Genomic DNA, 56,411 nt, shown 5'->3' on the forward strand with positions numbered 1-56,411 from the left:
CCGACAGCCTGCAAGCCAGCACCCTGGAGCGTTTGCAGCTGGAAAACCACCTGCGCAAGGCCATCGAAGAGCGCCAGCTCACGGTGTTCTACCAACCCAAGCTGTGCCTGGCCACTGGCAAGCTCAATGCCGCCGAGGCGCTCATCCGCTGGGAGCATCCGCAGTGGGGCATGGTGCCGCCGTCGGACTTTATCGGCCTGGCCGAAGAGACTGGCCTGATCGTGCCCCTGGGCGAGTTCGTGCTGCGTCAGGCCTGCTGGCAGGCGTGTGAATGGCAGCGCCAGGGGTTGGCGCCGATTCGGGTGTCGGTGAACCTGTCCGTGCACCAACTGCGCCAGGGCAAGCTGGTCAGCCTGGTGCGCCAGGTGCTGGAGGAGACAGGCCTGGACCCGCAGTACCTGGAACTGGAACTGACCGAAAGCCAGTTGCTCGACAGCGTCGAGCACATCATCGCCACCTTCCAGCAACTGCGGGACTTGGGTGTGAAGCTGGCCATCGACGACTTTGGCACTGGCTATTCATCCCTGAGCTACCTAAAGCGCATCCCGGTGGACTACGTGAAGATCGACCAGACCTTTATCCGCGGGCTTGGCCAGGGGCGTGAAGACGCCGCGATCACCCGGGCCATCATCGCCATGGCCCATGGCTTGGCGCTGAAAGTAGTGGCCGAGGGTGTGGAAGATCAGCAGCAACTGGATTTCCTGCGCGTTGAACGCTGCGACGAGGTGCAGGGCTACTTGATCAGTCGGCCGATGCAGGCCGAAGGCTTGGCAGATTTGTTACGGAAAAATGCAGATTTTCCTTAGGGTAGGCCAGGGCGCCCCTGTGGCTACAAAGCCTGCGCCCTTAGATTCAGAGGGCAACAGGGCGATTTAGTGACGCGTCGGACGGGCAAAACGGCAATTCTTGTAGTATAACTACAAGCTTGCTACATCCCTGGCCCTGCCCATAACAAGAGTCCTGCCCTTTGAACCTGTTGCAACATATCGCCCAGTCGCGCCACCTGTTACGCAAATCGGAACTCAAGGTTGCCGATCACGTGCTGCTTGACCCTGCGGCCGTGATGCACAGTTCCATGGCTGACCTGGCCCACAGCGTGGGTATCAGCGAGCCGACCATCGTGCGTTTTTGCCGCGCCATTGGTTGCTCCGGGTTCCAGGACTTGAAACTCAAGCTAGCCCAGAGCCTGGCGGCCGGTGCAAGCTTCGGGCAGTTCGCGATCCATGAAGACGACTCCGTCGCCGACTACAGCCTCAAAATCTTCGACACCACCTTGCACACCCTCATGGAGGTGCGCGAGAAGCTCGACCCCATTGAACTGCAAAAGGCCGTGACGGCCATGTCCCAGGCCCAGCGCGTCGAGTTCTATGGCTTCGGCGCCTCGGGTGCAGTGGCCGCCGACGCACAACACAAATTCTTCCGACTGTTGCTCACTGCAGCGGCCTACAGCGACCCGCACATGCAGGCCATGTCGGCGGTAACCTTGAAGCCCACCGACGTAGCGATCTGCATTTCCCAGTCGGGGCGCTCCAAAGACCTGCTGATCACCGCCAATCTGGTGCGTGAAAGCGGCGCCACCCTGATTACCCTGTGCCCGAGCCAGACGCCGTTGGCGGAACTGTCCACGGTCAACCTGGCGATCGATGTGCATGAAGACACCGAGATCTACACGCCGCTGACGTCGCGCATCGCTCACCTGGTGGTGATCGACGTGTTGGCGATGGGCGTGGCCATGGCGCGTGGGCCAAGCCTGGTCAACCACCTCAAGAGCGTGAAGCGCAGCTTGCGCAGCCTGCGGCTGTCGCCCAAATCGGTCAAAGCCCTCGACGACTGATTGAAATGCACGCGGCCCCCTGTGGGAGCGGGCTTGCTCGCGAAAGCGGTGTATCAGTCAAAGATGTTTTAACTGATCCACCGCCTTCGCGAGCAAGCCCGCTCCCACATTTGGGTCGCCTGCAGATCCGGAATATTCATCGTCCTGTCATCCCCGCGCCGCCAAACCGTAACTCCCCAAGCCCATCCTGAACTCCCGTACTCGCCTTGGGAGACTCGAAATGGCCCGTCCCTACGAAGACAGCAACAGCGCCGTAAAAACCCGCCGCCAGCAGGAAGACCAGCGCCGCATGGCGTTCCGTCGCGCAATCGAAGACCGCTGTGAGGAGCGCCAATTGCTCCAGAGCATCAGTGACTACCCGGAGCTCCATTGGCAGGCACCCGTGGCTGCCCAGCGAAACGCTCAGCCAGCACGCTGATCTGCGCCCGCTCGCTGCGGATAAAGCCCAGGAACGCATGGGCCACCGGTGACAGGCGCTTGGCCTTGGCCTGCACCAGGCACCAACTGCGGTACAGCGGCAGTTCTTCCACCGGCAGCTCCTTGAGCCCGCCGGTGGCCAGCTCCATGTTGACCGCGTGGCGTGTCAGCAGGGCCACGCCCAATCCCGCGCATACACATTCACGCTGGGCCTCGGCCGAGGCCACTTCCACCGTTTGGGTGAAGTGCACGCGTTTTTCCTTGAAGTACTCCTCGCAGGCCAGCCGCGTGCCCGACCCCGGTTCGCGCAGCAGCAGCGTGTACGGCTCCAGGTCTTGCAGGCGCAGCGGGCCTTGCAGGCTCAAGGGATGATCGAACGGCGCCACAGCCACAATGGGGTTATTGAGGAATGGCAAGAATTCCAGGCCCATGTCCTGGGGCACCATGGACATGATCACCAGGTCGTCGCGGTTGTCCGACAGCCTGCGAATCACCTGGGCACGGTTGACCACCGTAAGCTGCAACTGCACCTCGGGATGCTGGCGCTTGAAGGCGGCAAACAGGTGCGGCACGAAGTACTTGGCGCTCGACTCGATGGCCAACTTCAACTGGCCCTGCAATGAACCCTGCATGTCCGACAGCTGCATATCGAGGTTTTCCAGGCGCCCGAAAATATCCCGGCTGGCCCGTTGCAAGGCTTCTGCTGCTTCGGTCATGTAGAGCTTTTTGCCGACATAATCGAACAGCGGCTGGCCGATCAGCTCTTCAAGCTGACGAATCTGCAGGCTTACGGCCGGTTGTGTGAGGGACATTTCCTCGGCAGCGCGGCTATAGGAGCGCAAATCGCACACTTCATTGAAGATCTGCAATTGACGCAATGTCATACGCATCAATGATTTACGCACTTTTACCGTCCTTTCGCCTGGGGCCGTCCGGCCAACTATAAGTCTTTACTTATACACGACCCAATAATTATTGATTTTTGTTAATCCTGCGCTGCGCATAGTGTGTGTCTCGCGACTGTCATGAAACATTTGGTCACGCGCCGACCCGGGTCTAGCGGGTCGAAGAACGCAGCAATCGGCTCAAGGGAATTTCCAAGTGATAAAAAAGATCCTGATCGCCAACCGTGGTGAAATTGCCGTACGAATCGTGCGTGCCTGCGCCGAGATGGGCATTCGCTCGGTCGCGGTCTACTCCGACGCCGACCGCCACGCGTTGCACGTCAAACGTGCCGACGAGGCCCACAGCATTGGTGCCGAGCCCCTGGCCGGTTACCTGAACCCGCGCAAGCTGGTGAACCTGGCGGTGGAAACCGGTTGTGATGCCCTGCATCCCGGCTATGGCTTCCTGTCGGAAAACGCTGAACTGGCCGACATCTGTGCCGAACGTGGGATCAAATTCATCGGCCCGGCCGCTGAAGTGATCCGCCGCATGGGCGACAAGACCGAAGCGCGCCGCAGCATGATCAAGGCTGGCGTACCGGTTACCCCCGGCACCGAAGGCAACGTCGCCGACATCGCCGAGGCGCTCACCGAAGGCGACCGCATTGGTTACCCGGTGATGCTCAAGGCCACCTCCGGTGGTGGCGGTCGCGGTATCCGTCGTTGCAACAGCCGTGAAGAACTTGAACAAGCCTTCCCCCGCGTTATCTCCGAGGCCACCAAGGCGTTCGGTTCGGCGGAAGTGTTCCTGGAAAAATGCATCGTCAATCCCAAGCACATCGAGGCCCAGATCCTCGGTGACAGTTTTGGCAACGTGGTGCACCTGTTCGAGCGCGATTGCTCGATCCAGCGCCGCAACCAGAAGCTCATCGAAATCGCCCCAAGCCCGCAATTGACGCCAGAGCAGCGCGCCTACATCGGTGACCTGTCGGTGCGTGCCGCCAAGGCCGTGGGTTATGAGAACGCCGGTACCGTGGAGTTCCTGCTCGCCGAGGGCGAGGTGTACTTCATGGAGATGAACACCCGGGTGCAGGTGGAGCACACCATCACCGAGGAAATCACCGGGATCGACATCGTTCGCGAGCAGATCCGCATCGCCTCCGGCCTGCCGCTGTCGGTGAAACAGGAAGACATCCAGCACCGTGGTTTCGCGTTGCAGTTCCGTATCAACGCCGAAGACCCGAAGAACAACTTCCTGCCCAGCTTCGGCAAGATCACCCGTTACTACGCCCCCGGCGGTCCCGGCGTGCGTACCGACACGGCGATCTATACCGGCTATACCATCCCGCCGTTCTACGACTCCATGTGCCTGAAACTGGTGGTGTGGGCGTTGACCTGGGAAGAAGCCATGGACCGCGGCCTGCGTGCCCTGGACGACATGCGCCTGCAGGGTGTGAAGACCACCGCCGCTTATTACCAAGAAATCCTGCGCAACCCGGAATTCCGCAGCGGCCAGTTCAATACAAGCTTTGTGGAAAGCCATCCTGAGCTGACCAACTACTCGATCAAGCGCAAACCCGAAGAGCTGGCCCTGGCCATCGCCGCCGCCATCGCCGCCCACGCAGGCCTGTGAGGAATATTCCAATGTCTAAAAAAATCTTCGTTACCGACACCATCCTGCGCGACGCTCATCAATCGCTGCTCGCCACCCGTATGCGCACTGACGACATGCTGCCGATCTGCGACAAGCTCGACAAAGTCGGCTACTGGTCCCTGGAAGTCTGGGGCGGCGCCACCTTTGATGCATGCGTGCGCTTTTTGAAAGAAGACCCGTGGGAGCGCCTGCGCAAACTGCGCGCCGCATTGCCCAACACCCGCCTGCAAATGCTGCTGCGCGGCCAGAACCTGCTGGGCTACCGTCACTACAGCGATGACGTGGTCAAAGCTTTCGTCGCCAAGGCCGCCGTGAATGGCATCGACGTGTTCCGTATCTTCGACGCGATGAACGACGTGCGTAACCTGCGCGTGGCCATCGAAGCGGTGAAAGCTGCGGGCAAACACGCCCAGGGCACCATCGCCTACACCACCAGCCCGGTGCACACCGTCGAAGCGTTCGTGGCCCAGGCCAAGCAGCTGGAATCCATGGGTTGCGACTCCATCGCGATCAAGGACATGGCTGGCCTGCTGACTCCGTTTGCCACCGGTGAGCTGGTCAAGGCGCTCAAGGCCGAGCAGAGCCTGCCAGTTTTCATCCACTCCCACGACACCGCAGGCCTGGCCGCGATGTGCCAACTCAAGGCCATCGAAAACGGTGCCGACCACATCGACACCGCCATCTCCAGCTTCGCCTGGGGCACCAGCCACCCCGGCACCGAGTCGATGGTTGCGGCCCTTAAAGGCAGCGAGTTCGACACCGGCTTGAGCCTGGAGCTGCTGCAAGAGATCGGTCTGTATTTCTACGCCGTGCGTAAGAAGTATCACCAGTTCGAAAGCGAATTCACCGCCGTCGATACCCGTGTGCAAGTCAACCAGGTACCGGGCGGGATGATCTCCAACCTGGCCAACCAGTTGAAGGAGCAGGGCGCCCTCAACCGCATGAGTGAAGTGCTGGCCGAAATCCCGCGTGTGCGTGAAGACCTGGGCTTCCCGCCGCTGGTGACGCCGACTTCGCAGATCGTCGGCACCCAGGCGTTCTTCAACGTGCTGGCCGGCGAGCGCTACAAGACCATCACCAACGAAGTGAAGCTTTACCTGCAAGGCGGCTACGGCAAGGCGCCGGGCACGGTGAACGAGAAGCTGCGTCGCCAGGCCATCGGCAGCGAAGAAGTGATCGACGTGCGCCCGGCCGATCTGCTCAAGCCGGAAATGACCAAGCTGCGCGGCGAAATCGGCGCGTTGGCCAAGTCGGAAGAAGACGTGCTGACCTACGCCATGTTCCCGGACATTGGCCGCAAGTTCCTCGAAGAGCGCGACGCCGGCACCCTGGCGCCGGAAGTGCTGTTGCCGATTCCTGAAGCGGGCGGTGTGGCCCGTGCCGGTGGCGAGGGCGTGCCGACCGAGTTCGTCATCGACGTGCACGGCGAAAGCTACCGCGTGGACATCACCGGTGTCGGCGTGAAGGCCGAAGGCAAGCGTCACTTCTACCTGTCCATCGACGGCATGCCGGAAGAAGTGGTGTTCGAGCCGCTCAACGAATTCGTCAGCGCCGGCGGCAGCAAACGCAAGCACGCCACCGAGCCGGGTCATGTCAGCACGGCGATGCCGGGCAATATCGTCGACGTACTGGTCAAGGAAGGCGACGTGGTCAAGGCCGGCCAGGCCGTGCTGATCACCGAAGCCATGAAGATGGAAACCGAAGTGCAGGCAGCGATTGCCGGCAAGGTGACTGCCGTTCATGTGGCCAAGGGCGACCGGGTCAACCCTGGCGAAATCCTGATTGAAATCGAAGGCTGATCCCTAGCCTTCGACACTACCGCTTAATCCTCGGGGGGGCAGGTGCTCCCCTTTTTTTTGCCTGGAGTTTGGCGGTCAGGCGGGGGTGGGCTCCTTGGGTTTGAAGGTGACGAACACGTCGTGGGATTTGTAGGTGAGCACTGGGATCAGGTTTTTCAGGTTGCTGGTGACGTTGGCGAATTGGCCTTCAATCCGCTCGGCATTGAGCAGGCGCACGGGGCGTGAGGGCAGATGGTGTTCATCGGGCACCTGAATGCTCAGCGTAGCGCCACCCAAGTTGGCAGTGTTGCCAACGCTCACGGTTCCATCGGCCCCCGCCGTGAAGGCCAAGGTTGAACCCGCCCGCATGATCAGGTCTTTGTCGATTCGGGTGGCGGGCCCCATTCGCAGTGTGCCCGCGACGTCGAGTTGGTCCGCCGTGCCGCCGGAATAGATGGCACCTCGCTCCACCGTTGTCTTGCCGCTGATGCTGCTTTGGTTGATCAGCGTTGCACCGCTATACACCTGGTTCATCGTGCTGTTCGTTATCGGACCGGTGAGGGCCCATTCGCCTTTGGCTACCCATAGGTTCATCCGGCTGGCGCCATTGAAAGTGCCCCCTGCGTGATCATCCAGGTAGGCGCCGTTGATACCTTCACCGCCGTCCACCAAGCCTTCAATACGCGAACCGCTGCGCACCATCAATTTGTCGTTCCCACCGCCCATGTCTAGAGCGACGGTTGTTCCTTTGATGAGGCCTGCGTTGTCGACTTCGTCGTGTTGATTACCGCCCAATTTAACCCCGGCTCCGTTCAGGCCGATGAGGCTGCCGTGATTTTCCAACCAGGTCGGGTGTATACCGCTACTGCTTAACCCGTTCTCGGTACCCTCCCTTATTTTGCCTTTTGGGAGGTTGAGTTCCACCGCGCGCAGGGAGACAAAAGGCTCGGTTGAACGGGTAGGCGTGGCAATTATTCTGGCGAGATTGTCGGCGTTATATTCCTTGCCACTGGCAAGTTTGCTGGAGCTGGCGCTGTAGGTGTTATTGAGTCGGTGTTGGGTATCACCGTTGACGGCGGCCCGTAAGTCTTCGGCGACATTTTGCCCAGCGCCCGGTTTATGGCTGGTTTGGGAGAGGTGCTTTTCAGGCGTTGGAGTGGAGGTCTGGGTAGCAGGGGAGGGAGTGTAGAACGGGATCGACGACATGGTTTCCGGCCTCACGTATGTAGGAGGCCGAAATGTAGCGGGCGCTTGTGAGTGGTGACTGTCAGAGCTGCCACCAGATTTACGCAGGAAATGGCGTCAGTTTGCGGAGGTTAAAACCTCATCCGCCACTCTCCCATCAAGCCTTGGTTACTGCTGCGGGTACCGCTGTCGCCGCTGTAGGTCAGACCGACGGTGTGGAGGGGCAACAACTCAAGGTCTACGCCCGCTCGCCAATTGAGGCTGTTGCGGTCCAGAGCAGTACCGTTGACGGTGAAGTCATTGACGCTTACCGGGCTATAGCGAAAAGACTGGCGAACCCGGCTGTCGACGTCTGCGTAAAGATGCTTCCAGCCTGTGCTCAAGTGGGGCGAGACACTCATGCGGTTATTGAAGTGGTACACGGTGGCCAGGCGTACCCCAAAGGTGCTGCTCAGGTTCTGCTGGGTTTGCGGACCGACGTTCAACGCTGTCAGGCCGCCTTGTTCCTTGAAGCTGTCACGTTGATAGCGCTGGTAGCCGAGGCCAGCGAAGGGTTCGACGCTGAATGCATCATTGCCCCATTGGTAGCCCAGTTCAGAGAACAGGGTCTGGCTCTGAGCGCTGTACTTGCCCCTGAGTTGCTCCTTGTAGTCGAACAGCTCGACATTACGTTTGTTCTGCCCGCCATGGTTGCTGTAGATCGCCCCCAGGCGCAGCGCCAGCGGGCCGTCCTGACGCACGGCGTAACCGCCCAGATGCCAGCTGTCGAGCTCACCGGCAAAGCGGTGGGCGTCCAGCTTGGTGGTGGTTTTCGCGCCCATTACCCCGGCGCGCCAGTTGTGGCCCAGTGCCCAGTCTGCGCCCAGCAACAGGCCTTGGGTGCCGTATTTCAAGCCAGTGCTGCCACTCTGGGTGCCATCATTGCCCAGGTTTTGCACCCAGAAGTGGCCATGGTCATCGTCGGGCAACGTACGCAGGGTGGACAGCAATTGGTTGCCGATGTGTTGCGTGGTGTTTTGCGTGGCACCGGCTAGGTTGGCGTTTTGGCTGCCGGCCAATTGTTCGAGGGCCGCGCCCATCCCGCCGGGTGCCTGGGCCAGTTGGTCAGCAAATTTTTCCAGCGTTTTGATCTGCTCGGACGTCAGTCCGCCGGACTCCAGCAGGCGACTCAATGCCGGCTCCAGCACCTTGGCGACCTGCCTTCCGTTAGGCGTAGTGGCCTTGTTATACAGGTAGCCATCGATAGGGGCGCCTTTGACTATGGGTTCATATCGCCCGTAGCTGTAGGAGGGCAGCTCCATCGAGAACTGAAAAGGCGAGCCCTGCTGCGCTTGGGTGAGTTGTGCGCTGGCAACGCCCCCGACAAGGGTGATGGCACGTACGAGTTGCTTGAATGGAAAGGGCATGAAGTCCCGGCCTCTGATAAATGAAGCCGGGAATTTAGCGAGGGCGCGTGGGGTTAACTGTCAGGCCAAGGGAGGGTTGTTTGCAGGAGTTATCTGTATTGGAATGCGGCAGAATACATGTGCATTTTATTGCGTTTACGACTGCTGATATCTATGTAATGTGTATTTAAATGCAGATATCAAGGTATGCAGGCATCATATGTGCACTATATTGCTTTTATCTCACGGTGTTATGATTTTATAACGCATTAAATTGCAGGTGTACCCATGCTCAACCTGACAGTGCAGATCTACGCCGAAAGCAAATGGCATGACGCGTTTGAACTGACGTTTGACGCCCCGGATAAGGGTTTTGCAAGCCGTTGCAGTTTTGGCTATGACCAACACTACTTGGTGGATCACCTCGACCAAATCGCCACGCCCTTCGCCAATGCCGTGAGCGTGAGGTTTCCTTTGCAATGGGACAGTTATCGAACCCAGGGTGCTCCTGCGTTCCTTCATGACATCGCCCCGTCGGGCGCCGCCAAGCGTTTTCTGATGGCACATATGGGGCGAGACAAACCGGACGACATCAGTGCAGAGCTGTTTCTCCTGATGCGCAGTGCACCTGCCCCTATCGGTCATATGCGGATCAAAGAATCGGTTGCGATGTTGGACAGTCGCCCACCCATGGGGTTTGCACGCCAGGAAGTGATCCAGCGGGATAATCGATTCCTGGAATATGCATACGAACAGGGCGCGGCTATTGGCGGTGCCACGGGGGCGGGAGGTGAAGCGCCAAAACTGCTGCTGGCAGAAAACCACCACGGCGAGTTGTACCCGGACGCAGTGCTGGACGACGCGCAGGTCCGACAGCATTGGTTCGTCAAATTTGCGCGCAACAAAGGCATGCCGCGTGACCAAGACATCCTGCGTAGCGAATACCACTACTACAGAGCCTTGCAGGCCTTGGGTATAGAGACAGTCGCAGCACAAGGTTTGGCGTTGGAGGAGGCAAACAAACCCAGCCTGTGGATGCAACGTTTCGATCGGCATGTGGGCCCTCAAGGCGTCGAACGCTATGCGGTGGAATCCATCTACTCGATGGCTGGCGTGACAGTGCCGGGCAGCGCCATGGGGCATCGTGAGGTGGTCGAGCAGCTAGTGGGGTTATGGAGGCAGGCGGGGCAATGCCTGGAGGTGCCAGCTCTGGTAGCGGAGTACCTCAAGCGGGATCTACTGAACAAGATCCTGGGTAATTCGGATAACCACGGTCGCAACACCTCGATCATTCGCCACCCCAATGCTTTGCATCTGGCCCCGATCTACGACCTGGCGCCCATGGTGATGGATGACGAAGGGATCACGCGCACCACCAAATGGCCCAGGGAGTTTGAGCGGGCAGGCGAGGTGGATTGGTTGGGGGTGTGCCATTTGCTGGGTGACTTGGTCGACAGCCAAACACTGTTTGAAGGCCTGCGGGACGACGCGCAGCGGCTCTTGGCCCTGCCCGACATTCTCAGCGACAACGGCCTGCCTTCTATGACGATGAACCACCCTGGCATCAGCTTGAAAAATCTACCGCAACGCCTGCAAGAATGGGGATTGAAATGAGCTTGAGCATTCAAGAGCGTACCCAACTGATCGACAGCATCCAGGCTGCCCTGGCCGACGGTACGCTGCCCATCGGTGAAGCAGTGCGCCGTCTGCGTACCGAAGTGACGGGCCTGCACCAAAGCCAGTTCGCCAGAATGTGCAAGATATCTGTGCGCACCTTGGTGCATATCGAGCATGGTGAGGGTAACCAGACTCTTAAATCCCTGAATGCCGTGTTTCGACCGTTCGGCATGCAAATGGGCGTGGTCAAGTTGCAGCGCAAATACGCCTAGCCCTAATCCCCGTCAACTGCGGTCGGCCACAGTTGACTGTTTATGACTTCCTGGATGGCTGGTATCAGGGGCAGCCCACACCCACAGGGGGTTATGTGTGGTTTGGGCGTCGGCACTCTGCCAAGGTTTTCAGTTGGCCTGAGTCCGTCTGGTTTCCTTGCGACAACCACTGTTCAAACCCCGCCCCAATCGCCGCCCATTCCGAGTCGATGATCGAATACCACGCGGTGTCCCGGTTCTGCCCCTTGACCACCATGTGCTGGCGGAACACGCCCTCGAAACTGAAGCCCAGGCGCTCGGCCGCATATTTGGAGCGGGCGTTGCCGTTGTTGCACTTCCACTCCAGCCGACGGTAGCCCTGATCAAATGCATATTTGGCCAGCAAGTACACCGCTTCAGTGCTTTTTGGCGAACGTTGCATCGGCGCACCGAAGGTGACGTGGCCGATCTCTATGCGGCCCTGGGCCGGGACGATGGACATCAAACTGAGAATCCCTTGCGCGCGGCCGGTCACGCGGTCGATCACGCTGAAAAAGTACGGGTCGTTGTGGGCTGCGTGGTTGTTCAGCCAGTCATTGAACACGCTGCGCTCGGGGAACGGGCCATAAGGGAGGTAATCCCACAACTTGGGGTCGGCGCCGGGGCCTTCGAGCGCCTGGAACAGGTCGCCGCCGTGGCGCGCCGGGTCGAGTTTTTCCAGGCGGATAAACTGCCCTTCAAGCAATTGAACCGTTGGCGCCGGGACGCCTTTCCAGTCGGCGAGGGAAGTGGACATGCTGTGCTCCTTAAAGACCTTTGCGAAATTGGATGAAGCCAGGGCGTTCGGCGATGCGTTCGTAGAGTTGGATCGCTGTGGCGTTGGTTTCGTGGGTCAGCCAATGCACCTTGGCACAGCCATCGGCCTTGGCGGTGGCGTAGACGAACTCGATCAGCTTGCGGCCCACACCGGTGCCGCGTTGGGCCGGGTCGACCAGCAGGTCCTGCAGGTAGCAAGCGTTTTCAATGCTCCAGTTGGAGCGGTGGTAGATGAAATTGACCATCCCCACCGCTTTGCCATCCTGCCAGGCCAACGCCGAATGGGTCGGCTCGCTGGCATCGATCAGCCGCTGCCAGGTGCTTTGGCTGACGGCATCCGGCAGTTCGGTTTCATAGAACTTCAAATACGCTTGCCACAACGGCAACCAGGCAGCGTGGTCGGCGGCGGTGACTTGGCGGATATCGATCTGGCTCATTCTGCAACTCCTTGGGGAATAAAGCGGGCGAGGGTCTGGTCGCCCGCGTCGCTGCTGGCGGCCAGGCCTTCGCGAACACCGGCGATATCCGCCGGGCTACGGTTCTGGCTGAGCTTGCGCTTGCCGATCAGGCGCGCCATCGGCAGAGCAAAGCCGACGATGGCCTTGAGCATGCTGTCCATGTAGTCGGCCGGGGCGTCGCTGACTTTCCACGGCTGTGGGCGGCTGCCTTCATGACGGTCGGTGAGGGCGCTGACCAGCGTGAGCAAACGCTCGGCATCGGTGAATACCTCAGCGGTGCCGTAGGCATGCACGGCCAGGTAATTCCAGGTGGGCACTACTTTGCCGTGCTCGGCCTTGGACGGGTAAAACGCCGGACTCACGTAGGCCTCGGCACCGGCAAAGATCACCAGGGCTTCGCTGCCATTTTGCAGGTCGCGCCACTGTGGATTGGCTTTGGCCAAATGCCCATAAAGCGTGCCATTCAGGCCCTCGTCGGGGTTGAGCAGCATTGGCAGGTGGCTGGCCAGCAGGCCTTGTTCGCCGAAGGTCACCAACTGCGCCAGACGGGTGTGCTGGATCAGGTGATGCAGTTCGGGCACGTCATCGAGGGCAAAGGCGCGGGGCGTGTACATGGAAGTTTTCCTTGGCGAATGCTTGCATCCTAGGCAGGCTAATGGCTCGTTTAAAGAGCCATCTGGCACCCATTTCATAGGTCCAATATGTCGCCCATCACACCGCCGTTGTCCTTCAACCCTGCCGGTATTGAACTGGATCGTCGTCAGGGCCTGACTCGCCAGCTCTATGAAGCCCTGCGCCAGCGGGTGCTCGACGGACGGCTGGTGAGCGGCACGCGATTGCCCGCCACCCGTGACTTGGCAGCGGCGTTGTCGATCTCGCGCAACAGTGTGGTGCGTGCCTACGATCAACTCTACGCGGAGGGTTTTATCGAAAGCCGGGTCGGTGATGGCACTTACGTGGCCCAGCTGCCGGCGGCAAAAAAACTATCCACAAAAGTATCCACAGGGTTTTCAACAGGGTTACCCCCAGCCTTATCCACAAAATGGGCAAGTTTTCCGGAAGATTTGGACAATGAAGTTATCCACAGCAGCGGCTTGGCACTGATAAATACTCACCACCTGTCCCTTCCCCCAGCGGGGCCGCCACGGGCATTTCGCGTGGGCGTGCCCGCCTTCGATCTGTTCCCATTCGACGTGTGGGCCAAGCTGAACGGGGCGTTTTGGCGCAAGCCGGACCTGGAGCAACTGTGTTACGGCGACCCGGCGGGCGATGGCCGGTTACGCGGCTTGATCGCGGCTTATCTGCGCAGCTCCCGCGGCATGCAATGCACGGCTGAGCAAATTGTGATCACCAGTGGCGCACAGCAAGCCATTAGCCTTTGTGCACAGCTACTGGTGGAGCCTGGCGACGGGGTGGCGGTGGAAAACCCTGGTTATCGTGCGGCCGGTCATGCGTTCGCCCTGGCCGGTGGGAAATTGCACGGCGTGCCGGTGGACGGCGAGGGCATCGATTGCCAAGTGCTCAACACCCTGGATGACTGCCGCGTGGCCTATGTCACGCCCTCCCATCAATACCCGTTGGGGGTGGTGATGAGCCTGGCGCGACGCCTGGAACTGCTGGCCTGGGCCGAGCGCACGGGCGGCTGGATCATCGAGGACGACTACGATGGCGAGTACCGCTACAGCGGCGCGCCCCTGTCGCCTCTGGCGGCGCTGGACCGGGGCGGCCGGGTGCTCTACGTCGGCACCTTCGGCAAGGTGGCCTTTCCCGCGTTGCGCTTGGGCTACCTGGTGTTGCCGCCGGGCCTGGTTGATGCCTTTTCTCGGCGCCGTGCCGTGGACATGCGCCACTCCGAAGTCAGTACCCAGGCGGTGATGGCCGAGTTCATGGCCGCCGGGCACTTCCAGCGCCACATCCGGCGTATGCGGCGTGCCGCCTTGAGCCGGCGCAACGCGCTGCTGGCCGGCTGGCCCAAGGGGTTACCGGGCGTTGGCGAATTACCCGGCGTCACGGCAGGGCTGCACATGACCGTGCGCGTGGACAGCCTGGCGTGTGAGCAGCAACTGTTGGCACAGGCCCATGGTGCGGGTGTCGAAATCAACGGTTTGAGCAGCTACTGGCTGGCGCAATCCACTACGCCTGTGGACCAGCGTGCGGGTCTGGTACTGGGGTTTGCCGCCGTGCCCGAAGCCGGTATTGCCGCGGCACTGGCGCGGTTGCGCCAGGCCTGGCAAGGCTGATCAGGTACCCGATTTGATCTTGGTCCAGGCCCGCGTCCTGGCTCGTTCGGCGTCACGCGCCAACGGTTTCAAGGTGTAGAGCGTGGCCATGGCCGCCTCGGTCGGGTACAGGTTGGGGTTGTTGCGAATCGATGGGTCCACTTGCTCGGTCGCATCCTTGTTCGGGTTGGGGTAGCCGACAAAATCGCTGATGGGGGCGATCACCTGGGGTTGCAGCAGGTAGTTGATGAAGGTGTAGGCGTCCTGCGGGTTCTGCGCGCCTTTGGGGATGGCCAGCATATCGAACCAGATCGGCGCGCCTTCCTTGGGCAAGCGCATATCCACGGTCACGCCGTTCTTGGCGTCCTTGGCACGGTTGGCGGCCTGGGAGAAGCTGCCCGAGTAGCCCACGGCCACGCAGATGTCACCATTGGCGATATCGGCCATGTACTTGGACGAGTGGAAGTAGGTGATGTACGGGCGGATCTTCATCAGCAGCGCCTCAGCCTTGACGTAGTCCTTGGGGTTGCTGCTGTTGGGGTCCAGGCCCAGGTGCTGCAAGGCCAGGGGCAGGATCTCCGAGGGTGAATCGAGCAGGGCCACGCCGCATTGCTTGAGCTTGCTGATGTTCTCTTGCTTGAAGATCAGGTCCCAACTGTCCACGGGCGCGTTCGGCCCCAGCACAGCCTTGACCTTGTCCGGGTTGAAGCCGATCAGGATGGTGCCGTACATGTAGGGCACGGCGAATTTGTTGCCGGGGTCGTTGGCTTCGATCAGCTTCATCAGCTTGGGGTCCAGGTGGTTCCAGTTGGGCAACTGGCTGCGGTCCAGGGGTTGGAACACCCCGGCTTCGATCTGCTTGGCCAGGAACACGTTGGACGGCACCACCACGTCATAGCCGGAGTTGCCGGTGAGCAGCTTGGCTTCCAGGGCTTCGTTGGTGTCGAAGATGTCGTACACCAGCTTGATCTTCGGGTTCTGGGCTTTGAAATCGTCCAGCGCCTTGGGGGTGATGTAATCGAACCAGTTGTAGACCTTGAGGGGTTTTTCTTCGGCCTGGGCCGCGCCGCTTAGTACGGCGGTGCTCAGGGCGAGGGAGGTGAGCAGCTTCATCGGGTGGCTCCTTGTTGTTCGAAACCTTCGAGCACGTTGACGGCGTTGATGCCGATTTCTTCTACTGCGTAGCCGCCCTCCATCACGAACAGCGTGGGCTTGCCCAGGCGTGCGAGGCGTTGGCCCATGGCCAGGTAGTCCGGGCTGTCGAGTTTGAACTGGGAGATCGGGTCGTCCTTGAAGGTGTCCACGCCCAGGGACACCACGATGATGTCGGCGTCGTAGCGTTCGGTTTCCCGGCAGGCCTCTTCCAAGGCTGTGCTCCACTGAGCCCAACCCGAACCGGCCGGCAGCGGGTAATTGAAGTTGAAGCCTTCGCCTGCGCCGTCGCCCAGCTCATCGGCATACCCGAGGAAGAACGGAAACTCCGCCTCCGGGTGACCGTGGATCGAGGTGAACAGCACGTCACTGCGCTCATAGAAAATCGATTGGGTGCCGTTGCCGTGGTGGTAGTCCACGTCGATGATCGCGACTTTCTGGTGGCCCTGGTCGAGAAACGCCTGAGCCGCGATGGCCGCATTGTTGAGGTAGCAATAACCGCCCATCAAGTCGCTGGCAGCGTGATGCCCTGGTGGCCGGCACAAGGCGAAGGCACTGCGGGCGCCCTGCTGGATCGCCTGTTGCGCGGTGAGTGCGACTTGCGCGGCGCTATAGGCCGCTTGCCAGGTCCCGGCGGTAATGGGGGCGCCGCCGTCGAAGCTGTAGTAACCCAACTGGCCATGCAGGCTGGTGGGCAATACGCGGCGAAGGGTGCGGGCGGGCCAGGTGTAAGGCAGCAGGTCACCCTCCTGGCCGTATTCGGTCCAGCGGTCCCAGGCGCCCTTGAAAAAGTCCAGGTAGGCGCGGCTGTGGATGCGTTGTAGCGGTGCCAGGCCAAAGTCCTGCGGCGCCTGCACCGGGCCCAGGTCGCGGTCCTTGACCCGTTGCAGCACATGGTCGGCACGCGAGGGCATTTCAAAGCAGGGCATCAGTTGCCCGTCCATCAGTTCGCAGCGTCCGTGGTGCAGGTGGTGGTCGTCGGAATAGATCGTCAGCATGGGGGCTCCCCGCAGGCTCATTGTTGTGCCTTGCAGTGTTGCGTTCAGCGCCCAGCATGAGAACGGCAGGAGCGGCCAGAAGGGGATAAATATGGCCACTGCCTGTGACCATAATTGGCCCACTTGCACTATCGGATGTACGTCAGGCTGGCCGCTGAGTGCACCGCCAATTTCGATACTGATTGGGCGCCACCCCGCTCCAGCGTACGAACGCATGACGGAAGCTGGCGGTTTCGCTGAAGCCCAATTGTTCGGCGATCCTGTAAATCGGCAGCTGATCCTGAGCCAGCCACTGCTTGGCCTGCTCGAAGCGCAGGTCATCGAGCAGTTGCTGATAACTGCACCCCAGGGCCTGCAAGTGTCGGCGCAGGGTGCGCGCAGAACACTTCAACTGCGCCGCCAAGCCCTCCAGGCCAGGGGCGGCGTGCAGTTGCTCGGCCAAAAGCTGGCGCACGCGATTGAGCCAGGCCTGGCGCCCGGTGAACTCGGAGTTCTGTTTGCGGCAGCGTTCGGCCATGGCGCGGTGGGTGATGGCGTCCGCCAGGGGCAGGGGCTGTTCAAGCCACGCCCGGTCGAAGGCAAAGCCATTGGCGGGCGCGTCAAACCGCAGCGGGCAGCCAAAGCGCTCGGCATAGCGAGGGTGATAATCCGGCGCAGGGTAGTCAAAGCGCGCCTCAACCAGGGGCAGCGCGCGGCCGAGCAGGTCATCGCAGATCACTTTGAGCGACACCAGGCAAAACTCGATGTTGAACGCCGCCAGCGCCGGATCTTCCCGATAATCCCCAGCGGTCAGCCAGACCTGCCGGCCGTCATCCACCAGGCTGAGCTCGAAAAGTGTTCCCAACAGCGCCGGGTAGCGCAGCGCCAGGCGCAAAGCGTCACCTAAGGTGGCACTGGTGAGCAGCGCATAGCCCAGCAAGCCATAGCTCGATACATGCATGCGCTGGCCTAAATCCAGGCCGATGTCCTGGCGCAAGGCCACGGCATTGGCGCACACCCGCATCTCCTGGCAGGTGGTGATGCGTGTGTCGGCATGACGCAGATCGGCCAGCCCAATGCCGCTGCCGGCCAGCAGAACATCGCTCGCCAGGCCCTGAGCGCTGAAGGTGGACAGCACCAGGGACACGGCATTGAGGGTGGTCAGGTGTGAGTGAAGCATGGGCAAGCCTGTGCAGGGTGTGGCCTGCAAGCAGCAAGTTGCATGCCGACCCTCAATGGCCTGACTCGGATTTGGGTCGCTCGAAAAACAGCGCCCGCGCTTGTTCCAGGCTGATCTCGCTGCGGTAGAAGTCGACGGTTTGCGCAGGGCTCAGGCCCTTGGGGCTGTCGGCGGCGGCGCCCAGGCTGTACTCCGTCGGGGTTTTCAGACGGCCGCAGACGTAGGCTTTGTCCGGTGTCCAGTGGGTGCTGTAGTGAAAGTGCGCGTACCACAGCACTTCCTGGGTCACGCGGTCGCTGATGGTGTACTCGTCCAGATAGTCGAGCTTTACGGATTTTATCCGACGACGGGCGACCGTTTTTTTGATGGTGATTACATTGTGGCGCTTGAGCCACTCCACCCCGGTCACAGTGGGTGGGCGCAGCTTGAGTGTTCGCTGCACCAATTGGTTGCTCTGTTGGTAGAGGTCGGCCAGGGCGGTATCGAGGGCTTTGGTCACGGCGCTGGCGGGGGCAGACAAGGTGTCGCTTTCGGTAATGTTGCCCTGCGTCAACGCACGTTCAATCGCCAGGCGTGCCAGCTCAAGCCGTCGGGCATGCTGGTGGTACAAGTACTCAATGCCGAAGGGTGCCCGATCGGCCAGGTTGGCGTGGGTGCGGGCACGGCCGAGAAACGCCGGCAAGCCATCGAGCAAAGCCTGGCCTTCATTGACGCTGAGCTGCACGTCCGCCGCCACCGGCTCTGCGGAGGGGGGCGGAGTACGATCACGTACCACCCACACGCCCTTGGTTTTCTCGTGGTAGGTGGCCAGCACCCGATGGGTCAAGGGTGAGCGAATATCCACCAGTCCGGTTTCCAGGCCCAGTTCGCTCAAGCGCGGCTCGCCAATCAGCAAGCCGCTGTAGCGGGTGTGAATAAATTGTTTCTTGGGCCGTGGCGGAGTCGAGGGTGGGGTGGGGCGGCTTCTGATTGCAGTTCTTTCGACGCTCAGCACGCCGAGATTGCTAGTGGCGCGGTGCTTGAATTCGGTCAGTTCGCGGCGTAGCTCAAGCAACTGATCGGTGATGGCTTGTTCGGAGAATTCCACGGGGAAGTCCTCCAGGCGCTCGTCCAGCAATTGAAACTGCTCGACCAGGCTGCTCAGGCTGTCGATGCGTTCGTCGAGGCGCCGGTCGCTGCGCTCCTCCAGCGTATCGCGCAGGCATTGGATCGCAATGTCGGCTGAATCGACGATATGGTCAATCGCGGTCCAGGCGCTTGGTGCCGAGGCGAGAGTGCCTTCCGGCAGGCACAGGTTGCGGTTGAGCGACACGCGGATCGCCTTGAGGTCGTCGGTCGTATAGACCGGCATTGAACCTTTCAGGGTACTGAGCAGCAATGCCCCATCCCTGGCCAGGCCCTTGAGTTCCCGAAAACGACCGTGCATGTATTCCAACTGAACCAGCAGCTTGCCGGCCAGCTCACGCATTTCGCGAAAGTCCTCGATATGGCGCTCCTGTGGGGAATCGACCTGGCGTTGCATCTGCTCGTGCACCGTGCGCCACTTGGGTGTGAAGCGCGAGAGGATCTCGCTGAGTGCCGCCTGGGTCAGTTTGGCCTGGGCCTTGATGTAGCTGAGGGCCTTGGGTGCATATTCCGCGCTGGGTTCATGGACATTCATTTCCTTGAGCATCTGCAGCGCCGACTCGAATTCCGTACGCTGGGTTTCCAGGGTATGGATATAGGTGTTCCTCAGGGTGTCGGTCGAGCTGGAAGGCCCGGCGTCCAAAGCCTGACGGGCTTGCTGCAGCTCGTTTTGCGCGGTTTTTTTACCGCTCTCGAACGTTTCTAGCCGTTCGCGCAGTTGCTGGGCTTTTTGCTTGGCCAGCAACCGCGCCTTTGCGGTCATAAGCTTGGGACCGCCACCCCGCAACCGCAGGCGCGTATCGATAAACCATTGGCCACGGCTATTGTGAATCAACAGCGGGCCGGTGCGTTCAGCGCGCAGAGGGTCGACGATCAACACGTCATCGTTCTCGTCCACCAGCACCTTGAACCAGCGCTGTCCTACCGGTGCGTACCAGTCCTGCCCGCTGGGATACAGGTAGTGATGGGCCCCGGCGTGGTTGTTGGCCTCTCCCAGTGCGTCGGGCTTGGTGACCTTGAAGCTGTCCAGCACGGTTGCCAGTCGCAGGGGCGTGCGGTTGATCGCGCCGCTGATGTGCAAAGGCTGGTCATGGCCGATCAGCGCGTCCGAGGCAACCGATGCCAGTTTGGTCATGCTCACGGGGGCTGGGAGTGGTGGCGGCAGTTGGGGGGGCAGGTGCTGGGTTTGTGTGTTCCGGCGTGGCGCACTGCGGGTGACGCTATGCAGGGTGAGGGCTGTGCCCAGGTTGAGCAGAAGGTCGGCAAGTGCGGCCCAGGTGGACTGCTGCTCGGGATGCTCCTGTGCATCGACCACGTTTTGCAACTGATCCATGATTTGCCAGATCCAGGCCGCGATACCGACAGTGCGCCCCAGAAATGGCAGTGCACTATTGAAGACCAGCCAGCCGGCGCGCTTGAACGTGGCCCAGCGCGCCTCGGCGTTGGACACTGACTGGCGGTCGGCCAGGGTCACCAGGGCATTGGCATTGGCGTTGTACAACTCACTCAATAGCTCGCCCTCGATGGCAGCCTGGCCTAGCAGCAGCGGGCCGCACATGATCCATGACTTGAACGGGTCCGCCAGGAACTCGACCGCCGCCCAAGGCGATGGCAGGTCGCCGGGAAATACGTAGTGGGCATAATCATCACGCACGTCATCTGGCAGCCACGCCAACACTGATTCGCGCAGGCTTCTGGATTGTTGCAAGGCGTAAAGCAGATTGCTGTGGGAAGGAAACTGAGACAGCGGCTTATCCAGCAGCGGCCGGTAGAGCAGGCAGGGGCCGGCGGTCGGGTCTTCCGGGCCGATCACAAACATATTGGTGACCTTGTCCGGCGCACTGTCCCGCCGACGGGTCGGCACAAACGCCAACGGTTGTATCACAATGCGCTGGCCCCGAACCTGGCGCTCAGTTGTATTGGCGTGCATCAAGGCCTTCACGTAGGCATAGCCTTGTTCATCAATGCCGCCTTCGTCGCGGATCTTGCACTGCAACGCCAGCAGCGGTAGCTGAATGCGCAGGTGCTGGGCGAAGAGCAAGCGACGGCGTGTGGCCTCTTGAGGGTTATCCAGCAGCGTTTGCCGGACCAATTTCGGGTAGGCGCTGCCGACGTCTACGCGGTTGACCAGGCCCTCCAGGTACTCGACGGTCAGCCAGTCAGGCAGCTCGTGAGGGTTGTGCAGGCGCATCGACTTGATGCCCAGCGGCAAGGCAATCAGGTTTTGCAGGGCCAGCTCCGTCAGGCTGAACACCGTGGTCTCGATTTGCCCCGGTACTGCGAATGTGCCCCAGACGACGGGGCTGCGGACCACGATATCGATGTCCTCCAGCCACTGTGGGTTGGCGTCGGGATGGTCCTTGAGCATTTCTGCCTTGAGCCGTTCAAGGGTGTATTGCTGCAGAGGGCTGATGCCTTCGTCGTAGGTACGGCCCTCATTGGCGATGTGCAGATTTGCCAGGTCCTTGAGGTGACGCGAATACGCGTCCTGGTCCGACGCCGAGGCGTTGGTCAGCCAATCGGGGAGGGCCTGGACATAGTGGTGCAACGCCGGTGCATTGCGTTTGGCGCGAGGTGTTGGCGGCTCTGCCAGGCTGTGCTGCGAGGCGTTCGGCTTGCGCAGGTCAGAAAAGTCGATGGCGCCAATCGCCTTGATCTGGATGCCGATCAAGGCGCCTGCCAGGTAATCGAAATAATCCCCATCGGGCTCGACCAGACGCCATTGCAGCTTTTTCTGCGGCCCCGGCAGTGGCAGGTCCTGGCCCAGTTGCTCCAGGGTGCTGTACTTCTTGAAGCCAGAGATCAGCGAATGGGTCAGGATCACCTCCTGGCCATTGGGTTTGCCGATCAGCACACTGATCAGGTTTTCATCCAGATGAGTGACAGTGCCGGCATCGTCGATGCTGTCGATATCGACTACATAGGCGCGCACGGACAGCGGTTCAGCGAGGGTGCGCAGCGCAGCGTCCGGCGTACGAACCAGCTGGCGTGCCATCCGGCAATCGTCGGCGGTCCAGCCGGCAACGCGTTCTACGTTCCATAAATCGCGCAAGACGGTCGATAGGCTGTGCCAGCGCGGGCCGCTGTCGCCCTCGATGGCGTTCCAGTAGTTCAGTTGGGTCTGCTGATAACCGCGCAGCATCACCGGCGCCAGGGTGTTCAGCAGGCTGGCAATGTCGAGGATGCGCACCGGCAAGTGCACCGCCGGCTCAATGATCGGTAACTGGGCCAGAAAATGCTCGCCCTCGATATACAGCGTCGGTACGGCCAGTACGGACTGCACGGCGAGGATATCGGTGAGCACCTGGTAATGACGGCCGGCGGGGACCACCTGGTCGTCGACAATGTCCCAGAGCGGAGTGCCCACCACGACGGTGTTCGGGTCGATGTCCAGCGTGGGATACAGGGCCTGCAACTGTTCACTCAGCAACGTGGCGGCCACTTCGCGAAACGCGGGGCCGGTGGACATTTGCGCGATCAGCGTGGCGGTGAGGCTTTGGTGGGGTTCGGTGGTAGAAGAGGAGGTCATGGCGCGTCCTGGCGGCGAAAGATGGCGACGACCCCAGGAAAACCTGGGGTGTTGCCATGCTAGACAGCGTCAGGACAGGCGCGGTGGTGCTTATGTAAGGCCGGTATTCAGCGCAGTTCGCCGCACAGGTCCAGCTCCACCAGGCGGCGTACTTGCTGGGTGTCGAGCCCGGCACCGAGCAGCGCGTTGAGCTTGCCGAACGCCGCTTCGCGGGTCATGCCGCCGCCGGACAGCACACCCACACCGCGCAAACGGCTGCCGGCTTCGTACACGTCCAGCTCCACACCGCCTTCATGGCATTGGGTGATCGCAACCACCACCACGCCTTTGTGCTGCGCTTGCTGAAGGCTGGCGAGAAAGTCTGGATTGTCGCTGGGGCCTGTGCCACTGCCAAAACATTCGAGGATCAGCGCCTGGATGCCGCTGGCAATGATTGCGTCCAACTGTGCGGCACCAATGCCCGGCACCAGCGGCAGCACGCCGACGCTGGCCAGGGCTTTGGGCTGGCGATAGTCCAAGGCCGGGGGAATGGACTCGACACGGGCCGCGCCACCTTGACGGTTAAGTGCGGCGAACGGGTTGCGGCCGAAGCTGCGGATCTTCGCGCAGCGGGTCGGGGCCATCAGCGCACCGTGGAAATGCAGATGCACACCCGGCGCCAGGCCCTGACTCAATGCTTGCAGTGCACCGCTGACGTTTTCCCAGGCGTCGCTGTCCGGCACGCCCGCGGGCAGCATGGAGCCGGTGAACACCACCGGCGCCGGCAGGCCCAGTAGTTGAAAGCTCATGGCCGCCGCGCTGTAGGCCAGGGTGTCGGTGCCGTGCAGGATCAGCACGCCATCGCAACCGTGGTCCACGGCGTCGACCACCGCCGTGCGCAGGCGCTGCCAGTAGGCGGGGGTCATGTTGGCGCTATCGATCAGCGGGCTCATTTCCTGGAATTGCCAGGCGGGCAGCACCTGGTCGGCCAGCTGTTCACGCATGCGGGCTTCAAAGCCGGATGCCGGGGCCAGGCCGTTGGCGCTGGCCTGCATGCCGATGGTGCCGCCGGTGTAGAGCACCATCACGTTGTTGGATGCTGACATTGAGATTCTCCTGAACGAAAAACGCCGCCGGGCCCAGAGCATGCCCAAGGCCGGGCGGCGTGTCATCTATCTACGCTTAGCGCTGCGTTTGAGCGCTCAGTTCAGCCGACGGGGCCTGTTCCGGCTTGGCCGGATTTGCAGGCCAGGCCTGGCGGTCCAGGTCCAGGTCAGGGAACTGGCTGGAGTCGAACACCGGCGTCTTGATGCCTGCGGCACGCTGGTTGTCGTAGTCGTTCAGGATGCGCATGGCGATCTTGAACAGGAACGCCAGGGCGAACAGGTTGACGAAGGCCAGCAGGGTCATGGTGATGTCGGCGAAGGCGAACACGGTGCCGAGGTTCTCGATCGAGCCCCAGAAGATCAACGCCAGTACCAGGGCGCGATAGCCCATCAACACCTTGCGGTTGTTACCTACCAAAAAGCGCAGGTTGCTCTCGCCCAGGTAGTAGTTGTACATGATCGAGGTGAACACGAACAACGCCAGGGCTACCGAGATGAACATGCGGCCCCAGTCGCCCACCACGGCGGCCAGGGAGTTCTGGGTCAGGGCAATGCCGTCGCCTTCAAAGCCTGGGGTGTAGAAACCGGAGAGCAGGATCAGCAACGCGGTGCAGGTGCAGATCACGAAGGTGTCGAGGAACACGCTGAACGCCTGGACCACGCCCTGGGCAATCGGGTGCTCCACGGAGGCTACGGCTGCCACGTTAGGCGCACTGCCCAAACCGGCTTCGTTGGCGAACACGCCGCGCTTGACGCCCATGATGATCGCGCTGCCTACCAGGCCACCGAAGGCTTGGTCCAGGCCGAACGCGCTCTTGACGATGGTCGCGAGCATGGCCGGTACGTGGTCGAACTGCAGCACGATCACGTACAGGGTCACGGCGATGTAGACCAGGGTCTTGACCGGCACCAGCAGGTCGGCGATCGAGGCAATGCGCTTGATCCCGCCGATGAACACCAAGCCCAGCAATACTGCCAGCGCTAGGCCGGTGTAGGTGGTGTCCAGGCCAAAGGCGTTGTTCAGCGAGTGGGTCACGGCGTGGGCTTGCAGGCCGTTGAAGGCAAAACCGAAGGTCACCAGCAGCAGGAATGCCATGACCATACCCAGCCAGCGCTTCTGCAAACCGTGCTGGATGTAGTAGGCCGGGCCACCACGGTAGGTGCCTTCAGCGTCGGTACGCTTGTACAACTGGCCAAGGGAGCACTCGATAAAGCTCGAAGACATGCCCACCAGCGCGGTGACCCACATCCAGAACACGGCACCCGGGCCACCCAGGGTCACGGCAATGCCGACACCGGCGATGTTACCGGCACCCACGCGGCCAGCCAGGCTGAGCATCAGCGCCTGGAACGAGCTGAGTTGGCCGGAGCTGCTCTTAAGGCTGTCTTTAAACACCGAGAACATGTGGAAAAAGTGACGCAGTTGTACGAAACGCGAGCGAATCGTGAAATAACCGCCGAGCCCGACAATGAGCACGATCAGTACTTTCCCTGAGAGGAAGTCGTTGATGACTTCGAGCATGGAGTGTTCCTCGCTGATTTTTCTAATGGCAAACGCAGGACGGTTCGACGCCGTCGCTAAGCACCAGGCAGTGCGCGACCGTTCGACCCCAATCCTTTTGCGGGTTGTTATTCATGCGGTTTCGCGCTGTTTACGGGCCTCGTTACCGACGGCCGCGCACGCGAGAGGGGCGGCACTATACCTAGGCGAACGTGATCCGTCTGCCCGGGGCGATTAAAGGTTTGTAGGAGCGAGCTTGCTCGCGAAGGTCGTGAACGATAATGCGTACCTCCAGGATAAACGTGGTGTCTTGCAGTTTTTCGCGAGCAAGCTCGCTCCTACAAGCAAAAAAAAGGGCCTGAAGAACGAGCCTTCAGGCCCTCAAAAGGTGAGAGGTGTCTAGTCCCTCAACCTGGTGAGCGGTGCAACAAACGCTTAGGCCTTCAGCGGGACCAAGCGTGGAGCGATCATGTTTTCCGGGCGCAGGATGTCGTCGAGCATGGCGTCGTCGAGCAAGCCTTCTTCGCGCACCAGTTCCAGCACGCCACGGCCGCTTTCAAGGGCGATACGGGCGATACGGGTGGCGTTTTCATAGCCGATGTACGGGTTCAGTGCGGTAACCAGGCCGATGGAGTGCTCCACCAGTTCACGGCAGCGCGCTTCGTTGGCGGTGATGCCGACGATGCAGTGTTCGCGCAGCATGTCCATGGCGCGTTGCAGCAGGCGGATCGAGTCGAAGATCTTGAAGGCGATCAGCGGCTCCATCACGTTCAACTGCAGTTGGCCGCCTTCGGCTGCCATGGTCAGCGCCAGGTCGTTGCCGATCACTTGGAACGCCACCTGGTTCACGGCTTCCGGGATTACCGGGTTGACCTTGCCGGGCATGATCGAGCTGCCTGGCTGGCGGGCCGGCAGGTTGATTTCGTTGATGCCGGTACGTGGGCCGCTGGACAGCAGGCGCAGGTCGTTGCAGATCTTCGACAGTTTCACCGCGGTACGCTTGAGCATGCCGGAGAACAGCACGAAGGCGCCCATGTCCGAGGTGGCTTCGATCAAGTCGGCAGCTGGCACCACCGGCTGGCCGCTGATGGTGGCCAGGCGTTGTACCGCCAGGGCTTGGTAACGCGGGTCGGCGTTGATGCCGGTGCCGATGGCGGTGCCGCCCAGGTTCACTTCGGTCAGAAGCTCTGGTGCCAGGGTTTTCAGGCGGGCCAGGTCTTCACCGAGGGTGGTGGCGAAGGCGCGGAACTCCTGGCCGAGGGTCATCGGCACGGCGTCTTGCAATTGGGTGCGGCCCATTTTCAGCACATGGCTGAACTCGACGCCTTTGGCGGCGAAGGCTTGGATCAGGCTGTCGAGGCTGGCCAGCAGCGCGTCATGGCCCAGCAGCAGACCCAGGCGGATTGCGGTCGGGTAGGCGTCGTTGGTCGACTGCGCCATGTTCACGTCGTTGTTGGGGTGCAGGTACTGGTATTCGCCCTTCTGGTGACCCATGGCCTCCAGCGCGATGTTGGCGATGACTTCGTTGGCATTCATGTTGGTTGAAGTGCCAGCGCCGCCTTGAATCATGTCCACCACGAACTCTTCGTGGAAATCGCCGCGGATCAGACGGGCACAGGCTTCGCTGATGGCAGCGTGCTTGGCTTCACTGAGCTGACCCAGCTCGCGGTTGGCGTCGGCCGCCGCTTGCTTGACCATTGCCAGACCGACCACCAATTTCGGGTAATGCGAAATCGGAACGCCCGAGAGGCGGAAGTTGTTCACCGCTCGCAGGGTCTGGATGCCGTAATACGCTTGAGCCGGTACTTCGAGTACGCCAAGCAGGTCTTTTTCGGTACGGAAAGATGCAGCGGAGGACATGACGGAAATCATCTCGATATGGACCCGGAACTGGCCGGAACGCTGTGAATGCTAGGCTTGTGCGTGTTTTTGGGCCAATGCTGTTAAACACTGGGCTATGCATAAACGGCATAATGCGGATGTGACCCGGCTATCATGGCGGGCGTGTGTACCAAAATGGTGCAGACCCGTGGGAGGAAGTGATGAACCTAGAGAGCAAATGGCTGGAAGACTTCAGCGCCCTGGCGGCCACCCGCAGCTTTTCCCAGGCAGCCGAGCGGCGCTTCGTAACCCAGCCGGCATTCAGCCGACGCATCCGTAGCCTGGAGGCTGCGTTGGGGCTGACGTTGGTCAACCGTTCGCGTACGCCGGTGGAATTAACAGCGGCCGGGCAACTGTTCCTAGTGACTGCGCGCACCGTTGTCGAGCAGCTCGGTGAAGTGCTGCGCCATTTGCACCATCTTGAAGGCGGGCAGGGCGAAGTCATGCAAGTGGCCGCTGCCCACTCCCTGGCGCTGGGGTTTTTCCCGCGTTGGATCGCGCAACTGCGCAACGAAGGCCTGAACATCGCCACGCGGCTGGTGGCCACCAACGTCGGCGACGCTGTGCATGCCCTGCGCGAAGGCGGCTGCGATTTGATGCTGGCGTTCTACGACCCGGACGCGGCCATGCAGATGGACGCGGAAATCTTCCCGTCCCTGCACCTGGGTAACACCGAAATGCTGCCGGTGTGTGCTGCTGATGCCGATGGCAAGCCGCTGTTTGACCTGGAAGGCGAGGGCAGTGTGCCGCTGCTGGCCTACAGCGCCGGCGCGTTCCTGGGGCGTTCGGTGCATTTGCTGCTGCGCCAGCGTGCGCTGCGTTTTACCACCGTGTACGAAACCGCCATGGCCGACAGCCTCAAGAGCATGGCGCTGGAAGGCTTGGGCATTGCCTGGGTGCCGCAGTTGAGCGTACGTGCCGAGCTGGCGCGCGGTGAGCTGGTGGTCTGCGGCGGGCCCCAATGGCATGTGCCGCTGGAGATTCGTCTGTATCGCTGTGCGTTGGTGCGCAAGGCGAATGTGCGGTTGTTGTGGCGCAAGTTGGAGGGTGGGGCGGCACAAAGCACCTGAATGCGATGCAGATCAAATGTGGGAGCGGGCTTGCTCGCGAATGCGGTGTATCAGACACAGATTTTTGACTGACCCACCGCATTCGCGAGCAAGCCCGCTCCCACAGGGTTTTGCAATGTCCTGGACTGACTCTTGAGTCAATAAAACCGCCACTTTACTCCGCTAGACAGATGGTCATCCAAGGGGCTGTTTATCTGGATTATTACGGTATACTGCGCGGCCTTCGGCCGGTCCAACCGGCCATATTTCGTACAACAAGCCACGCCGGATTTCCCGCGTGGCTTGTTGTTTTTTGACGCGCCTGCGGGCGCCCAGAGAGAAGAGGCACGACGATGAGTGCATTGGTTGGCGTGATCATGGGCTCCAAGTCCGATTGGTCCACCCTTAGCCACACCGCCGATATGCTGGAAAAACTCGGCATTCCGTATGAAGTGAAAGTGGTCTCTGCCCACCGCACCCCGGATTTGCTGTTCCAGTATGCCGATGAAGCAGAATCCCGTGGCATCGAGGTGATCATCGCCGGTGCCGGCGGTGCAGCGCATTTGCCAGGCATGTGTGCAGCCAAGACCCATCTGCCAGTACTCGGCGTGCCGGTGCAGTCGGCGATGCTCTCGGGCGTGGATTCGCTGTTGTCCATCGTGCAGATGCCAGCCGGCATTCCGGTGGCAACCCTGGCAATCGGCAAGGCTGGCGCTATCAACGCCGCCCTGCTGTCCGCCAGTATCCTGGGCGCCAAGCACCCGCAGTTCCATGCGGTGCTGAAAAAATTCCGTGCTGAGCAGACAGACAGCGTGCTGGACAATCCAGACCCACGCATCGCCTGAGGTTGTTGACGATGAAAATCGGTGTAATCGGTGGCGGCCAACTGGGCCGTATGCTGGCCCTGGCGGGAACCCCGCTGGGGATGAACTTCGCTTTCCTGGACCCGGCGCCGGACGCCTGTGCGGGCGCGCTGGGTGAACACCTGCGTGCTGACTACAGCGACCCGGACCATCTGCGCCAACTGGCCGATGAAGTCGACCTGGTGACCTTCGAGTTCGAAAGTGTCCCGGCTGAAACCGTGGCCTTCCTCTCGCAGTTCGTGCCGGTGTACCCGAGCGCCGAGGCCTTGCGCATCGCTCGCGACCGTTGGTTCGAGAAAAGCATGTTCAAGGACCTGGGTATCCCGACCCCGGCCTTCGCCGATATCCAGTCCCAGGCGGACCTGGACGCCGCCGTCGCCAGCATCGGCCTGCCGGCTGTGCTGAAAACCCGCACCCTGGGTTACGACGGCAAGGGCCAGAAAGTCCTGCGCACCGCCGCCGATGTGGTTGGCACCTTCGCCGAGCTGGGCAGCGTGGCGTGCTTGCTGGAAGGCTTCGTGCCATTCACCGGCGAAGTATCGTTGATCGCCGTGCGTGCCCGCGATGGCGAAACCCGCTTCTACCCGTTGGTGCACAACACCCACGACAGCGGCATCCTCAAGCTGTCGGTGGCCAGCACCGATCACCCGTTGCAGGCCCTGGCCGAAGACTATTCCAGCCGTGTGCTCAAGCAACTGGATTACGTCGGCGTGATGGCGTTCGAGTTCTTTGAAGTCGACGGTGGCCTCAAGGCCAACGAAATCGCCCCGCGTGTGCACAACTCCGGGCATTGGACCACCGAAGGCGCCGAGTGCAGCCAGTTCGAAAACCACCTGCGGGCGGTGGCGGGCTTGCCGCTGGGCTCCACGGCCAAGGTGGGCGAGAGCGCCATGCTCAACTTCATCGGCACGGTGCCGGCGGTAGAAAAAGTCATCGCTATCGATGATTGCCACCTGCATCACTACGGCAAGGCCTTCAAGGCCGGGCGCAAGGTCGGCCACGCCAACCTGCGTTGCAAGGATCGCGCAACGCTTGAGGCGCAAATCCTCAAGGTCGAAGCACTGATCGCCGAGCAATAAGCCGGACACGGCGGGAACCATTCGGTAACTGCCGTCCTCTGATTGCAGGATGCCAAAGCCTGACTAGGCTTTGGCATAGCTCACTTCATTCAGAGGGAAATGCCATGGGTATCATCGGAACCATCTTTATCGGCCTGATCGTCGGCCTGCTGGCGCGTTTCCTCAAGCCTGGCGACGACAGCATGGGCTGGATCATGACCATCCTGCTGGGTATCGCCGGTTCCTTGGCCGCGACCTACGGTGGCCAGGCGCTGGGTATCTACGAAGCCGGTCAAGGCGCAGGCTTCCTCGGTGCCTTGGTAGGCGCCATCGTGCTGCTGGTGATCTACGGCCTGATCAAAAAGAAATGATCTAAGCGACAAAGCCCTCTGCGCTGCGCAGGCGCAGAGGGCTAGAATGCCGGCACTGTTTACCTTGCCGAGCTTCTCTTCATGCGCCGTCTTCTGTTGACTGTTCTTCTGCTGGGCTCAAGCCTGGCGCACGCCGGTGAACTGCCGGAAACCGACTGGCTCGATCTCATGCCGCTTTCTGACCAGAAAGCCCTCGAAGCCATGCCCGAAATCGACCACAACTCGCCCGAAGCCCAGGGCACCTTTACCGACAAAGGTGGCTTGAAGCAGAGCAAGGGCCTGCCCGCAGTGATGTACTCCACCAAGACCGTGGCTGCCATGAACGGCAAGAACATCCGCATTGGCGGCTACCCGGTGCCGCTGGAAACCGATGTCAAGGGCCGCAGCACGTTGTTCTTCCTGGTGCCGTACCCAGGCGCCTGCATCCATGTGCCGCCACCGCCGCCCAACCAATTGGTGCTGGTGCGTTATCCCAAGGGGCTGAAGCTGGATGATATCTACACGCCGTTGTGGGTGACGGGCACGCTCAAGGTGGAGACGGTGAATAACGATTTGGCGGATGCCGCTTATGCGCTGGATGCGGGGAAGGTGAGGGTGGTGAAGGAGTCGGATCTCTAAAGCCCGGCGAAGATCCAATGTGGGAGCGGGCTTGCTCGCGAATGCGGTGTATCAGAACCAGGTGAGTTGGCTGATCCACCGCATTCGCGAGCAAGCCCGCTCCCACATTTTGATCTGCGTCTACAGGCCGAGACTTGTGATGCTCACACCCAGGGTGTGGCTTTGGCCTGGCGCCAACTCAACAACATCATCCAGCACATTAGCCGTCTCGATGCACAGCATGCCCGTCCAACCGTCATCGGCCATGTCATCGAAGGCCTTGGCGCGTTCGGTCCAAGGGTTCCAGATTACGGTGGACTTCGAGCCTTCGCTGGTGAGCTGGATGCGACGCTGCCAGTCTTGATCGACGATGCTCAACTGCGCCGGCGTATCGAGGTAGATGCGATCCGTCTCGGCGGTGAAGTGCAGCAAACCTGATTGGTTTTTCTCGGCCCAGCCGTCAGCGGTATCGATATACGCCGTTCCGTCCAGCCCATCGACGTGCACGTTGCGCACATCGCTCACGGCAAAGTACGTATGCAGCGCCTGGCTGAGGGTGACGGTGTCGGTGCCACGGTTGTGGCTGGTCAGGCGAATGTGCAGCTGGTCGTCCAGCAGCAGGCTCAGGGTCAGATCCACGGGGTGGGGCCAGCCGGGGAAGCCGCCCGCAGGCACAGGCAAGACCAGGTCGATACGCAGGGCCTCACCTTCAAACTCGGTCCCGGCCAATTCCCATAGCGCCGTACGCGCGAAACCATGGGCGCCTGCAGGCTGCTCGCTGTGACGCATCGCCTTGACGCTTTGCGGGTTGCGGTCAAACACGCCAAACCACGGCCAGCACACCGGCACGCCGGTGCGAATGCCCTTGCCCTTCTTGAACACCGCTTCGGGGTTCGGCCAGATCAGCGGCTGCTCGCCATCACGTTGGTAACTGAAGATGTGCGCGCCCTGTTGGGCCACCATCAACTCAGCGCCGTTGTGGCGGATGCGCCAGCAGTCCAGCTCGTCGATTTTCACGGTTTCAACGTGGGGCGTCGGCATAACAAAGCACTCTTCATGGCAGGCAATGGGGCAATTGACCGTCAAAACCCGGCGAGGTTTAACGTGCGCGCGATGGAACCGAACGCGTGCGGCCGCTGCCGTCGATGGCGACGAACACGAACACCGCCTCGGTGACCTTGCGCCATTCGCTGGACAGTGGGTCGTCGCTCCACACTTCGACCATCATCTGGATCGAGCTGCGGCCGATTTCCAGGGCCTGGGTATAAAAGGACAGCTGCGCACCAACGGCCACTGGCACCAGGAACGCCATGCGATCAATGGCTACCGTGGCGACACGTCCGCCAGCGACCTTGCTGGCCATTGCCGTGCCGGCCAGGTCCATCTGCGCGACCAGCCAGCCGCCGAAGATATCGCCAAAGCCGTTGGTTTCACGCGGGAGCGCGGTGATTTGCAGGGCGAGGTCGCCTTGCGGGATGGGGTCTTCTTGTTCGAGTTCGATCATGCCGGGGATGCCTCTCAAGACTGCGGGTTCTGGCGCGTGCGTGGGCCGAGTATATCGACACCCTCGCGCCGCGACGACCGTCTGTGGCTGATTTGGTCGGCAATTAGCCGCTGTATCGCGGCTTTTTGCCGCAACTGTGCTTGTGATGTGCTTTTGCAAGCGATTTGCTATCTTGCCCAACCCGTCCTGGCGCAGCCTGCACCTTGATTTGCCGTTTTGACTAATAAGAGAAGCCTTGCCATGTCCTCCGTGCCCGCAAGCAGTGCGCAACCGTCGCGCCCGCTGACCCGCAACGACTACAAAACCCTGTCGCTGTCTGCCTTGGGCGGGGCGCTGGAATTTTATGATTTCATTATTTTCGTGTTTTTCGCCACCGTGGTCGGAAAACTCTTTTTCCCGGTGGATATGCCTGAATGGCTGCGCATGATGCAGACCTTCGGCATTTTTGCCGCCGGTTACCTGGCACGCCCACTGGGCGGCATCATCATGGCGCACTTCGGCGACCTGCTGGGGCGCAAGAAGATGTTCACCCTGAGCATCTTCATGATGGCCGTGCCGACCCTGATCATGGGCCTGCTGCCAACCTACGCGCAGATCGGCCTGTGGGCGCCAATCCTGTTGCTGCTGATGCGCGTCATCCAGGGCGCCGCCATTGGCGGTGAGGTCCCAGGCGCGTGGGTATTCGTCTCCGAGCACGTACCTCCGCGTCACGTCGGTTACGCCTGCGGCACCCTCACCAGCGGCCTTACCGCCGGCATTCTGCTGGGCTCGCTGGTGGCGACCGCCATCAACACCCTGTACACCCCGGTAGAAGTGTCGGACTACGCCTGGCGCATCCCGTTCCTGCTGGGCGGCGTGTTCGGCCTGTTGTCGGTGTACCTGCGCCGTTGGTTGCATGAAACGCCGATCTTCGCCGAGATGCAGCAACGCAAGACCCTGGCTGCCGAGCTGCCATTGCGTGCCGTACTGCGTGACCACCGTGGCGCCATCGTGCTGTCGATGCTGCTGACCTGGTTGCTGTCGGCCGGGATCGTGGTTGTCATCCTGATGACCCCGACTGTGCTGCAGACCGTCTACCACTTCAGTGCGACTGTTGCCCTGCAAGCCAACAGCCTGGCCATCGTCACCCTGAGCCTGGGCTGCATCGCCTCCGGCGCATTGGCCGACCGCTTCGGCGCTGGCCGCGTGCTGGTGGCCGGTTGCGCGCTGTTGCTGGCGACGTCCTGGACGCTGTACCACAGCCTCATCGACCACCCGGACTGGCTGTTCCCGCTGTATGCCCTGACCGGTTTGTTTGTAGGCACCATCGGTGTCGTGCCTTACGTCATGGTCAAGGCTTTCCCGCCGGTGGTGCGCTTCAGTGGGTTGTCGTTCTCCTACAACGTCGCCTACGCCATCTTCGGCGGCCTGACGCCGCTGGCGGTGTCGCTGCTGATGAAGGAAAGCCCGATGGGCCCGTCCTACTATGTTGCCGCCCTGTGCGTGATGGGGATGTTGGTGGGTGGGTATCTGTGGAAGCGTTCGCGCTGAGTTTCAATCTGGCTCTCGCCATCGCGAGAACCTGATTTCGCATTCGGCGCCAGGCAATCTGGCGCCATGCCACAGCATGTTTTCCAGGGCCAGGGCGGCTACTGATGGTGTAATCGCATGGTGTTCCACCATAAGGTCCAGCAACCAAAGTGCGCCGCGCACCTGGAGACCATCTTTCTTCGCCTGACGACGCAGCTTTCCATCGCCTGTCAGCAATGGCCGCCCTGTTTAATGAGCCAGTAAATAGCAGGAGACGTCGGCCATTGAGCTGTTGCCATGCTCGGATTTAAGTTTGAGTAACTTCTGTACCCCGGTTTCATCAAATGATTCCACCACCAACCCTTGAGCAAGTAGTTCATCCTGAGGGAAGTCTTCCAGTTCATAGAGCACAAAGTCGGTACAGCAGAGTGCAAAAGGCAGCTTGAACATCTGATCCAGCAGTCCGGCATTTCTGAAGTCGATCCAGATATTCGTGTCGCTGATATAGATCAGATTCATGCACTTTCCAGTGCCTTCAAGGGCCTACGCAGTAATTCCGCAGCCCGTGACCTAGTAATAAGCTCCTCGGCCAGAGCCCAGAATACTAGCGACTCGAAACGTTGCGGCGGCTTGCAGGGCAGGGGCTCGGGTTCGGCTTTGCGCCAGCCATTGGTGCTGAATTGGATGGTGAGTAGCTTGTAGCCTGCATCCCCCAGCAGATGGAGATCTTTTAGGCGCCTAAGCGCAGCGTGCATTGATAACCCGTACTGGCGTTTGGCGATCAACAACTCCTGGGGATGAATTCTGGAGCGCGGACGGCTGCCAAAGTCACGGATTACTGCGCTGGCTGGATAGAGAAAAGCACCAGCGAAACGGTGGCAGCAATGTTCCTTTTCGCGTTCTGGCATGTCTTCGGGCAGTTGCATCACCCAATGGCCCAATTCGTGAGCGGCAGTGAAGCGAATCCGTTCACCCGGGCGTTTGGCGTTCAAGGCGATCAGCACATGCTCACCGTCGCGGGTGGCTACGCAGGCGCCATCAAAGTCGTCGGTCCCGTCCAGCATGACCACCTTGATACCATGTTCTTCCAACTGCTCAGTCAGGTGGGCAATCGGATCGCCGCCAATGCCCCAGTGTCTGCGCAGCTCATCCGCAGCGAATTCGGCTTCTTCAATCGAAGAAACTGGCAACCAGCGCGCCTGGGTTTTGGCCGTCTGGATGTCTAGAGGATCAAAGCACTCTTCAAGGGCGATATAACGCTCCAAATGCTCGCGAACTTGTTCCTCAACCTGGACTTGGCGGTATTGAGGCATCTTGGCAAGTTTACGAAACTCCAATGGCGCGAGCGGCAGGGCTTGCGGGCGGAAGAAATATTCCGGGCTCACCTCCAATGCCTTGGCCAATTGCAGAAGACGCTGAGAGTTCGGGGTACTTAAGCCTTTTTCATACTTGCTCAATCCCTGCTTGGTGATGTCGCCCAGCCTAAGTGCCAGCGCTTCAAGCGACATGCCTTGCAATAGCCTTGCGCGACGAATTCGATCGTTGATCATGGGAGGTCTCCTTAGGTTGACAAGGCTATTCTGAAACCACTTTTTGTCAACCTTAGGTGAAAGGCTTATTGGCAAACGGGACGTGCAAATTAGGACCCCGTCGTCCGAGCGACAACCCTAAATATCTGTGGGAAATTTCTAGTCTTCGACGGTAGGTTCGCCATAGGTGGGCCGGACTACTTCGTATAGTGGCCTTTCATCTAACTGTCACATTCCAGACATAGAGTGTTCACACGGCCTCCCGATACTTGGCCCCGATCCAACTATCCCTATCTGCTAGGAGCAAGGCATGAAACTGAAACGTTTGATGGCGGCAATGACGTTTGTCGCTGCTGGCGTTGCGACCGCCAACGCGGTGGCCGCTGGTGTTGATCCGGCAATCCCGGCTTACGTTAAGACCACTGGTGTGTCGGGCAACCTGTCCAGCGTCGGTTCCGATACCCTGGCTAACCTGATGACCCTGTGGGCCGAGGGTTACAAAAAGGAATACCCGAACGTCAACATCCAGATTCAAGCTGCCGGCTCTGCCACTGCGCCACCTGCGCTGACTGAAGGTACCTCCAACCTGGGCCCGATGAGCCGCAAGATGAAGGACACCGAACTGGCTGCCTTCGAGCAAAAGTACGGCTACAAGCCAACCGCCATCCCGGTTGCCGTGGATGCCCTGGCGGTGTTCGTGCACAAGGACAACCCGATCCAGCACCTGACCATCGAACAAGTTGACGCAATCTTCTCCTCGACTCGCCTGTGCGGTGGCAAAGCCGACGTGAAAACCTGGGGCGACCTGGGTGTGACCGGCGACCTGGCCAACAAGCCAGTGCAACTGTTCGGTCGAAACTCGGTATCCGGCACCTACGGCTACTTCAAGGAAGAAGCCCTGTGCAAAGGCGACTACAAGGCTAACGTGAACGAACAACCTGGCTCGGCTTCGGTCGTGCAGTCGATCAGCTCCTCGTTGAACGGCATCGGTTACTCGGGCATCGGTTACAAGACCGCCAGTGTGAAGACCGTGGCCCTGGCCAAGAAAGGCAGCACTGACTTCATCGAAGACAGCGAAGAAAACGCCCTGAACGGCAAATACCCGCTGTCGCGTTTCCTCTACGTTTACGTCAACAAAGCTCCGAACAAGCCTCTGGCCCCGCTGGAAGCCGAGTTCGTGAAGCTGGTCCTGTCCAAACAGGGCCAGGAAGTTGTAGTCAAAGACGGCTACATCCCACTGCCAGCCAAAGTTGCCGCCAAGGCCCTGGCTGACCTGGGTCTGAAAGAAGGTAACTAAGCAACAAGGCCGGGTAAAACCGGCCTTTCTGTAGGGGCGGGCTTGCCCGCGAAGGGCGTCAACGATAACGCGGGCTGTCTGAATACCCGTGGTGTCTTGGGGTTTTTCGCGAGCAAGCTCGCTCCTACAGGGCTTCCCGTTTTCCATCCGCTGCCAGGTTGCTGAGCGGCGGCTTTTTTGCGTCACCGCATTGTCATCTTTCTGTCATACAGGACCGCTAGGGTGTGCGCATGAATGATCTGGCCAATTCCACCATGACGACGACTTCTCCCCCCAAGCGCATTGACTTCAATACGCCTGAGTTGCAACGCAAGCGCCGCATTCGCGCGCTCAAGGACCGCCTGACCCGTTGGTACGTGCTGGTCGGCGGCCTCGCCGTCCTCGGTGCTATCACCCTGATCTTCTTCTTCCTCGCTTATGTCGTCGCGCCCCTGTTCCAGGGTGCTTCGCTGACCAAAGCCGATGCGCTGACCCCGGCCTGGATCCAGGACGCCGGCAAGCCGCTGTTGATCTCCCTCGAAGAACAGAACCAAGTCGCCATGCGGGTCTCCGACAAGGGCCAGGCGCTGTTCTTTGCCGTCGATACCGGTGCTGAGCTCAAGCGTGTCGAGCTGCCATTGCCGGCGGGTACCAGCGTTGTGTCCATCGGCCAGGACCAGCCGGGTATTCCCCTGGTCATCCTGGGTCTGTCCAATGGCCAAGCCCTGGTATTCCGTCATACCTATAAGGTGTCCTACCCGGACGGCAAGAAAACCATCTCGCCCGCCATTGAATACCCCTACGGTGAAACGCCGATCGTGCTCGACGAAGCCGGCCGCCCGTTGGAACACGTCTCCCTGAATGCCACCGACTCGACTCTGATCGTCGCCGGTTCCGCCGGATCGCACTTGAATGTGCTGTCCCTGAGCCGCGAAGAAAACATGATGACCGGCGAAGTCACCAGCGAGCAGAAGCGCATTGAGCTGCCGCAAATGACTGAGCCGGTGAAGGCGATCTTCATCGACCCGCGCCAGCAGTGGCTGTATGTGATCAATGGCCGGGCCCTGGCCGATGTGTTCAGCCTGCGGGACAACAGCCTCAACGGTCGCTACAAATTGCTCGAAGACGGCACCGCCGAAATCACCGCCAGCACCCAGTTGGTGGGGGGTATCTCGCTGATCGTGGGTAACTCCAAGGGCGGCCTGGCCCAGTGGTTCATGGCCCGTGACCCGGATGGCGAGCAGCACCTCAAGCAGATCCGCACCTTCCAGATGGGCACCGCGCCCATTGTTGAAATCACCGCCGAACAACGTCGCAAAGGGTTCACTGCCCTTGACGCGTCCGGCCAGTTTGGCGTGTTCCACAGCACCGCCCACCGCACCCTGCTGGTGGACCCGGTGGTAGACGGCCAAGGTCTGTTCGGCCTGTCGCCACGGGCCAACCATGTAATCGTCGAAGCCGGCGGCAAGCTGCAACCGCTGCTGCTGGACAACCCGCACCCGGAAGTCTCCTGGAGCGCGTTGTGGAGCAAGGTCTGGTACGAAAACTACGACGAGCCTAAATACGTTTGGCAATCCACCGCCGCCAACACCGACTTCGAACCCAAGATGAGCCTGGCCCCGCTGACCTTCGGTACCCTGAAGGCTGCGTTCTACGCCATGCTCCTGGCCGCGCCGCTGGCGGTTGCCGCCGCAATCTACACCGCGTACTTCATGGCCCCGAGCCTGCGCCGCAAGGTCAAGCCGGTGATCGAATTGATGGAAGCGATGCCCACGGTGATCCTCGGGTTCTTCGCCGGCCTGTTCCTGGCGCCGTATGTGGAAGGCCATCTGCCGGGCATCTTCAGCCTGTTGATGCTGTTGCCAATTGGCATCCTGGTGGCCGGTTTCATCTTCAGCCGCTTGCCTGAGTCGATCCGCCTGCGGGTGCCTGATGGCTGGGAAAGCGCGATCCTGATCCCGGTGATCCTGTTTATAGGTTGGCTGTCGCTCTACATGAGCCCATACATGGAAACCTGGTTCTTTGGCGGCGATATGCGCATGTGGATCTCCCATGACTTGGGGATCACCTACGACCAGCGCAACGCCCTGGTGGTCGGCTTGGCCATGGGGTTTGCGGTCATTCCAAACATCTACTCCATCGCCGAAGACGCCGTGTTCAGCGTGCCCCGCGGCCTGACCCTGGGCTCCCTGGCGCTGGGCGCCACGCCGTGGCAGACCATGACCCGCGTCGTGCTGTTGACCGCCAGCCCGGGGATCTTCTCGGCGCTGATGATTGGCATGGGCCGCGCCGTCGGCGAGACCATGATCGTGCTGATGGCCACCGGCAACACCCCGGTAATGGAGATGAACCTGTTCGAAGGCCTGCGAACGCTTGCGGCCAACGTCGCGGTGGAGATGCCCGAGTCGGAAGTGGGCGGCAGTCACTACCGTGTGCTGTTCCTCTCGGCGCTGGTGCTGCTGCTGTTCACCTTCATCATGAACACCCTGGCGGAGCTGATTCGTCAGCGTCTGCGCAAGAAATACTCGTCGCTTTAAGCAAAGGTAGAAGTCTGTGAAACAGAACTCCCTGAATGGATGGTTCAAGAGCGGCGCCCCAGGTGTTTGGATCAGCGGTGGCGCGGTGTCCATCGCGGTCATCATGACCATCGGCCTGCTGGCCGTGATCGCTGTGCGTGGCCTGGGCCATTTCTGGCCGGCCGACCTGATCCAGGCCAACTACACCGTACCGGGCCAGGAAAACCATATCGTCATCGGCGAAGTGGTGCAGAAAGAAGAAGTACCCCGCGAGCGCCTCAAAAGCGCTGGCCTGCCGGTGCCGGACCAAGGCCCGGAATTCATGACGCGCGAGCTGATCAAGGTCGGCAACCGCGACTTGAACGGCAATGACTTCACCTGGGTCGTCGGCGAATGGTTGAAGGACCAGACCAAGCCTGCGGACCTGATGGCCATCGAGCGGCGCGAGTGGGGCAACTTCTACGGCACCCTGGTCAACGTCAAGCAGGACGGCAAGGTTGTTGCCGAAGGCGCAGCAGCCTGGCCGGAACTGCAGGCCCGTGTCGAGCGCGTCAACAAGCTGGCTGCCCAGCTCAAGACCCTGGAAAAATCCGATATCGGCGCGATCAACGCCGGGCTCGAACGCATCCGCCTGCACGGTCGCAAGCTGGAACTGGAAGGCAAGCTCGACGCCACCGCCCAGGCCGACATGGAGGCCGACCGCGCCGAGCTCAATGCCCGTTACCAGGACATCGAAGCGCGCCTGACCGACCTGCACACCCAGTTCAACCGCGACGCGTTGACCGCCCGCGATGGCAACGGCAAGGAAGTCGAAATCGGCATTGGCAAAGTGGTGCACGCCTACCAGCCGAACGGCATGGGCACGTTTACCAAGATCGGCTTCTATTTCAGCAAGGTCTGGGAATTCCTCAGCGATGACCCACGGGAAGCCAACACCGAAGGCGGGATCTTCCCGGCCATCTTCGGCACCGTGATGATGACCCTGATCATGGCGATGATCGTGACCCCGTTCGGCGTGCTGGCGGCGGTGTACCTGCGTGAATACGCCAAGCAGAACGCCCTGACCCGCATCATCCGTATTGCCGTGAACAACCTGGCCGGTGTACCGGCCATTGTCTACGGTGTGTTTGGCCTGGGCTTCTTTGTGTACGTATTAGGCGGTTCGGTGGATCGGCTGTTCTTCGCCGAAGCCCTGCCGGCGCCGACCTTCGGTACGCCAGGCCTGCTGTGGGCCTCGCTGACCCTGGCGCTGCTGGCGGTGCCGGTGGTGATCGTGGCCACCGAAGAAGGCCTGGCGCGCATTCCGCGCACCGTACGTGAAGGCTCCCTGGCACTGGGCGCGACCAAGGCCGAAACGCTGTGGAAGATCGTGTTGCCCATGGCCAGCCCGGCGATGATGACCGGCATGATCCTCGCCGTGGCCCGCGCCGCCGGTGAAGTGGCGCCGCTGATGCTGGTAGGCGTAGTGAAACTGGCGCCGTCGCTGCCGCTGGATGGCAACTACCCGTACCTGCACCTGGACCAGAAGATCATGCACCTGGGTTTCCATATTTATGACGTGGGTTTCCAGAGCCCCAACGTCGAAGCTGCACGGCCATTGGTGTACGCCACCGCCTTGCTGCTGGTGCTGGTGATCGCCACGCTCAACTTGTCGGCGGTGTGGATCCGTAACCACCTGCGCGAGAAATACAAAGCGTTGGACAGTTAATTGAAGTGAACGCGGACCCCATGTGGGAGCGGGCTTGCTCGCGAAAGCGGTGTATCAGAAACACATGTGCTGGCTGACACACCGCTTTCGCGAGCAAGCCCGCTCCCACACTGGACCGCGTTACACACAGATTTTTGAGTAGGCCGCCACAGGTGGTTCAACGAAACGAATTGGTAGCACAGGGAGCATCCCATGCAACAAGACACCCATACCCACGGCATCAACATGTCGGCCCTGGGCCGCGACAAGCAGAGCCTGAGCCTGGCCCAGGAAACCGTGGCCATCGAAGTGCCGGGCCTGAGCCTGTACTACGGTGAAAAGCAGGCGCTGTTCGACGTCAGCATGAACATCCCCAAGCAGCGCGTGACCGCCTTTATCGGCCCGTCGGGCTGCGGCAAGTCCACGCTGCTGCGCACCTTCAACCGCATGAACGACCTGGTGGACGGCTGCCGCGTCGACGGCGCCATCAACCTCTACGGCACCAACATCTACCGCAAGGGCGAAGACGTGGCCGAGCTGCGTCGCCGTGTGGGCATGGTGTTCCAGAAGCCCAACCCATTCCCCAAGACCATCTACGAAAACGTGGTCTACGGCCTGCGCATCCAGGGCATCAACAAGAAGCGCATCCTCGACGAAGCGGTGGAGTGGGCCCTCAAAGGCGCGGCGCTGTGGGATGAGGTCAAAGACCGCCTGCACGACTCGGCCCTCGGCCTGTCCGGCGGCCAGCAGCAACGTCTGGTGATCGCGCGCACCATCGCCGTGGAACCGGAAGTGCTGCTGCTCGACGAACCCTGCTCGGCACTCGACCCAATCTCCACGCTGAAGGTCGAAGAGCTGATCTACGAGCTCAAATCCAAGTTCACCATCGTTATCGTGACCCACAACATGCAACAGGCGGCGCGGGTTTCTGACTACACCGCGTTCATGTACATGGGCAAACTGGTGGAGTTCGGCGATACCGATACCCTGTTCACCAATCCGGCGAAGAAACAGACCGAAGACTACATTACCGGTCGCTACGGCTAGGATGCCGGGGTTTTCCTCGCACTGACGCTGCGGTTCTCCGCACCTTACCGGACGCTCCAAGGACGCCAACATGATTAGCAAAGAAGGCCTTACCCACCACATCTCCGCGCAGTTCAACGCCGAGCTTGAGGAAGTGCGCAGCCACCTCCTGGCGATGGGCGGGCTGGTGGAAAAGCAAGTCAACGACGCCGTCACCGCGCTGATCGAGGCCGACTCGGGCCTGGCCCAGCAAGTGCGTGAGATCGACGACCAGATCAACCAGATGGAACGCAATATCGACGAAGAATGCCTGCGCATTCTGGCTCGTCGCCAGCCGGCGGCCTCTGACCTGCGTTTGATCATCAGCATCTCCAAGTCGGTGATCGACCTGGAACGCATCGGCGACGAAGCGACCAAGATCGCCCGCCGCGCCATCCAGTTGTGTGAAGAAGGCGAAGCGCCCCGTGGCTACGTGGAAGTGCGGCATATCGGCGACCAGGTGCGCAACATGGTGCGTGATGCCCTCGACGCGTTTGCCCGCTTCGACGCCGACCTGGCGTTGTCGGTGGCCCAGTACGACAAGATCATCGACCGTGAATACAAGACCGCCCTGCGTGAGCTGGCCACCTACATGATGGAAGATCCGCGCTCTATCTCGCGGGTCTTGAGCATTATCTGGGTGTTGCGCTCCCTGGAGCGGATCGGCGACCACGCGCGCAATATTTCGGAACTGGTGATCTACCTGGTTCGCGGCACCGACGTACGGCACATGGGCCTCAAGCGCATGAAGGCCGAAGTTGAAGGTTCGGCCGATCTTATCCCTAATGTTCCGGGTGAATCTGACGATAAGTAAGATTGCCCGAGAAATTAACGCCCGGCCTTTGGTCGGGCGTTTTCATTTGTGGCCGCTGAATTTTTTGCACAGTGGAAGAAATAAAGTCCAGCTGTGACTACCGAGTTTTGGCAAAATGCCATCAGTCAGGCGTCTTGCGTGCCGAAGTTTTTATAGGATGAAGGGTCGATGAGTAAAGTCAGTGTATTGGTGGTGGATGACGCCTCGTTTATCCGCGACCTGGTGAAGAAGTGCCTGCGCAACTACTTCCCCGGGATCAAGCTGGAAGACGCGGTAAACGGCAAAAAGGCCCAGGCCATCCTGATGCGCGAGACCTTCGACCTGGTGCTGTGCGATTGGGAGATGCCAGAAATGTCCGGCCTGGAGCTGCTGACCTGGTGCCGCGAGCAACCTCACCTCAAGGCCATGCCGTTTGTGATGGTGACCAGCCGTGGCGACAAGGAAAACGTGGTTCAGGCCATCCAGGCCGGGGTTTCGGGCTACGTCAGCAAGCCGTTCACCAACGAGCAACTGCTGAACAAGGTCAAGCAGGCCCTGCACAAGATTGGCCGCCTGGACGCACTGGTGGCCAGCGCGCCGACCAAGATGAACTCGGCCTTCGGCAACGACTCCCTCAGCGCCCTGACCGGCGGCAAGCCTGAAGTTGCCCGTGCCGCCCCAGCGGCCCCAACGCCGAGCAAAGGCCTGCTCAACAGCCCGCCGGTGCAGGCACCCGCAGCGGCGCCGGCTGGCGGTCGTGGCCAGGGCCAATTGCGGCTGTCCAGCGGCACCCAGCAATGTGTGATCAAAGGCTTGAGCATCAAGGAAGCGCTGCTGGTGGTCCGTCGTGGTGAAGTCCTGCCCCAGGTACTGGAAAGCGCCGTGCTGGACCTTGAACAAGGCGACAACGCCGAAGTGGCCCGCCTCAACGGCTACCTGCACGCCGTCGTCGCTCACGAACCCAAACCCGACAGCGACTGGCTGCAACTGACCTTCCGGTTCATCGACCAGGATGCGCAGAAGCTCGACTACATCTCCCGCCTGATTGCACGCGGCACGGCGCAGAAGCATTTTGTGCCGGGTGCGTGACCTGCTGAATATCGGGAATCGACCGATGGTCTGATTCCCGGCACTTCACTTGATTTATATCTGTTTCGATATAGTCTTTCGATAATGCCTCCGCGTTATCGAGCCTTTGCTATGCCTTGAAACACACCATCATTACCTCTGGCTGAATCGTCGATTACGCTTTTTCTTTCCAGGAAAGGAGAAGCCAATGCCAAGGCATAAGGATGTGGTGTTTCTAGGAGGCTCGCTCAAAGATCTCAAAGCGTTCCCTCTCGATGCCAGAAGGGCAGCAGGTTTTCAGTTGGATCTCTTGCAACAGGGTGAGCAGCCTTTTGATTGCAAGCCGATGAAAACCATTGGTAGGGGTGTCAGCGAGATTCGGATTACAGAGGCGTCGGGAGCGTTTCGGGTGTTCTATGTGGTTAACCGGCCTGAAGCTGTTTATGTGCTGCATGCGTTGCGCAAAACCACACAGAAAACCGAAGCGCGGGACATCGAACTGGCTCGTGCCAGATTGCAGGAGTTAGGTTAAGACGATGACAAATCAAAAGTTACATAATGAGCGTTTTACCTGCGTATGGGATGCCTTGGAAGACACGCCCCAGCAGGCTGCCAATATGCGTCTGCGCTCAAAGTTGATGCTGGAGCTCTACAACACCATCCGCAGTTGGGAGCTTTCCCAAAAAGAGGCTGCGCAGAGACTGGGTATCAGCCAGCCCCGTCTTAACGACGTGCTCAATGGCAAGATCGACAAGTTTTCCCTGGATGCCTTGGTCAACCTGTCGGCGGCAGCCCAGATGAACGTCGATATTTGTTTCACCGGGCTCCCTGCCTGAAGTTCACTCAGCTTTGTCATGATCCCTTGCTAGCCTGCCGTTTCATCTCGGCAGGTTCACACCATGCTCATGCGCTGCTTGCTGTGCTGCGGGTTGGCCACAGTCGCCGTTTCGGCCCAGGCCATGACCGTCTACAAATCCGTTGATGCCAACGGCAACGTGTTTTACAGCGACCGGCAAACCCCCGGCGCGCAGGCGTTTGTGATCCAGCAGCGCCCGGTATTCGAGCGACCCAAGCCGACGTATTCACCACCAGCCTACCGCTACGCCTTTGCCTGGCGCGGTGGTCCGTTCCGCCTGAGCCAGGGCCCCAACGGCAGTTTCAGCCACACCGACGCCAAGAGCCGCTACGCCATGGATATCGCCATGCCTGAAGGCACACCGATCATTGCGGCGCGCAGCGGCAGGGTAGTGAAAACCGAAAACCAACAGATCGGGCGGGGCAGTGATGCCTCGGGGAATTTTGTGCGGGTGCGGCACGATGACGGCACCGAGGGCGTGTACCTGCACCTCAAGCAAGGTTCGGTGAGCGTGCGGGTTGGGCAGCGTGTGGCGGTGGGCAGCCCGCTGGCGCTGTCGGGCAATACCGGCAACAGCAGTGGGCCGCACTTGCACTTTGTGGTACAGCGGCCCACCGAGGCGGGGCTGGTTTCGATCCCGTATGAGTTCAACCAGCCGGTGGGCGCGTTGCCCAACTTTGCGTTGGGCAATTGAGGCTCAGTCCAGCAACAGGACCTTGGCCAACACGATCTTCGGCCCTTTCATCTTCTTGATGATGATGCGCAGGCCTTCCACTTCCAGTACTTCTTCCTCTTCCGGCACCCGTTTGAGGGTGTCGTAGATCAGGCCGGCCAGGGTTTCGGCTTCGATGTGGTCCAGGTCTACACCCAGCAGGCGTTCGACCTTGAACAGTGGTGTGTCACCGCGCACCAGCAGCTTGCCCGGCTGGTAGGCCAGGATGCCGCGTTCGGCCTTGCGGTGTTCGTCCTGGATATCGCCCACCAGCACTTCGAGCACGTCTTCCATGGTCAGGTAGCCGATGATCTTGCCGTCGGCTTCCTCCACCAGGGCAAAGTGCGCACCGCCTTTGCGGAACTGCTCCAGCAACTGCGACAACGGCATATGCCGCGAAACGCGTTCCAGTGGGCGGGTCAGCTCGGCCAGGTTGAACGACTCGGGGATGTGGTCCAGGGCCGCCAGTTCCAGCAGCAGGTCCTTGATGTGCAACAGGCCCACGAATTCATTGCGCACCGCGTCATACACCGGGTAGCGGCTGAATTTGTGGCGGCGGAACAGCGCGAGGATTTCCTTGAGCGGGGCGTTGAAGTCCAGGGTCACCAGGTCTTCTCGGGAGTTAGCCCAGTCCACTACCTCCAGCTCGCCCATTTCCACGGCCGAGGCCAGTACGCGCATGCCTTGGTCGCTGGGGTCCTGGCCACGGCTGGAGTGCAGGATCAGCTTGAGTTCTTCACGGCTGTAATGGTGCTCGTGATGCGGGCCAGGCTCGCCTTGGCCGGCGATGCGCAAGATGGCGTTGGCGCTGGCGTTGAGCAGGTAGATCGCCGGGTACATCGCCCAGTAGAACAGGTACAGCGGCACGGCGGTCCACAGCGACAGCAGCTCAGGCTTGCGAATGGCCCAGGACTTGGGCGCCAGCTCGCCGACCACGATGTGCAGATAGGAGATCACGAAGAACGCGGCGAAGAACGACACGCCCTTGATCACCTCAGGCGACTCGACGCCCACGGCGCCCAGCAACGGCTCCAGGATATGCGCAAAGGCCGGTTCACCGACCCAGCCCAGGCCCAGGGAGGCGAGAGTGATACCCAGCTGGCAGGCCGACAGGTAGGCGTCGAGCTGACTGTGGACGGTGCGCAGGATCTGCCCGCGCCAGCCGTTGGTGTCGGCGATGGCCTCGACCCGGGTGGAGCGCAGTTTGACCATGGCAAATTCCGCCGCAACGAAGAAACCGTTGAGCAGTACCAGGATCAGTGCAAAAAGAATCATGCCGAAATCGGCGAAGAGTGTAGCGAGGGTGATGCCAGGGGAAGGGTCCATGATGGGGTTTTGCAGGTTCCGTGTGTTCAATAAGGGGTGGCAGGTGGGCCGCAAAGGCGGACGCAAGTCGGCCAATGTAGCGGCTGGCGGGGCGCTTGCCTAGTGCCCGCTGCCGGGTGGGATGTGGAATACACTCTCCAACACAACACCAATTCACTGTGGGAGGGGGCTTGCCCCCGATAGCAGAGTGTCAGTCAACACATTCATACCTGACCCACCGCCATCGGGGGCAAGCCCCCTCCCACAGTTAAAAGCTGTGTTGTTTTTGGGTTATTCGTCGGTGCCTAGCGCCTGCGCCCGCGTCACCTGCACTGATGGAAAATGACAGGTAAACGTACTGCCATGCCCCAGCACACTGCTGATTTCAAGGCGCGCACGGTGGCGCAGCAGCACATGCTTGACGATCGCCAGGCCCAGCCCGGTACCGCCGGTGTTGGAGTTGCGGCTGGAGTCGACGCGGTAGAAACGCTCGGTCAAGCGCGGCAGGTGCTTGGCGTCGATACCGATGCCGGAGTCTTGCACGCTCAGGTGCGCGCCGTGTTCGTCGGCCCACCAGCGGATGCGAATAGTGCCCTTGTCCTGGGTGTACTTCACCGCGTTGAACACCAGGTTGGAGAACGCGCTGCGCAATTCACCCTCACTGCCCTTGAGCAGCACAGTGGGGTCGGCTTCCAGGGTGATCTGCTGCCCACGCTGGCCGGAGAGGGCCTGGGCATCGTTCTTGATGGTCTTCAACAGGCTCTGGACGCTCACCGGCTGGTTGTCCGAGGGGTAATCCGTGGCTTCCAGCTTGGCCAGCAGCAGCAGGTCGTTGAGCAGTGTCTGCATGCGCGAGCCTTGCTGCTGCATTTGCTGCAGGGCACGGCTCCAGCGCGGGTTGATCTCCTCGACGTTGTCGAGCAGCGTCTCCAGGTAGCCGCAGATCACCGTGAGGGGGGTGCGCAGCTCATGGGAGACGTTGGCGACGAAGTCTTTGCGCATCTGTTCCAACTGGTGAATACGGGTGACATCGCGCACCAGCATCAGGTGTTCGTTGTTGCCATAGCGCGTCAGGTACAACTGGATGCGTACACGGTCATTGGTGGGCGAGGGGATTTCCAGGGCTTCTTCGTAGTTGTCCTGCTCGAAGTATTCCTTAAAGCGCGGGTGGCGCACCAGGTTGGTCACCGGCTGGCCGCTGTCCTGGGGCGTCTTGAGGCCCAGCAGGGTCTCGGCGGCGCGGTTCCACCATTCCAGGTTGCCGTCGCTGTCGAGCATGATTACCGCGTCTTTCAGCGCAGCGGTAGACTCCTGCACCCGGTCGATCACCGCTTGCAGGCGCCCGCGCACCCGCTGGTCGCGGCGTTGCAGGTGGTAGATGCTGTCGAACACCTCGCCCCACAGGCCATAGCCGTCGGGCGGTGCTTCATCGGGTTTGTGCTGGCGCAGCCATTCATGCAGGCGCAGCAGTTGTTTGAGAGTCCAGCCCAGGTACAGACCAATGCCGATGGCCAGGCTCCAGCCGTAGTAGCCGCTGACCAGGCCGACCAACAGGCAACCGGTGATCAACAGGAGCATGTGGCGGATCAGGGTGCCATGCCAGTTCTGGTTCACTTAAACATGCGTCCTTGTCAGCTGTTAAGAGAGGAGAGGGGCGGGCTCAGCCTTTGGTGGAGAATCTGTACCCGGTGCCGCGCACGGTTTGTACCAGATTCTCGTAAGCATCGCCCAAGGCTTTGCGCAGGCGACGGATATGCACGTCCACGGTGCGCTCCTCCACATACACATTGCCGCCCCACACCTGGTCCAGCAACTGGCCGCGAGTGTAGGCGCGCTCCTGGTGAGTCATGAAAAATTGCAGCAGGCGGTATTCGGTCGGGCCCATCTCGGCCGGGGTGCCGTCGATGGTCACGCGGTGGCTGATGGGGTCGAGGATCAGTCCGCCGACTTCAATTGGCGCCTCGCCATCGGTCGGCCCGGCGCGGCGCAGTACGGCTTTGAGGCGTGCGACCAGTTCCCGTGGGGAAAACGGCTTGGTGATGTAGTCGTCGGCGCCCACTTCCAGGCCCTGGATCTTGTTGTCCTCTTCGCCCTTGGCGGTGAGCATGATGATCGGGATATCCCCGGTCAGCTCGTCACGCTTGAGGCGGCGGGCCAACTCGATGCCGGAGGTGCCTGGCAGCATCCAGTCCAGCAGGATCAGGTCCGGCTTGCGGTCGACGATAATGGCATGGGCCTGCTGGGAGTTCTCCGCCTCCAGGCAGTCATAGCCGGCCATTTCCAACGCAACGGCGATCATCTCGCGGATGGGCGCTTCGTCGTCGACGATCAGAATGCTCCTGCCAACCATGCCTAAATCCTCTTGTCATTTAACTGTCTTGCGCCGCATTAGATAACGGAATTATTGCAGTCGTGTGACAGTAATTTAGTTGCTTGAGCAAGCAACGGCACTCTGGACTACGCTTTGGGTCCGAATCCTGACAACCACAAAAGGAAGGTTCCGATGACTAAAAGTACTTTTTCCTGGAAAGCCCTGCTGGTCACGGCGGCGTTGACCCTGCCAGGCCTGGCGTTGGCGGCGGAGCCAGCCATGACCCATGACGGCATATTGGTGGATCACAAGGGCTTGACCCTCTACACCTTCGACAAGGACGCCGACGGCAAGTCCGTGTGCAAGGACCAATGCGCGACCAATTGGCCGCCGCTGAAGGCTGAGTCCACTGACAAGCCGACGGGCAAGTGGACGGTGATTACCCGCGATGACCAGACCAGCCAATGGGCCTACGACGGCAAGCCGGTCTACACCTACAAAGATGACCACAAGGCCGGGGACAAGACCGGGGATGGCAAGGGTGGCGCGTGGCACGTTATCAAACCTTGAACCTGTGGCGCCGCTGAGACCTTCGCGAGCAAGCCCGCTCCCACACTTGAATGTATTCACAAATCAAAATGTGGGAGCGGGCTTGCTCGCGAAGGCGTCAGTTCAGACGCCACAAAATCTCATCGAAACCCGTAATCCAGCACAATCCCCACAAATATCGCCAACCCCGCCCAATGGTTATGCAAAAACGCCTTGAAGCACTTCATCCGGTCCTTGTCCCGCGTGTACCAGAATTCCCACGCAAAACACCCCGCCGCCGCCAGCAGCCCCAAGTGGAACCAACCCCCCAGTTCAAACCGCGCACCCGCCAGCAACAGGCACACCAGCGCCAGCCCTTGCAGCGTCAGGATGATCACGCGGTCCGCATCGCCAAACAGAATGGCCGTGGACTTCACGCCGATCTTCAAGTCGTCGTCGCGGTCGGTCATGGCGTAATAGGTGTCATACCCCACTGTCCACAACAGGTTAGCGATATACAGCAGCCACGCCGCAGCAGGCAGGCTGCCGGTCTCGGCGGTAAACGCCATCGGCATGCCCCAGGAAAACGCCGCGCCCAGCACCACCTGTGGGTAATAGGTGTAGCGCTTCATGAACGGGTAACTCGCCGCCAGCGCCAGGCCGCCGAGGGACAGCAGGATGGTGGTGGCGTTGGTCAGCAGCACCAGCAGGAAACTGATGCCCATCAGCACGGCAAAAAACACCAGCGCCTCTTTTGAACGGATCTTGCCGCTCACCAGCGGGCGTTGCTCGGTGCGCTTCACATGCCCGTCCACCTTGCGGTCGGCCCAGTCATTGATCACGCAGCCGCCGGCGCGTGTCAGCACCACGCCCAGTACAAAAATCACGATATTGATGAAGGACGGCGAGCCTTTGCCAGCAATCCACAATGCCCATAGCGTCGGCCACAGCAGCAGGTAGATGCCGATGGGCTTGTCCATGCGGGTCAACTGAATGAAATCCCAGGCCCTGGGGTTCAGGCGGTTCAGGGACTTGAGCAGACGTTGATACATCAGCAATTCTCCGGATGGTCAGGCAGGGCGCGCCAGAAGCTCGGCAAGAAGATTTCCGCCACCAGGATACTCAGCGCGCCGCGATCGAAGCGCGAGCGCCGGCCCCAAAGGCCATCGACCTGGTCTGGCGTGGGCAACCACCCCCTTGGGTAATGGCACACCTCGATGGCCTGGCGCGTGAACGCTCGGTCGCAGAACAGCAACTCCCCCAAGGAGCGGCTGCCCAACTCATCCATGTGCAGCCCGTCACCCTGCAACGCGCTGCGGGCGGCCACGCTGCGGGCGAATACCCACGGCTGGCCAGCCCCGCGCAAATACACTTCGCGCACCCAGCCCACCGTGGCGGGTGCCAGGTCCAGGGCGGCGCATTCGTCGTCTCGCAGCGGCTGCCAGCCTTCGAACAGCGGGGTCACGCTGAAAGCGTCGTTGGACAACCCTGTCAGCCGCCGCGTCAGCGACCCTTCATCGAACAACCAGTTGAGGGTCAGGGGCGCAGGCAAAGGGGTCAGAAGGCTCTGGGGCAGCCATTGGCAAGCATCGGGAGGGGCGATTGAGTGCGGCACGGTGAGTCAGTATTGGCAGCAAAAGAGGCGGCGAGCTTACCATGGCACCCTGAACTTTTGCCGGGTCAAACCGGCCGTTTGCGTCGATCGTGCTTGCATCTGCACGCCCCGATCAGTACAAAACGCCCTGAGCCGTTCGGCAACGCTGGATCTATCGACCGTCGGCCAAGATGCCTGGACTCCCTGAGGAAACACGTAATGAAGAAGTGGCAATGTATCGTCTGCGGCCTGATCTATGACGAAAAAGACGGCTGGCCGGATGACGGGATTCTGCCTGGCACCCGTTGGGAAGACGTCCCGGAAGACTGGCTGTGCCCAGACTGCGGCGTGGGCAAGATGGATTTCGAAATGATCGAAATCGGCTGATCTGAATTTTAAGAACCGTACTACAAGGAGAAAGGAATGAACGCACCTGTCGTGATCATCGGCACAGGACTGGCCGGTTACAACGTGGCCCGGGAGTTTCGCAAGCTCGACAGCGAGACCCCATTGCTGCTGATCACTGCAGATGACGGGCGCTCTTACTCCAAGCCCATGCTCTCCACCGGCTTTGGCAAAAACAAGGAAGCCGATGGCCTGAGCATGGCTGAACCGGGTGCCATGGCCGAGCAACTCAAGGCCGAGGTGCGCACCCATACCCGCGTCAGCGGCATCGACCCCGGCCACAAGCGCCTGTGGATCGGCGAAGAAGCGGTGACCTACCGCGACCTGATCCTGGCCTGGGGCGCCGAGACCGTGCGCGTACCGGTGGAAGGCGATGCGGCTGAGCTGGTCTTCCCGATCAACGACCTCGAAGACTACGCACGCTTTCGCGCCGCTGCCGCCGGCAAGCGCCGCGTGCTGCTGCTGGGCGCCGGCCTGATCGGCTGCGAATTCGCCAACGACTTGATCCTGGGCGGCTATGAGATCGACTTGGTAGCGCCGTGCGAGCAAGTCATGCCGACCCTGCTGCACCCGGCTGCTGCTGCGGCGGTCCAGGCCGGGCTGGAAAGCCTGGGCGCGCGTTTCCACCTGGGGCCGGTACTCAACCGCTTGCAACGCACCGCCGATGGCCTGCAAGCCCATCTGTCGGACGGTGAAGTGATCCTCTGCGACCTGGTGGTCTCGGCCATCGGCCTGCGCCCGCGCGTCGACCTGGCGGCCGCTGCCGGGCTGCAAACCAACCGTGGGGTCATGGTGGACCGCCACCTCAAGACCTCCCACGCCAATATCTACGCCCTGGGCGACTGCGCCGAGGTCGATGGCTTGAACCTGCTGTACGTGATGCCCCTGATGAGCTGCGCCCGTGCCCTTGCCCAGACCCTGGCCGGCAACGCCACTGCCGTCAGCTACGGCCCAATGCCAGTGACCGTCAAGACGCCGGTCTGCCCGCTGGTGGTGTCGCCACCGCCACGGGGCACCGAGGGCGTCTGGAGCGTCGAAGGCCAAGGCGCCGACATCAAGGCCCTGTGCCGTGATGCCAGCGGCCGCCTGCTGGGTTACGCGCTGACCGGCAGCGCCGTGATGGAAAAACTGGCCCTCAACAAAGAACTTCCGCCGTTGCTGGCGTAAATACCGGTCGTTCTGTCGGAATCAGCACGTTCCTACCCTCAGAAAGGTCGCTGCGAGACTGGCGCAGCGTTCGAGGGCATGCCATCCTCACTCCCGTCTGCCGCAGAGTAGAGCCTGCGGCGCTTTGGGCGCTGCTCCGTTAGAGAGCAGCACGGACATAACAACAAAAAACCGTCAAAGAGGCTTCACTCATGCGTAAACCAGAACTTGCAGCCGCCATCGCTGAAAAAGCGGATCTCACCAAAGAACAGGCCAACCGCGTCCTCAACGCCGTTCTCGAAGAAATCACCGGCGCCCTGCACCGCAAGGACAGCGTCACCCTGGTTGGCTTCGGCACCTTCCTGCAACGCCACCGCGGCGCCCGCACCGGCAAAAACCCACAAACCGGCGAGCCGGTGAAAATCAAGGCGAGCAACACCGTTGCGTTCAAGCCGGGCAAATCGCTGAAAGATACCGTTAACGAGTAACCGGTTGTACCGTCTCGAAAGGGGGCGGGGCGGTAGGAAAAATGGGCACGCCGACTCGATCGGGTGCCCATTTTTTGTGGGGACTAATAAGTCAGTGACTCTTCTTCTTTTCGTCCAGATAGAAATTCAGATATTTCTTTGGTCTTTCTTGAAAGGCACGCGCTTTGCCGAATCCATAAGCCTCATCAAAGTACTTATAGGCTTCGGTAGGTTTTCCCAATTCGAAAAATACCATCCCGAGGTTAATCAGCGGGCCGGTATCAATATCGGATTCTCGACCATCCAATGTCTTTTGTGCCCAGGGTTCAGCGGCCTTGAAGTCGCCGTTATCAAAGTGAAGATTGAAGAAAGACCCTGTAACCCACGAAGATAAAGGCGACCACTCAAGTTTTGGCTCCGGTAGCAAGTCCCAGGCTTGTTGGTACAGGGCCTGGGCTTCCACTTTCTTGTTTTGCTCATCGAGATCATTGCCTGAAGCCATGATGGCCATGATCTTGTCGGCCAATGTTGGATTCTCGTCTGCCAGGTCTTTCATAAAATAATCCTTACTAATATTTTGGCTTTTCTGCTGGACCGATAAAGTCACCGGGGTCTTTGTACCGGTCGGTTAGCTGTGCACCTTTTGATCGGTTATGGGAATAGTATTCCAGCTCATAGTTGTCTGGGTCGCGCATCCAACCCCTTACTTCTTTGGTTTTAGCCCCGTGGTAACCGCCTTTGCTGTTCCAATACTTAACAGCATCGGTTTTATGGGCCATGTCAGCGTCTTTGATCGAATACCATTTTTTATCAGTGCTCTGGAACCGCATGTTTTTGCCGGAGCCAATTATCTTGCCTTCGGCTTTCATCCGCGCGATCACCGCCTTCCCTGTCCGACTGCCTTTGCCTGGTGTTCTGCCAACTGAATTCAGCCGGCAGGACAACCCGAGGGGGTCGATCCAACCGAACGGGTTGGGCGTGTATGCATAGAAATTCAACCCGCCGTGCAAACCTATTGGATCCGGCGTCGTAAACCGCCCCACATCCGGATCATAAAACCTGAACGTATTGAAATGCAGCCCCGTCTCCCGATCCAGATACTGCCCCTGAAACCTTAGGTTCTGCTCTTCGATGTAGTACGGCTCCCGCACCTCTTCCAGCGTGTTGCCCCACACCCGATACGTCGCCTGCCAGACGTTGTGCCCATCCGCTTCGGTGAGTTGTTCGGGCAACCCGTTCAGGTCGTTGTGGTAGTACCGAATCTTCTGCAACGGCCCGGTACCGTCAACACGGGCCAGAGGCTCGTAGCCTTCGTCCTGGTAGATATACAGACTGGTCTGACTGTGCCGATGCTCCTGCAATAACCGCAGGCCATCCCACACAAATCGCGTTTCGCCCAGCGGGTAGCCATCGCTGCCGTGCTCGGTTTTTTCTATACGCCGGCCCAGCGGGTCATAGGCCATCCTGACCACGCTGCCGTTCTCATTGCGTACTTCAATCAACCGGCTTTCGGCGTCGTAGGCAAAGCGCTGCACGCCCCGTGCGGCGCTGCGTTTTTCAAGGGTGCGGCCAAAGGCATCGTAGCGGTAACGCTTGTCCTGATAGGTCAGCAGCTTGTTGTGTACCACCAGCCCGGCGCCGGGTTGTGGGCCGTCCAGCAGGTTGGCGGCGGCGTCGTAGGCGAAGGTTTCGCGTTGGCCGTGCAGGCTGTCTTGGCTGGCGATGATGCGGCCGGTGGCGTCGTAGTGCAGGAGTTGGCGGTGTTGAGTGGCGGGCTGTTGGTCGAGCTTGCCGATAAGGTTGTCGGCCGGGTCGTATTCGAATTGTTTTTGCGCCGCCGCGGGCAGCAACGAGGGCTGGCTGGCGTGACGGCGTTGGCGCGAGCGCAGGCGGCCGCTGCGGTCGTATTCGCTGCGGGTGCTGAGCTGGCCCTGGGTGCGCAGCACTTCGCGGTGCAGGCGGTCGCGTTCGAAGTCGCTGATGACCTGGCCGTCGAGGTTGACCTGGTGCAGGTGGCCGCTGCCGTAGTACAGGCGGTTGAGCCAGCGGCCGTCGGGCAGTTGGGTCTGGATCAGGTTGCCGAGTTCGTCGTAGTGGTGGTTCAGGCTGCCCGCTGCGCTCTGTTCGCACAGCAGTTGGCCGAGGGCGTCGTAAGCGAAGCCCAGGGCCTGTGTATTGCCCTGCACGTCGGTAAAGGTCGCAGCGGTAAGCTGGTTCACCGCGTCGTAGGCGTAGTCGGTGCGGCCGTCGTCGGTGGTCTTGGCGGTCAGGCGGCCAATTGCGTCCCGTTCCAGGCGATGCACGATGGGTGCCAGTGGCGTTTCGGGGACGACCGCCAGGCCATTGCCATAAGGGGCTGGGACCGCCGCGACCTCAATCACGTTATCCAGCAGGTCATAGCAGTAGCGCTTGGCACTGCCGTCGAGGTCTTGCTGTTCCGTGAGGCGGTCGCCGGCATCCCAGGCAAACCGATAGCGCTCGCCGTTTTCGTTGATCAGCGCTTGCAGGCGCCCATAGCTGTCATAGCCGAACTGCACCTGCCGACCATGGGCGTCGGTACGCTGGCGCACCTGGCCGCGACGGTTGTGCTGGTACAGCGTGGTGTGCCCGGCCGGGTCGGTGTAACCCAGCAGTTGGCCGCTGACGTCGCGCTGGTACTGCTCGGTGCGCCCGTCCGGCAGTTGGCTGCTGAGCACGCGGCCCTGGGCGTCATAACTGAACAAGGTGCGTTCGCCGAGGGCATCGGTGATCACCTGCAAGTTGCCACGCTCGTCGTAGCCAAAGCGGGTTGGGTAGCCCGAGCAATCAACGTGCTCGACCAATTGCCCGAACGGGTTCCAGCGCAGCTTTTTGCTTTTGCCGGTGGCGTCGATGATTTCCACCGGTTGGCCGTGGTCGTCATAGCGGTATCGGGTCACGTGGCCCAGCGGATCAGTCTCGGCGATGCAATTGCCCCGTGAGTCGTAGCGATATTGCCAAGCGTTGTCGGCGGCGTCGGTCTCCACCAGCGGCAACGCCCAATGTTCCAGCCACAACGTTGAATCGCTTCGACCCAACGGGTCGCGCTCGCCGATCAGGTTGCCGGCGTCGTCGTAGCTGTATTCATAGCGCCCGCCTTGCGGGTCGGTGGCACTGAGCAACTGGCGTTCGTCGTTCCACTCAAACTGCCAGGTCTGGCCCAGGTTGTCGCTGTACCGGATGATCTGGTGCTGTGCGTTCCAATACCGCGTGCTGACCCGCTGCAAGCCGTCGCTGATGCGCGTGAGGCCGGCCT

General features: G+C 60.7%; 52 protein-coding genes (1 of these 52 running past the window's edge). 27 read left to right on the forward strand and 25 right to left on the reverse strand.

The window, feature by feature from the left end; genetic code table 11:
- From DYL59_RS11185 to DYL59_RS11195, 3 genes are all read left to right on the forward strand, one after another.
- A partial coding sequence (locus tag DYL59_RS11185; RefSeq protein ID WP_135289244.1) for a putative bifunctional diguanylate cyclase/phosphodiesterase occupies positions 1-806 on the forward strand: 806 nt, incomplete at its 5' end.
- 161 nt (positions 807-967) lie between these two features.
- A complete protein-coding gene (gene hexR / locus DYL59_RS11190; RefSeq protein ID WP_017739023.1) occupies positions 968-1,834 on the forward strand; it encodes a transcriptional regulator HexR in 867 nt (288 codons plus the stop codon).
- Positions 1,835-2,054: 220 nt separating this feature from the next.
- On the forward strand, positions 2,055-2,252 hold the full coding sequence (locus DYL59_RS11195; protein ID WP_081609292.1) for a PA3496 family putative envelope integrity protein: 198 nt from the start codon (positions 2,055-2,057) through the stop codon (positions 2,250-2,252).
- On the opposite strand, the gene DYL59_RS11200 is transcribed toward DYL59_RS11195, so the two are convergent.
- Entirely contained in the window at positions 2,182-3,156 is a 975-nt protein-coding gene (locus tag DYL59_RS11200) for a LysR family transcriptional regulator (RefSeq protein WP_135289245.1), read from the reverse strand. The genes DYL59_RS11195 and DYL59_RS11200 overlap by 71 nt on opposite strands.
- Positions 3,157-3,352: 196 nt before the next feature.
- On the opposite strand from DYL59_RS11200, the gene DYL59_RS11205 reads away from it, so the two are divergent.
- The gene (locus DYL59_RS11205; protein ID WP_010565910.1) at positions 3,353-4,768 is read left to right on the forward strand and encodes an acetyl-CoA carboxylase biotin carboxylase subunit; all 1,416 of its coding nucleotides are present in this window, start codon (positions 3,353-3,355) and stop codon (positions 4,766-4,768) included.
- A gap of 11 nt (positions 4,769-4,779) precedes the next feature.
- Positions 4,780-6,588 (forward strand): sodium-extruding oxaloacetate decarboxylase subunit alpha, encoded by a 1,809-nt coding sequence (oadA, locus tag DYL59_RS11210; RefSeq protein ID WP_135289246.1) that lies wholly within the window; start codon positions 4,780-4,782, stop codon positions 6,586-6,588.
- 75 nt (positions 6,589-6,663) lie between these two features.
- Here the strand turns inward: oadA and DYL59_RS11215 are convergent, their stop codons facing one another.
- Positions 6,664-7,773 (reverse strand): hypothetical protein, encoded by a 1,110-nt coding sequence (locus tag DYL59_RS11215; RefSeq protein ID WP_135289247.1) that lies wholly within the window; start codon positions 7,771-7,773, stop codon positions 6,664-6,666.
- Between the two features lie 110 nt (positions 7,774-7,883).
- Positions 7,884-9,158, reverse strand: coding sequence for an autotransporter outer membrane beta-barrel domain-containing protein (locus tag DYL59_RS11220; protein WP_135289248.1), 1,275 nt, complete (start codon positions 9,156-9,158; stop codon positions 7,884-7,886).
- A gap of 267 nt (positions 9,159-9,425) precedes the next feature.
- Here DYL59_RS11220 and DYL59_RS11225 point away from each other — a divergent pair, with 267 nt between their 5' ends.
- Together DYL59_RS11225 and DYL59_RS11230 are read left to right on the forward strand one after the other, a co-directional pair.
- Complete coding sequence (locus DYL59_RS11225; RefSeq protein ID WP_135289249.1) at positions 9,426-10,751, forward strand: type II toxin-antitoxin system HipA family toxin; 1,326 nt, start codon at positions 9,426-9,428, stop codon at positions 10,749-10,751.
- A complete protein-coding gene (locus tag DYL59_RS11230) occupies positions 10,748-11,026 on the forward strand; it encodes a helix-turn-helix domain-containing protein (protein ID WP_135289250.1) in 279 nt (92 codons plus the stop codon). Before DYL59_RS11225 ends, DYL59_RS11230 begins: the two co-directional genes overlap by 4 nt.
- Positions 11,027-11,117: 91 nt before the next feature.
- On the opposite strand, the gene DYL59_RS11235 is transcribed toward DYL59_RS11230, so the two are convergent.
- Genes DYL59_RS11235 through DYL59_RS11245 form a run of 3 tightly spaced genes read right to left on the reverse strand, consistent with a single transcriptional unit; the run spans position 11,118 to position 12,893 of the window.
- Positions 11,118-11,801 carry a GNAT family N-acetyltransferase gene (locus tag DYL59_RS11235; protein WP_135289251.1) on the reverse strand — a complete coding sequence of 228 codons (684 nt, stop codon included), beginning with the start codon at positions 11,799-11,801 and terminating at the stop codon, positions 11,118-11,120.
- A gap of 10 nt (positions 11,802-11,811) precedes the next feature.
- Positions 11,812-12,258: a GNAT family N-acetyltransferase gene (locus DYL59_RS11240; RefSeq protein WP_135289252.1), complete on the reverse strand. Its 447-nt coding sequence runs from the start codon at positions 12,256-12,258 to the stop codon at positions 11,812-11,814.
- On the reverse strand, positions 12,255-12,893 hold the full coding sequence (locus DYL59_RS11245; protein ID WP_135289253.1) for an FMN-binding negative transcriptional regulator: 639 nt from the start codon (positions 12,891-12,893) through the stop codon (positions 12,255-12,257). The genes DYL59_RS11240 and DYL59_RS11245 overlap by 4 nt, the downstream gene beginning before the upstream one ends.
- Positions 12,894-12,980: 87 nt before the next feature.
- Here DYL59_RS11245 and pdxR point away from each other — a divergent pair, with 87 nt between their 5' ends.
- The gene (gene pdxR / locus DYL59_RS11250) at positions 12,981-14,519 is read left to right on the forward strand and encodes a MocR-like pyridoxine biosynthesis transcription factor PdxR (protein WP_135289254.1); all 1,539 of its coding nucleotides are present in this window, start codon (positions 12,981-12,983) and stop codon (positions 14,517-14,519) included.
- Here pdxR and DYL59_RS11255 read toward each other — a convergent pair whose 3' ends face one another.
- The 7 genes from DYL59_RS11255 to aspA form a co-directional block, all read right to left on the reverse strand.
- The gene (locus DYL59_RS11255) at positions 14,520-15,611 is read right to left on the reverse strand and encodes a polyamine ABC transporter substrate-binding protein (RefSeq protein WP_135289255.1); all 1,092 of its coding nucleotides are present in this window, start codon (positions 15,609-15,611) and stop codon (positions 14,520-14,522) included.
- A complete protein-coding gene (locus DYL59_RS11260; protein WP_135289256.1) occupies positions 15,608-16,648 on the reverse strand; it encodes a histone deacetylase family protein in 1,041 nt (346 codons plus the stop codon). The genes DYL59_RS11255 and DYL59_RS11260 overlap by 4 nt, the downstream gene beginning before the upstream one ends.
- Positions 16,649-16,790: 142 nt before the next feature.
- Positions 16,791-17,807, reverse strand: coding sequence for an AraC family transcriptional regulator (locus DYL59_RS11265; protein WP_135289257.1), 1,017 nt, complete (start codon positions 17,805-17,807; stop codon positions 16,791-16,793).
- A gap of 52 nt (positions 17,808-17,859) precedes the next feature.
- Entirely contained in the window at positions 17,860-22,461 is a 4,602-nt protein-coding gene (locus DYL59_RS11270; RefSeq protein ID WP_135289258.1) for a dermonecrotic toxin domain-containing protein, read from the reverse strand.
- 107 nt (positions 22,462-22,568) lie between these two features.
- Positions 22,569-23,546 carry an asparaginase gene (locus DYL59_RS11275; RefSeq protein ID WP_135289259.1) on the reverse strand — a complete coding sequence of 326 codons (978 nt, stop codon included), beginning with the start codon at positions 23,544-23,546 and terminating at the stop codon, positions 22,569-22,571.
- A 76-nt stretch (positions 23,547-23,622) separates the two neighbouring features.
- Complete coding sequence (locus DYL59_RS11280; RefSeq protein ID WP_135289260.1) at positions 23,623-25,068, reverse strand: alanine/glycine:cation symporter family protein; 1,446 nt, start codon at positions 25,066-25,068, stop codon at positions 23,623-23,625.
- Positions 25,069-25,482: 414 nt separating this feature from the next.
- Positions 25,483-26,907, reverse strand: coding sequence for an aspartate ammonia-lyase (gene aspA / locus DYL59_RS11285; RefSeq protein ID WP_135289261.1), 1,425 nt, complete (start codon positions 26,905-26,907; stop codon positions 25,483-25,485).
- Positions 26,908-27,089: 182 nt separating this feature from the next.
- On the opposite strand from aspA, the gene DYL59_RS11290 reads away from it, so the two are divergent.
- From DYL59_RS11290 to DYL59_RS11310, 5 genes are all read left to right on the forward strand, one after another.
- Entirely contained in the window at positions 27,090-27,998 is a 909-nt protein-coding gene (locus tag DYL59_RS11290) for a LysR substrate-binding domain-containing protein (protein WP_053127569.1), read from the forward strand.
- A gap of 332 nt (positions 27,999-28,330) precedes the next feature.
- Positions 28,331-28,822 carry a 5-(carboxyamino)imidazole ribonucleotide mutase gene (purE, locus tag DYL59_RS11295; protein WP_003176980.1) on the forward strand — a complete coding sequence of 164 codons (492 nt, stop codon included), beginning with the start codon at positions 28,331-28,333 and terminating at the stop codon, positions 28,820-28,822.
- Between the two features lie 11 nt (positions 28,823-28,833).
- Positions 28,834-29,919 (forward strand): 5-(carboxyamino)imidazole ribonucleotide synthase, encoded by a 1,086-nt coding sequence (locus tag DYL59_RS11300; protein WP_135289262.1) that lies wholly within the window; start codon positions 28,834-28,836, stop codon positions 29,917-29,919.
- A gap of 104 nt (positions 29,920-30,023) precedes the next feature.
- Positions 30,024-30,269, forward strand: coding sequence for a GlsB/YeaQ/YmgE family stress response membrane protein (locus tag DYL59_RS11305; protein ID WP_135289263.1), 246 nt, complete (start codon positions 30,024-30,026; stop codon positions 30,267-30,269).
- 81 nt (positions 30,270-30,350) lie between these two features.
- Entirely contained in the window at positions 30,351-30,887 is a 537-nt protein-coding gene (locus DYL59_RS11310) for a DUF3299 domain-containing protein (RefSeq protein WP_135289264.1), read from the forward strand.
- A gap of 120 nt (positions 30,888-31,007) precedes the next feature.
- On the opposite strand, the gene DYL59_RS11315 is transcribed toward DYL59_RS11310, so the two are convergent.
- Together DYL59_RS11315 and DYL59_RS11320 are read right to left on the reverse strand one after the other, a co-directional pair.
- On the reverse strand, positions 31,008-31,907 hold the full coding sequence (locus tag DYL59_RS11315) for a D-hexose-6-phosphate mutarotase (protein ID WP_135289265.1): 900 nt from the start codon (positions 31,905-31,907) through the stop codon (positions 31,008-31,010).
- A 58-nt stretch (positions 31,908-31,965) separates the two neighbouring features.
- Entirely contained in the window at positions 31,966-32,370 is a 405-nt protein-coding gene (locus DYL59_RS11320) for an acyl-CoA thioesterase (RefSeq protein ID WP_003176975.1), read from the reverse strand.
- A 240-nt stretch (positions 32,371-32,610) separates the two neighbouring features.
- Here DYL59_RS11320 and DYL59_RS11325 point away from each other — a divergent pair, with 240 nt between their 5' ends.
- Positions 32,611-33,900, forward strand: a complete 1,290-nt coding sequence (locus DYL59_RS11325) for an MFS transporter (RefSeq protein WP_135289266.1) — start codon at positions 32,611-32,613, stop codon at positions 33,898-33,900.
- A 3-nt stretch (positions 33,901-33,903) separates the two neighbouring features.
- On the opposite strand, the gene DYL59_RS32230 is transcribed toward DYL59_RS11325, so the two are convergent.
- The 3 genes from DYL59_RS32230 to DYL59_RS11335 are packed head-to-tail and all read right to left on the reverse strand — an operon-like array spanning position 33,904 to position 35,429.
- Positions 33,904-34,116 (reverse strand): hypothetical protein, encoded by a 213-nt coding sequence (locus tag DYL59_RS32230; RefSeq protein WP_475513843.1) that lies wholly within the window; start codon positions 34,114-34,116, stop codon positions 33,904-33,906.
- Between the two features lie 12 nt (positions 34,117-34,128).
- Positions 34,129-34,398, reverse strand: coding sequence for a PIN domain-containing protein (locus DYL59_RS31620; protein WP_238340669.1), 270 nt, complete (start codon positions 34,396-34,398; stop codon positions 34,129-34,131).
- Complete coding sequence (locus DYL59_RS11335; protein ID WP_135289267.1) at positions 34,395-35,429, reverse strand: helix-turn-helix domain-containing protein; 1,035 nt, start codon at positions 35,427-35,429, stop codon at positions 34,395-34,397. The genes DYL59_RS31620 and DYL59_RS11335 overlap by 4 nt, the downstream gene beginning before the upstream one ends.
- Positions 35,430-35,718: 289 nt before the next feature.
- Between DYL59_RS11335 and DYL59_RS11340 the strand changes: the two genes are divergently transcribed.
- The 9 genes from DYL59_RS11340 (at position 35,719) to DYL59_RS11385 (ending at position 45,363) form a co-directional block, all read left to right on the forward strand.
- Entirely contained in the window at positions 35,719-36,705 is a 987-nt protein-coding gene (locus DYL59_RS11340) for a phosphate ABC transporter substrate-binding protein PstS (protein WP_135289268.1), read from the forward strand.
- A 482-nt stretch (positions 36,706-37,187) separates the two neighbouring features.
- Complete coding sequence (locus DYL59_RS11345; RefSeq protein ID WP_193557546.1) at positions 37,188-39,221, forward strand: ABC transporter permease subunit; 2,034 nt, start codon at positions 37,188-37,190, stop codon at positions 39,219-39,221.
- Between the two features lie 16 nt (positions 39,222-39,237).
- On the forward strand, positions 39,238-40,908 hold the full coding sequence (gene pstA / locus DYL59_RS11350) for a phosphate ABC transporter permease PstA (RefSeq protein WP_135289270.1): 1,671 nt from the start codon (positions 39,238-39,240) through the stop codon (positions 40,906-40,908).
- 192 nt (positions 40,909-41,100) lie between these two features.
- On the forward strand, positions 41,101-41,934 hold the full coding sequence (pstB, locus tag DYL59_RS11360; protein ID WP_025856391.1) for a phosphate ABC transporter ATP-binding protein PstB: 834 nt from the start codon (positions 41,101-41,103) through the stop codon (positions 41,932-41,934).
- A 70-nt stretch (positions 41,935-42,004) separates the two neighbouring features.
- Positions 42,005-42,766: a phosphate signaling complex protein PhoU gene (phoU, locus tag DYL59_RS11365; RefSeq protein WP_135289272.1), complete on the forward strand. Its 762-nt coding sequence runs from the start codon at positions 42,005-42,007 to the stop codon at positions 42,764-42,766.
- Positions 42,767-42,934: 168 nt separating this feature from the next.
- Complete coding sequence (locus tag DYL59_RS11370) at positions 42,935-43,834, forward strand: response regulator (RefSeq protein ID WP_135289273.1); 900 nt, start codon at positions 42,935-42,937, stop codon at positions 43,832-43,834.
- Between the two features lie 187 nt (positions 43,835-44,021).
- Positions 44,022-44,345 (forward strand): type II toxin-antitoxin system RelE/ParE family toxin, encoded by a 324-nt coding sequence (locus tag DYL59_RS11375; protein ID WP_135289274.1) that lies wholly within the window; start codon positions 44,022-44,024, stop codon positions 44,343-44,345.
- 4 nt (positions 44,346-44,349) lie between these two features.
- On the forward strand, positions 44,350-44,649 hold the full coding sequence (locus DYL59_RS11380) for a helix-turn-helix domain-containing protein (protein ID WP_135289275.1): 300 nt from the start codon (positions 44,350-44,352) through the stop codon (positions 44,647-44,649).
- Positions 44,650-44,712: 63 nt separating this feature from the next.
- The gene (locus DYL59_RS11385; RefSeq protein WP_135289276.1) at positions 44,713-45,363 is read left to right on the forward strand and encodes a M23 family metallopeptidase; all 651 of its coding nucleotides are present in this window, start codon (positions 44,713-44,715) and stop codon (positions 45,361-45,363) included.
- A gap of 3 nt (positions 45,364-45,366) precedes the next feature.
- Here DYL59_RS11385 and DYL59_RS11390 read toward each other — a convergent pair whose 3' ends face one another.
- The 3 genes from DYL59_RS11390 to phoB form a co-directional block, all read right to left on the reverse strand.
- Positions 45,367-46,707, reverse strand: a complete 1,341-nt coding sequence (locus DYL59_RS11390; protein ID WP_135289277.1) for a hemolysin family protein — start codon at positions 46,705-46,707, stop codon at positions 45,367-45,369.
- A gap of 270 nt (positions 46,708-46,977) precedes the next feature.
- Positions 46,978-48,300 (reverse strand): phosphate regulon sensor histidine kinase PhoR, encoded by a 1,323-nt coding sequence (gene phoR, locus DYL59_RS11395; RefSeq protein ID WP_135289278.1) that lies wholly within the window; start codon positions 48,298-48,300, stop codon positions 46,978-46,980.
- A gap of 46 nt (positions 48,301-48,346) precedes the next feature.
- Positions 48,347-49,036, reverse strand: a complete 690-nt coding sequence (phoB, locus tag DYL59_RS11400; RefSeq protein ID WP_003231714.1) for a phosphate regulon transcriptional regulator PhoB — start codon at positions 49,034-49,036, stop codon at positions 48,347-48,349.
- 153 nt (positions 49,037-49,189) lie between these two features.
- Here phoB and DYL59_RS11405 point away from each other — a divergent pair, with 153 nt between their 5' ends.
- Positions 49,190-49,567, forward strand: coding sequence for a COG4315 family predicted lipoprotein (locus DYL59_RS11405; protein ID WP_135289279.1), 378 nt, complete (start codon positions 49,190-49,192; stop codon positions 49,565-49,567).
- Between the two features lie 119 nt (positions 49,568-49,686).
- Here the strand turns inward: DYL59_RS11405 and ubiA are convergent, their stop codons facing one another.
- Positions 49,687-50,577, reverse strand: coding sequence for a 4-hydroxybenzoate octaprenyltransferase (gene ubiA / locus DYL59_RS11410; protein WP_135289280.1), 891 nt, complete (start codon positions 50,575-50,577; stop codon positions 49,687-49,689).
- Positions 50,577-51,140 (reverse strand): chorismate--pyruvate lyase family protein, encoded by a 564-nt coding sequence (locus DYL59_RS11415; protein ID WP_135289281.1) that lies wholly within the window; start codon positions 51,138-51,140, stop codon positions 50,577-50,579. Before DYL59_RS11415 ends, ubiA begins: the two co-directional genes overlap by 1 nt.
- Positions 51,141-51,338: 198 nt before the next feature.
- Here DYL59_RS11415 and DYL59_RS11420 point away from each other — a divergent pair, with 198 nt between their 5' ends.
- The 3 genes from DYL59_RS11420 to DYL59_RS11430 all read left to right on the forward strand — a co-directional run bounded on the left by DYL59_RS11420 (position 51,339) and on the right by DYL59_RS11430 (position 53,158).
- The gene (locus tag DYL59_RS11420) at positions 51,339-51,506 is read left to right on the forward strand and encodes a rubredoxin (RefSeq protein ID WP_135289282.1); all 168 of its coding nucleotides are present in this window, start codon (positions 51,339-51,341) and stop codon (positions 51,504-51,506) included.
- A 36-nt stretch (positions 51,507-51,542) separates the two neighbouring features.
- A complete protein-coding gene (locus DYL59_RS11425; RefSeq protein WP_135289283.1) occupies positions 51,543-52,691 on the forward strand; it encodes an NAD(P)/FAD-dependent oxidoreductase in 1,149 nt (382 codons plus the stop codon).
- A 191-nt stretch (positions 52,692-52,882) separates the two neighbouring features.
- Positions 52,883-53,158: an HU family DNA-binding protein gene (locus tag DYL59_RS11430; RefSeq protein ID WP_095014020.1), complete on the forward strand. Its 276-nt coding sequence runs from the start codon at positions 52,883-52,885 to the stop codon at positions 53,156-53,158.
- 91 nt (positions 53,159-53,249) lie between these two features.
- Here the strand turns inward: DYL59_RS11430 and DYL59_RS11435 are convergent, their stop codons facing one another.
- Positions 53,250-53,693, reverse strand: coding sequence for a tetratricopeptide repeat protein (locus DYL59_RS11435; protein ID WP_135289284.1), 444 nt, complete (start codon positions 53,691-53,693; stop codon positions 53,250-53,252).
- 13 nt (positions 53,694-53,706) lie between these two features.
- Positions 53,707-56,411, reverse strand: the 3' portion of a protein-coding gene (locus tag DYL59_RS11440; protein ID WP_135289285.1) for an RHS repeat-associated core domain-containing protein. 1,669 nt of this gene lie beyond the right edge of the window; 2,705 of the gene's 4,374 nt are visible here — the last part of the coding sequence; the start codon falls outside the window, past its right edge; its stop codon occupies positions 53,707-53,709.

Source organism: Pseudomonas kairouanensis (genome assembly GCF_004682055.1).
GTDB classification, from domain to species: Bacteria; Pseudomonadota; Gammaproteobacteria; order Pseudomonadales; family Pseudomonadaceae; genus Aquipseudomonas; species Aquipseudomonas kairouanensis.

What these genes read in the sequence shown, in the direction of transcription:
- DYL59_RS11325 (WP_135289266.1), top strand. Translation starts at nt 32,611, where the DNA reads ATGTCCTCCGTGCCCGCAAGCAGTGCGCAACCGTCGCGCCCGCTGACC.
- DYL59_RS11215 (WP_135289247.1), bottom strand. Translation starts at nt 7,773, where the DNA reads ATGTCGTCGATCCCGTTCTACACTCCCTCCCCTGCTACCCAGACCTCC.
- purE (WP_003176980.1), top strand. Translation starts at nt 28,331, where the DNA reads ATGAGTGCATTGGTTGGCGTGATCATGGGCTCCAAGTCCGATTGGTCC.
- DYL59_RS11235 (WP_135289251.1), bottom strand. Translation starts at nt 11,801, where the DNA reads ATGTCCACTTCCCTCGCCGACTGGAAAGGCGTCCCGGCGCCAACGGTT.
- pdxR (WP_135289254.1), top strand. Translation starts at nt 12,981, where the DNA reads ATGTCGCCCATCACACCGCCGTTGTCCTTCAACCCTGCCGGTATTGAA.
- DYL59_RS11425 (WP_135289283.1), top strand. Translation starts at nt 51,543, where the DNA reads ATGAACGCACCTGTCGTGATCATCGGCACAGGACTGGCCGGTTACAAC.
- DYL59_RS11375 (WP_135289274.1), top strand. Translation starts at nt 44,022, where the DNA reads ATGCCAAGGCATAAGGATGTGGTGTTTCTAGGAGGCTCGCTCAAAGAT.
- DYL59_RS11255 (WP_135289255.1), bottom strand. Translation starts at nt 15,611, where the DNA reads ATGAAGCTGCTCACCTCCCTCGCCCTGAGCACCGCCGTACTAAGCGGC.
- DYL59_RS11260 (WP_135289256.1), bottom strand. Translation starts at nt 16,648, where the DNA reads ATGCTGACGATCTATTCCGACGACCACCACCTGCACCACGGACGCTGC.
- DYL59_RS11310 (WP_135289264.1), top strand. Translation starts at nt 30,351, where the DNA reads ATGCGCCGTCTTCTGTTGACTGTTCTTCTGCTGGGCTCAAGCCTGGCG.
- DYL59_RS11380 (WP_135289275.1), top strand. Translation starts at nt 44,350, where the DNA reads ATGACAAATCAAAAGTTACATAATGAGCGTTTTACCTGCGTATGGGAT.
- DYL59_RS11420 (WP_135289282.1), top strand. Translation starts at nt 51,339, where the DNA reads ATGAAGAAGTGGCAATGTATCGTCTGCGGCCTGATCTATGACGAAAAA.
- DYL59_RS11280 (WP_135289260.1), bottom strand. Translation starts at nt 25,068, where the DNA reads ATGCTCGAAGTCATCAACGACTTCCTCTCAGGGAAAGTACTGATCGTG.
- DYL59_RS11305 (WP_135289263.1), top strand. Translation starts at nt 30,024, where the DNA reads ATGGGTATCATCGGAACCATCTTTATCGGCCTGATCGTCGGCCTGCTG.
- DYL59_RS11335 (WP_135289267.1), bottom strand. Translation starts at nt 35,429, where the DNA reads ATGATCAACGATCGAATTCGTCGCGCAAGGCTATTGCAAGGCATGTCG.
- DYL59_RS11225 (WP_135289249.1), top strand. Translation starts at nt 9,426, where the DNA reads ATGCTCAACCTGACAGTGCAGATCTACGCCGAAAGCAAATGGCATGAC.
- DYL59_RS11195 (WP_081609292.1), top strand. Translation starts at nt 2,055, where the DNA reads ATGGCCCGTCCCTACGAAGACAGCAACAGCGCCGTAAAAACCCGCCGC.
- DYL59_RS11435 (WP_135289284.1), bottom strand. Translation starts at nt 53,693, where the DNA reads ATGAAAGACCTGGCAGACGAGAATCCAACATTGGCCGACAAGATCATG.
- DYL59_RS11275 (WP_135289259.1), bottom strand. Translation starts at nt 23,546, where the DNA reads ATGTCAGCATCCAACAACGTGATGGTGCTCTACACCGGCGGCACCATC.
- DYL59_RS11405 (WP_135289279.1), top strand. Translation starts at nt 49,190, where the DNA reads ATGACTAAAAGTACTTTTTCCTGGAAAGCCCTGCTGGTCACGGCGGCG.
- ubiA (WP_135289280.1), bottom strand. Translation starts at nt 50,577, where the DNA reads ATGTATCAACGTCTGCTCAAGTCCCTGAACCGCCTGAACCCCAGGGCC.
- DYL59_RS11320 (WP_003176975.1), bottom strand. Translation starts at nt 32,370, where the DNA reads ATGATCGAACTCGAACAAGAAGACCCCATCCCGCAAGGCGACCTCGCC.
- aspA (WP_135289261.1), bottom strand. Translation starts at nt 26,907, where the DNA reads ATGTCCTCCGCTGCATCTTTCCGTACCGAAAAAGACCTGCTTGGCGTA.
- phoU (WP_135289272.1), top strand. Translation starts at nt 42,005, where the DNA reads ATGATTAGCAAAGAAGGCCTTACCCACCACATCTCCGCGCAGTTCAAC.
- DYL59_RS11290 (WP_053127569.1), top strand. Translation starts at nt 27,090, where the DNA reads ATGAACCTAGAGAGCAAATGGCTGGAAGACTTCAGCGCCCTGGCGGCC.
- DYL59_RS11220 (WP_135289248.1), bottom strand. Translation starts at nt 9,158, where the DNA reads ATGCCCTTTCCATTCAAGCAACTCGTACGTGCCATCACCCTTGTCGGG.
- DYL59_RS11270 (WP_135289258.1), bottom strand. Translation starts at nt 22,461, where the DNA reads ATGACCTCCTCTTCTACCACCGAACCCCACCAAAGCCTCACCGCCACG.
- DYL59_RS11230 (WP_135289250.1), top strand. Translation starts at nt 10,748, where the DNA reads ATGAGCTTGAGCATTCAAGAGCGTACCCAACTGATCGACAGCATCCAG.
- DYL59_RS11385 (WP_135289276.1), top strand. Translation starts at nt 44,713, where the DNA reads ATGCTCATGCGCTGCTTGCTGTGCTGCGGGTTGGCCACAGTCGCCGTT.
- DYL59_RS31620 (WP_238340669.1), bottom strand. Translation starts at nt 34,398, where the DNA reads ATGAATCTGATCTATATCAGCGACACGAATATCTGGATCGACTTCAGA.
- DYL59_RS11390 (WP_135289277.1), bottom strand. Translation starts at nt 46,707, where the DNA reads ATGGACCCTTCCCCTGGCATCACCCTCGCTACACTCTTCGCCGATTTC.
- DYL59_RS11240 (WP_135289252.1), bottom strand. Translation starts at nt 12,258, where the DNA reads ATGAGCCAGATCGATATCCGCCAAGTCACCGCCGCCGACCACGCTGCC.
- oadA (WP_135289246.1), top strand. Translation starts at nt 4,780, where the DNA reads ATGTCTAAAAAAATCTTCGTTACCGACACCATCCTGCGCGACGCTCAT.
- DYL59_RS11245 (WP_135289253.1), bottom strand. Translation starts at nt 12,893, where the DNA reads ATGTACACGCCCCGCGCCTTTGCCCTCGATGACGTGCCCGAACTGCAT.
- DYL59_RS11300 (WP_135289262.1), top strand. Translation starts at nt 28,834, where the DNA reads ATGAAAATCGGTGTAATCGGTGGCGGCCAACTGGGCCGTATGCTGGCC.
- DYL59_RS11340 (WP_135289268.1), top strand. Translation starts at nt 35,719, where the DNA reads ATGAAACTGAAACGTTTGATGGCGGCAATGACGTTTGTCGCTGCTGGC.
- DYL59_RS11265 (WP_135289257.1), bottom strand. Translation starts at nt 17,807, where the DNA reads ATGCTTCACTCACACCTGACCACCCTCAATGCCGTGTCCCTGGTGCTG.
- DYL59_RS11370 (WP_135289273.1), top strand. Translation starts at nt 42,935, where the DNA reads ATGAGTAAAGTCAGTGTATTGGTGGTGGATGACGCCTCGTTTATCCGC.
- DYL59_RS11430 (WP_095014020.1), top strand. Translation starts at nt 52,883, where the DNA reads ATGCGTAAACCAGAACTTGCAGCCGCCATCGCTGAAAAAGCGGATCTC.
- DYL59_RS11315 (WP_135289265.1), bottom strand. Translation starts at nt 31,907, where the DNA reads ATGCCGACGCCCCACGTTGAAACCGTGAAAATCGACGAGCTGGACTGC.
- phoB (WP_003231714.1), bottom strand. Translation starts at nt 49,036, where the DNA reads ATGGTTGGCAGGAGCATTCTGATCGTCGACGACGAAGCGCCCATCCGC.
- pstB (WP_025856391.1), top strand. Translation starts at nt 41,101, where the DNA reads ATGCAACAAGACACCCATACCCACGGCATCAACATGTCGGCCCTGGGC.